The sequence below is a fragment of the Candidatus Sulfuricurvum sp. RIFRC-1 genome, assembly GCF_000310245.1.
Taxonomy (GTDB): Bacteria; Campylobacterota; Campylobacteria; order Campylobacterales; family Sulfurimonadaceae; genus Sulfuricurvum.
Genome location: NC_020505.1, coordinates 1,841,189 through 1,898,859, shown reverse-complemented (window position 1 = coordinate 1,898,859; position 57,671 = coordinate 1,841,189). Strand labels below are relative to the sequence as shown.

General features: G+C 44.0%; 51 protein-coding genes, 2 tRNA genes, 3 rRNA genes and 1 other RNA gene (2 of these 57 running past the window's edge). 38 read left to right on the top strand and 19 right to left on the bottom strand.

The window, feature by feature from the left end; translation table 11 throughout:
• Nucleotides 1-338, top strand: the 3' portion of a protein-coding gene (locus tag B649_RS09580) for a methyl-accepting chemotaxis protein (RefSeq protein ID WP_015654323.1). It extends 772 nt beyond the left edge of the window; the window shows 338 of its 1,110 coding nt (coding positions 773-1,110); the start codon falls outside the window, past its left edge; the stop codon is at nt 336-338.
• Here the strand turns inward: B649_RS09580 and B649_RS09575 are convergent.
• Nucleotides 313-1,521, bottom strand: a complete 1,209-nt coding sequence (locus B649_RS09575) for a hypothetical protein (protein WP_291750893.1) — start codon at nt 1,519-1,521, stop codon at nt 313-315. The genes B649_RS09580 and B649_RS09575 overlap by 26 nt on opposite strands.
• Before the next feature lie 73 nt (nt 1,522-1,594).
• Here B649_RS09575 and pepN point away from each other — a divergent pair, with 73 nt between their 5' ends.
• Nucleotides 1,595-4,198 (top strand): aminopeptidase N, encoded by a 2,604-nt coding sequence (pepN, locus tag B649_RS09570; RefSeq protein ID WP_291750892.1) that lies wholly within the window; start codon nt 1,595-1,597, stop codon nt 4,196-4,198.
• 1 nt (nt 4,199) lies between these two features.
• Here the strand turns inward: pepN and B649_RS09565 are convergent, their stop codons facing one another.
• Complete coding sequence (locus B649_RS09565; RefSeq protein WP_015654320.1) at nt 4,200-5,369, bottom strand: FAD-dependent oxidoreductase; 1,170 nt, start codon at nt 5,367-5,369, stop codon at nt 4,200-4,202.
• A 296-nt stretch (nt 5,370-5,665) separates the two neighbouring features.
• On the opposite strand from B649_RS09565, the gene B649_RS09560 reads away from it, so the two are divergent.
• From B649_RS09560 to B649_RS09550, 4 genes are all read left to right on the top strand, one after another.
• A complete protein-coding gene (locus tag B649_RS09560; RefSeq protein ID WP_015654319.1) occupies nt 5,666-7,135 on the top strand; it encodes an FAD-dependent oxidoreductase in 1,470 nt (489 codons plus the stop codon).
• 19 nt (nt 7,136-7,154) lie between these two features.
• A complete protein-coding gene (locus B649_RS12635; protein WP_015654318.1) occupies nt 7,155-7,316 on the top strand; it encodes a hypothetical protein in 162 nt (53 codons plus the stop codon).
• 48 nt (nt 7,317-7,364) lie between these two features.
• Complete coding sequence (locus B649_RS09555) at nt 7,365-8,183, top strand: peptide deformylase (RefSeq protein ID WP_015654317.1); 819 nt, start codon at nt 7,365-7,367, stop codon at nt 8,181-8,183.
• Nucleotides 8,184-8,286: 103 nt separating this feature from the next.
• On the top strand, nt 8,287-10,563 hold the full coding sequence (locus B649_RS09550) for a hybrid sensor histidine kinase/response regulator (protein WP_015654316.1): 2,277 nt from the start codon (nt 8,287-8,289) through the stop codon (nt 10,561-10,563).
• A gap of 3 nt (nt 10,564-10,566) precedes the next feature.
• On the opposite strand, the gene B649_RS09545 is transcribed toward B649_RS09550, so the two are convergent.
• Complete coding sequence (locus B649_RS09545) at nt 10,567-11,316, bottom strand: response regulator (protein ID WP_015654315.1); 750 nt, start codon at nt 11,314-11,316, stop codon at nt 10,567-10,569.
• Between the two features lie 187 nt (nt 11,317-11,503).
• On the opposite strand from B649_RS09545, the gene hemN reads away from it, so the two are divergent.
• From hemN to B649_RS09520, 5 genes are read left to right on the top strand one after another with little or no spacing between them, the layout of a single operon-like run.
• Complete coding sequence (hemN, locus tag B649_RS09540) at nt 11,504-12,871, top strand: oxygen-independent coproporphyrinogen III oxidase (protein WP_015654314.1); 1,368 nt, start codon at nt 11,504-11,506, stop codon at nt 12,869-12,871.
• Nucleotides 12,872-12,875: 4 nt separating this feature from the next.
• Nucleotides 12,876-14,153 carry a (Fe-S)-binding protein gene (locus B649_RS09535; RefSeq protein WP_015654313.1) on the top strand — a complete coding sequence of 426 codons (1,278 nt, stop codon included), beginning with the start codon at nt 12,876-12,878 and terminating at the stop codon, nt 14,151-14,153.
• Nucleotides 14,150-14,635, top strand: coding sequence for a pyridoxamine 5'-phosphate oxidase family protein (locus B649_RS09530; protein WP_015654312.1), 486 nt, complete (start codon nt 14,150-14,152; stop codon nt 14,633-14,635). The genes B649_RS09535 and B649_RS09530 overlap by 4 nt, the downstream gene beginning before the upstream one ends.
• Nucleotides 14,636-15,460: a prolipoprotein diacylglyceryl transferase gene (gene lgt, locus B649_RS09525; protein ID WP_015654311.1), complete on the top strand. Its 825-nt coding sequence runs from the start codon at nt 14,636-14,638 to the stop codon at nt 15,458-15,460. It begins immediately after the preceding gene.
• Nucleotides 15,457-15,891 carry a hypothetical protein gene (locus tag B649_RS09520; protein ID WP_015654310.1) on the top strand — a complete coding sequence of 145 codons (435 nt, stop codon included), beginning with the start codon at nt 15,457-15,459 and terminating at the stop codon, nt 15,889-15,891. The genes lgt and B649_RS09520 overlap by 4 nt, the downstream gene beginning before the upstream one ends.
• 121 nt (nt 15,892-16,012) lie before the next feature.
• Here the strand turns inward: B649_RS09520 and B649_RS09515 are convergent, their stop codons facing one another.
• From B649_RS09515 to panB, 6 genes are all read right to left on the bottom strand, one after another.
• Nucleotides 16,013-17,128 carry an ArsS family sensor histidine kinase gene (locus tag B649_RS09515; RefSeq protein ID WP_291750891.1) on the bottom strand — a complete coding sequence of 372 codons (1,116 nt, stop codon included), beginning with the start codon at nt 17,126-17,128 and terminating at the stop codon, nt 16,013-16,015.
• Between the two features lie 90 nt (nt 17,129-17,218).
• Nucleotides 17,219-17,881: a response regulator transcription factor gene (locus B649_RS09505; protein WP_015654307.1), complete on the bottom strand. Its 663-nt coding sequence runs from the start codon at nt 17,879-17,881 to the stop codon at nt 17,219-17,221.
• A 5-nt stretch (nt 17,882-17,886) separates the two neighbouring features.
• Nucleotides 17,887-18,321 carry a hypothetical protein gene (locus tag B649_RS09500; protein WP_015654306.1) on the bottom strand — a complete coding sequence of 145 codons (435 nt, stop codon included), beginning with the start codon at nt 18,319-18,321 and terminating at the stop codon, nt 17,887-17,889.
• A gap of 82 nt (nt 18,322-18,403) precedes the next feature.
• Complete coding sequence (locus B649_RS09495) at nt 18,404-19,441, bottom strand: AI-2E family transporter (RefSeq protein WP_015654305.1); 1,038 nt, start codon at nt 19,439-19,441, stop codon at nt 18,404-18,406.
• 8 nt (nt 19,442-19,449) lie between these two features.
• A complete protein-coding gene (gene ruvB / locus B649_RS09490; RefSeq protein ID WP_015654304.1) occupies nt 19,450-20,457 on the bottom strand; it encodes a Holliday junction branch migration DNA helicase RuvB in 1,008 nt (335 codons plus the stop codon).
• A gap of 11 nt (nt 20,458-20,468) precedes the next feature.
• On the bottom strand, nt 20,469-21,257 hold the full coding sequence (panB, locus tag B649_RS09485) for a 3-methyl-2-oxobutanoate hydroxymethyltransferase (protein WP_015654303.1): 789 nt from the start codon (nt 21,255-21,257) through the stop codon (nt 20,469-20,471).
• A gap of 223 nt (nt 21,258-21,480) precedes the next feature.
• Between panB and B649_RS09480 the strand changes: the two genes are divergently transcribed.
• From B649_RS09480 to ssrA, 4 genes are all read left to right on the top strand, one after another.
• Nucleotides 21,481-21,885, top strand: coding sequence for an Hpt domain-containing protein (locus B649_RS09480; protein WP_015654302.1), 405 nt, complete (start codon nt 21,481-21,483; stop codon nt 21,883-21,885).
• Nucleotides 21,882-22,622, top strand: a complete 741-nt coding sequence (gene trpA / locus B649_RS09475) for a tryptophan synthase subunit alpha (protein WP_015654301.1) — start codon at nt 21,882-21,884, stop codon at nt 22,620-22,622. The genes B649_RS09480 and trpA overlap by 4 nt, the downstream gene beginning before the upstream one ends.
• Nucleotides 22,623-22,649: 27 nt before the next feature.
• Entirely contained in the window at nt 22,650-23,555 is a 906-nt protein-coding gene (locus tag B649_RS12315; protein ID WP_291750890.1) for a DUF3943 domain-containing protein, read from the top strand.
• A 58-nt stretch (nt 23,556-23,613) separates the two neighbouring features.
• Nucleotides 23,614-23,985, top strand: a transfer-messenger RNA (tmRNA) gene (ssrA, locus tag B649_RS12630).
• 36 nt (nt 23,986-24,021) lie between these two features.
• On the opposite strand, the gene B649_RS09465 is transcribed toward ssrA, so the two are convergent.
• Nucleotides 24,022-24,633, bottom strand: coding sequence for a Fic family protein (locus tag B649_RS09465; protein WP_015654299.1), 612 nt, complete (start codon nt 24,631-24,633; stop codon nt 24,022-24,024).
• On the bottom strand, nt 24,630-24,761 hold the full coding sequence (locus B649_RS12625; protein ID WP_291750889.1) for a hypothetical protein: 132 nt from the start codon (nt 24,759-24,761) through the stop codon (nt 24,630-24,632). The genes B649_RS09465 and B649_RS12625 overlap by 4 nt, the downstream gene beginning before the upstream one ends.
• 706 nt (nt 24,762-25,467) lie before the next feature.
• Here B649_RS12625 and B649_RS09460 point away from each other — a divergent pair.
• The 4 genes from B649_RS09460 (at nt 25,468) to B649_RS09440 (ending at nt 28,103) form a co-directional block, all read left to right on the top strand.
• Nucleotides 25,468-26,436 carry a hypothetical protein gene (locus tag B649_RS09460; protein WP_015654298.1) on the top strand — a complete coding sequence of 323 codons (969 nt, stop codon included), beginning with the start codon at nt 25,468-25,470 and terminating at the stop codon, nt 26,434-26,436.
• Nucleotides 26,437-26,616: 180 nt separating this feature from the next.
• Nucleotides 26,617-26,991 (top strand): helix-turn-helix domain-containing protein, encoded by a 375-nt coding sequence (locus tag B649_RS09450; RefSeq protein WP_015654296.1) that lies wholly within the window; start codon nt 26,617-26,619, stop codon nt 26,989-26,991.
• Nucleotides 26,988-27,566: a mobile mystery protein B gene (locus tag B649_RS09445; RefSeq protein ID WP_015654295.1), complete on the top strand. Its 579-nt coding sequence runs from the start codon at nt 26,988-26,990 to the stop codon at nt 27,564-27,566. Before B649_RS09450 ends, B649_RS09445 begins: the two co-directional genes overlap by 4 nt.
• A gap of 297 nt (nt 27,567-27,863) precedes the next feature.
• On the top strand, nt 27,864-28,103 hold the full coding sequence (locus B649_RS09440; protein WP_291750888.1) for a hypothetical protein: 240 nt from the start codon (nt 27,864-27,866) through the stop codon (nt 28,101-28,103).
• A 118-nt stretch (nt 28,104-28,221) separates the two neighbouring features.
• Here the strand turns inward: B649_RS09440 and B649_RS09435 are convergent.
• Nucleotides 28,222-29,390, bottom strand: a protein-coding gene (locus B649_RS09435; protein ID WP_291750835.1) for an IS3 family transposase whose coding sequence is annotated in 2 segments (ribosomal slippage) — nt 28,222-29,156 and nt 29,156-29,390 — 1,170 coding nt in all. Because the reading frame shifts where the segments join, the coding sequence is not laid out codon by codon here.
• Between the two features lie 133 nt (nt 29,391-29,523).
• Here B649_RS09435 and B649_RS09425 point away from each other — a divergent pair.
• Nucleotides 29,524-30,771 carry an EAL domain-containing protein gene (locus B649_RS09425; protein ID WP_015654293.1) on the top strand — a complete coding sequence of 416 codons (1,248 nt, stop codon included), beginning with the start codon at nt 29,524-29,526 and terminating at the stop codon, nt 30,769-30,771.
• A gap of 35 nt (nt 30,772-30,806) precedes the next feature.
• On the opposite strand, the gene B649_RS09420 is transcribed toward B649_RS09425, so the two are convergent.
• Nucleotides 30,807-32,312: a L,D-transpeptidase family protein gene (locus B649_RS09420; RefSeq protein ID WP_015654292.1), complete on the bottom strand. Its 1,506-nt coding sequence runs from the start codon at nt 32,310-32,312 to the stop codon at nt 30,807-30,809.
• Between the two features lie 146 nt (nt 32,313-32,458).
• Between B649_RS09420 and B649_RS09415 the strand changes: the two genes are divergently transcribed.
• Genes B649_RS09415 through B649_RS09405 form a run of 3 tightly spaced genes read left to right on the top strand, consistent with a single transcriptional unit; the run spans nt 32,459 to nt 34,121 of the window.
• Nucleotides 32,459-33,049 (top strand): ParA family protein, encoded by a 591-nt coding sequence (locus B649_RS09415; RefSeq protein ID WP_015654291.1) that lies wholly within the window; start codon nt 32,459-32,461, stop codon nt 33,047-33,049.
• Between the two features lie 14 nt (nt 33,050-33,063).
• Nucleotides 33,064-33,315 (top strand): hypothetical protein, encoded by a 252-nt coding sequence (locus tag B649_RS09410; protein ID WP_015654290.1) that lies wholly within the window; start codon nt 33,064-33,066, stop codon nt 33,313-33,315.
• An 11-nt stretch (nt 33,316-33,326) separates the two neighbouring features.
• Nucleotides 33,327-34,121, top strand: a complete 795-nt coding sequence (locus B649_RS09405) for a hypothetical protein (protein WP_291750887.1) — start codon at nt 33,327-33,329, stop codon at nt 34,119-34,121.
• Nucleotides 34,122-34,135: 14 nt separating this feature from the next.
• Here B649_RS09405 and B649_RS09400 read toward each other — a convergent pair whose 3' ends face one another.
• The 3 genes from B649_RS09400 to B649_RS09390 form a co-directional block, all read right to left on the bottom strand.
• Nucleotides 34,136-35,233: an HD-GYP domain-containing protein gene (locus tag B649_RS09400; protein WP_015654288.1), complete on the bottom strand. Its 1,098-nt coding sequence runs from the start codon at nt 35,231-35,233 to the stop codon at nt 34,136-34,138.
• 122 nt (nt 35,234-35,355) lie between these two features.
• Entirely contained in the window at nt 35,356-35,916 is a 561-nt protein-coding gene (locus B649_RS09395) for an alkylphosphonate utilization protein (RefSeq protein WP_015654287.1), read from the bottom strand.
• 39 nt (nt 35,917-35,955) lie between these two features.
• The gene (locus B649_RS09390; RefSeq protein WP_015654286.1) at nt 35,956-36,741 is read right to left on the bottom strand and encodes an MBL fold metallo-hydrolase; all 786 of its coding nucleotides are present in this window, start codon (nt 36,739-36,741) and stop codon (nt 35,956-35,958) included.
• Between the two features lie 161 nt (nt 36,742-36,902).
• On the opposite strand from B649_RS09390, the gene B649_RS09385 reads away from it, so the two are divergent.
• From B649_RS09385 to B649_RS09345, 9 genes are all read left to right on the top strand, one after another.
• The gene (locus B649_RS09385; RefSeq protein WP_015654285.1) at nt 36,903-40,268 is read left to right on the top strand and encodes a transglutaminase family protein; all 3,366 of its coding nucleotides are present in this window, start codon (nt 36,903-36,905) and stop codon (nt 40,266-40,268) included.
• Between the two features lie 45 nt (nt 40,269-40,313).
• The gene (locus B649_RS09380) at nt 40,314-42,779 is read left to right on the top strand and encodes a circularly permuted type 2 ATP-grasp protein (protein ID WP_015654284.1); all 2,466 of its coding nucleotides are present in this window, start codon (nt 40,314-40,316) and stop codon (nt 42,777-42,779) included.
• A 3-nt stretch (nt 42,780-42,782) separates the two neighbouring features.
• Nucleotides 42,783-43,673 (top strand): transglutaminase family protein, encoded by an 891-nt coding sequence (locus B649_RS09375; protein WP_015654283.1) that lies wholly within the window; start codon nt 42,783-42,785, stop codon nt 43,671-43,673.
• A 357-nt stretch (nt 43,674-44,030) separates the two neighbouring features.
• A 16S ribosomal RNA gene (locus B649_RS09370) occupies nt 44,031-45,540 on the top strand.
• Between the two features lie 121 nt (nt 45,541-45,661).
• A tRNA-Ile gene (locus B649_RS09365) sits at nt 45,662-45,738 on the top strand.
• Nucleotides 45,739-45,835: 97 nt separating this feature from the next.
• Nucleotides 45,836-45,911 (top strand) — tRNA-Ala (locus B649_RS09360).
• A 230-nt stretch (nt 45,912-46,141) separates the two neighbouring features.
• Nucleotides 46,142-49,060 (top strand): 23S ribosomal RNA (locus tag B649_RS09355).
• Nucleotides 49,061-49,203: 143 nt separating this feature from the next.
• Nucleotides 49,204-49,319: ribosomal RNA gene (gene rrf, locus B649_RS09350) — 5S ribosomal RNA — on the top strand.
• The 16S, 23S and 5S rRNA genes sit together here with 2 tRNA genes alongside, the layout of an rRNA operon.
• A gap of 159 nt (nt 49,320-49,478) precedes the next feature.
• Nucleotides 49,479-49,721 carry a helix-hairpin-helix domain-containing protein gene (locus B649_RS09345; RefSeq protein ID WP_015654281.1) on the top strand — a complete coding sequence of 81 codons (243 nt, stop codon included), beginning with the start codon at nt 49,479-49,481 and terminating at the stop codon, nt 49,719-49,721.
• Here the strand turns inward: B649_RS09345 and B649_RS09340 are convergent.
• Genes B649_RS09340 through bioD form a run of 3 tightly spaced genes read right to left on the bottom strand, consistent with a single transcriptional unit; the run spans nt 49,718 to nt 52,192 of the window.
• Entirely contained in the window at nt 49,718-50,653 is a 936-nt protein-coding gene (locus B649_RS09340) for an aminodeoxychorismate synthase component I (protein ID WP_015654280.1), read from the bottom strand. The genes B649_RS09345 and B649_RS09340 overlap by 4 nt on opposite strands.
• A complete protein-coding gene (locus B649_RS09335; protein ID WP_015654279.1) occupies nt 50,653-51,522 on the bottom strand; it encodes an aspartate carbamoyltransferase catalytic subunit in 870 nt (289 codons plus the stop codon). Before B649_RS09335 ends, B649_RS09340 begins: the two co-directional genes overlap by 1 nt.
• A gap of 16 nt (nt 51,523-51,538) precedes the next feature.
• Nucleotides 51,539-52,192: a dethiobiotin synthase gene (gene bioD / locus B649_RS09330; RefSeq protein WP_015654278.1), complete on the bottom strand. Its 654-nt coding sequence runs from the start codon at nt 52,190-52,192 to the stop codon at nt 51,539-51,541.
• A gap of 47 nt (nt 52,193-52,239) precedes the next feature.
• Here bioD and B649_RS09325 point away from each other — a divergent pair, with 47 nt between their 5' ends.
• The 6 genes from B649_RS09325 to B649_RS09300 all read left to right on the top strand — a co-directional run.
• A complete protein-coding gene (locus B649_RS09325; RefSeq protein ID WP_291750886.1) occupies nt 52,240-53,481 on the top strand; it encodes an aminotransferase class I/II-fold pyridoxal phosphate-dependent enzyme in 1,242 nt (413 codons plus the stop codon).
• A gap of 22 nt (nt 53,482-53,503) precedes the next feature.
• Nucleotides 53,504-53,803: an ATP-dependent Clp protease adaptor ClpS gene (locus B649_RS09320; protein ID WP_041192713.1), complete on the top strand. Its 300-nt coding sequence runs from the start codon at nt 53,504-53,506 to the stop codon at nt 53,801-53,803.
• A gap of 2 nt (nt 53,804-53,805) precedes the next feature.
• Entirely contained in the window at nt 53,806-55,986 is a 2,181-nt protein-coding gene (clpA, locus tag B649_RS09315) for an ATP-dependent Clp protease ATP-binding subunit ClpA (RefSeq protein WP_015654275.1), read from the top strand.
• Nucleotides 55,983-56,663 carry a leucyl/phenylalanyl-tRNA--protein transferase gene (aat, locus tag B649_RS09310; RefSeq protein WP_015654274.1) on the top strand — a complete coding sequence of 227 codons (681 nt, stop codon included), beginning with the start codon at nt 55,983-55,985 and terminating at the stop codon, nt 56,661-56,663. The genes clpA and aat overlap by 4 nt, the downstream gene beginning before the upstream one ends.
• A gap of 50 nt (nt 56,664-56,713) precedes the next feature.
• Complete coding sequence (locus B649_RS09305; RefSeq protein ID WP_015654273.1) at nt 56,714-57,160, top strand: DUF3015 family protein; 447 nt, start codon at nt 56,714-56,716, stop codon at nt 57,158-57,160.
• Between the two features lie 66 nt (nt 57,161-57,226).
• Nucleotides 57,227-57,671, top strand: partial view of a DUF4105 domain-containing protein gene (locus B649_RS09300; RefSeq protein ID WP_015654272.1) — the beginning only. The gene runs 1,349 nt beyond the window's last position; only the first 445 of its 1,794 coding nucleotides appear in the window; its start codon is at nt 57,227-57,229; its stop codon lies beyond the right edge, outside the window.

Sequence of the window (57,671 nt, the reverse complement as noted above, 5' to 3'; positions counted from 1 at the left end):
GGAATGCTCAAGAGACCAAAGCGATTTTGGTGACGATCGGGGATATTGCCGATCAAACCAATCTCCTAGCCCTCAATGCGGCGATTGAAGCGGCTCGAGCAGGTGAACACGGGCGCGGATTCGCCGTTGTCGCCGATGAAGTGCGCAAACTCGCAGAACGTACCCAAAAAAGTCTCGCTGAAATTTCTGCAACGATCAATATTCTAATTCAAGCAATCAATGACAACAGCGAATCGCTTAATAAAAATATGGATGAGATGATAGATTTAACCCAATATGTCGGAACCGTCGATCAAAAAATGGATGAACTGCTCACGTCGATGGATTCAATGAGCTAATTGCTTCGGGAGTTATCCCGTAGAATGTCAGTAAAATTGCCGCTCCGTTTAGATCGCCCATCTCGAGTTTTAGAGATGCGGCATACACTCTCCCCAGCATTCCCGTATGGGTAACAAGAGCATCTTCGATTTGAGAGCTTGGATGAAGAGTTTGAAGCAGTGACTCCATCGGTACGTTCATCACCCCTTCTAATAGTGAAAGCATCGCAATCAAATGTGTTTGGTCGAGTTGAGCTTGGGTAGGTTCTGTGGTAATCATTTCCAATAAAGATACCATCCTGTCTATTCTGCTTTGGGCAAAAACCGCATGGGGATTTTTATCATCGATGGCTCTTGTCCCCGATTTGGAGTAGATGATCAAAAGGAGCCACTGCATCATGGCACTTTTTCCGAAACGCTCAATCATTTCACGGATTGAGAGACTCCCTTCGACGTATTCGGGGTGAACCGATCGGAGAAACTGGAGCAGTTGCAAAGAGAGAATGCCCTGGTATCTAAACGAATCGCATACTTCTTCCATGGGTGCATCATCTTGGAGCAGGGTAAAAAGCTCAATCACATCCATGTACTGCGGATCAATCCGCTTTTGGGTAATGACGTGCGTATGGGCAAAATAGAACCCTTGAAAATACTCAAAGCCCAGTTGCTCGTACGCTTCTGCCATCTCATAAAACTCAACCTTTTGAGCAATGAGTTTCATTTGGCCATAGGGATTTGGGGCATGGGAGAATTGTTCGATATCAGTTTGGGTAACGTCAAATTTGGCAAATTCCATGTACGGAAAGAGGGGGGAGAAAGCCTCGATGTAGTGTGGATTAAAAGATGCATTGTCTAATGCGAACCGATACCCTAAAGCATGATAGTAACGGATTGCTTCATGGATGCGGGCATTGATTTTCATGGATGCTGAGAGTTCGAAGACAAATTTCTCTTTGGGGAGGGTGCGGAGAATATCGGTAAGCAGCAGAGGGCCGTCCGTATTGATAAACGCCAAGGTTTCTCCAAAAGCGGAGGAAGTGCCGATTTGATTGAGCAAATTCACCAGTACCGATGCGGTAGCGTGTCTGGGATCATCAATGACACATTCACCATAACTATTACGATAAAAAAACTCGTATCCGATAATGCTCTCTGCACGGGTTAAAATAGGCTGACGTGCGAGATAAAGATTATTGTGCATCATTGTTGCTTTATATTTTAATGTCTTAAGTGTAGCGTATTTTGAGTATTATTTCAAAAAAGCAATAAAGAGAATTATGATGAACGAACATAACACCATTTATTATAAGGATTATCGTCCTAGCGATTACACCGTTGAGACATGCAGCCTAGAATTTATTATTGAAGAATCCTCTACGCGTGTTGAGAATATTATGGAAATTCGTCGACTTCATCCTGAAGCTAAAGAACTTCGGCTTGATGGGGAAAAACTGGATTTGGAACTCATTTGGGTGAATGATAAATTATTGGAAGCGACGATGTACACACTTGAAGAGAGTGCACTTATCTTTCCGCTGGATTGTGACACCGCCCGTATCCGTATTATCAACCGTATTTATCCCGATGAGAATACGGAACTCGAAGGGCTGTATCGTTCCGGCGATATCTGGTGTACCCAAAACGAGCCAGAAGGGTTTCGTCGCATCACCTATTTTATCGACCGTCCGGATGTGATGACCCGTTTTACGACCAAAATTATCGCCTCCAAAGAGCGTTGTCCGGTGTTGTTAAGCAACGGTAATCTTCGCGGAACGGCGATGTTGGATAATGGTAAACATTTGGCGCTTTGGGAAGACCCTATTCCAAAACCGTGCTATCTTTTTGCCCTGGTAGTGGGAGATTTAGGTTCAATTACCGATACCTTTACAACGATGAGCGGAAAAAAAGTCGATTTAGCCATCTATTGCGATATAGGCAATGAAGATAAATGTCATCACGCGATGCGCAGCTTGAAAAAATCAATGGAGTGGGATGAAGTTACCTACGGACGCGAATACGATCTGGAAGTGTACAACATCGTTGCAGTGGACAGTTTCAACATGGGGGCAATGGAGAATAAAGGGTTGAATGTCTTTAATTCCCATTACGTACTTGCGGATGAAATGAGCGCAACGGACACCGACTTTTTAGGGATTGAGAGCGTTATCGCCCATGAGTATTTTCACAACTGGACAGGAAACCGGATCACGTGCCGTAACTGGTTCGAATTGACCCTTAAAGAGGGGTTGACCGTCTTTCGGGATCAATCGTTCAGTGCCGATATGAATTCCCCTCTGACACAGCGTTTGGACGATGTGCGAGCATTGCGTGAGCGGCAGTTTGTTGAAGATGCCGGCCCGACTGCCCACCCGATCAAACCGGATCATTATATGGAGATCAACAACTTTTACACCGCCACCGTCTATGAAAAAGGGGCCGAAGTGATTCGGATGATGCACACCGTGCTGGGGCGTGAGCGATTCCGCCGTGCAATGGATCTTTATTTCGATACGTTTGACGGAGAAGCGGTAGGAACGGAAGAATTTTTATGGGCAATGCAGAGTGAAAGCCCTGTTGATTTGACCCAGTTTAAACGATGGTATTCGCAAGAGCGTACTCCGACGTTGCGTATTTCAAGCGAGTATTCTTCGGATGCCGCAGAACTCGTATTACGAATCGTCCAAAATATCCCGAAAAACACACAGAACCAAGAACAGCTTCCGTATGCGTTACCGCTCAACATCGCACTCTTGTCTGAGGAAGGAGTGGAATTTGATCTGATACCTTCGGATATTATTTTCCTTAACGCTGCCACGCTGTGGATAACCGATGAGATTACGGAAGTCACATTTAGTGCCATATCTTCGGCTCCCAAACTCTCCTTGAACCGTCATTTTAGTGCTCCGGTGATTATTGAGTGCGATGAACTCGATTATCCGTTTTTAATGGCGCATGATCGGGACGGGTTTGTCCGTTATGAAGCGTCACATCTGTTTGGGATTGAAACGTTAGAAGCGATGATGAGCGGTTCAGAGGCCAATGAACGTTATATCGAGAGTTACGGCGCTTTATTGCGGGATGAATCGATGGATCCGATGTTCAAATCGCAGGCGTTAGAACTCCCTAGCGTTACGACATTGATGCAGCGCCAAGAGACGATCGACGTTGCAGCGATTGTCAATGCTCAAGAAACACTCAAACAGGTATTGGCCGCTCGGTATTTTAATGAACTTCAAGAGTCTATTAGCGCGTTGTACACACCCTCAAATACGGATATCGATGGTCTAAGTATTGGGAAGCGCTCCCTTAAAAATCGACTTCTTGGGATTTTAATGAGTTTGAGGGATGAATCGATCAGCCGTTTGTGCCAAGCGCATTACTATGAAGCCCTCTCGATGAGTGAGCGTTTAGCGGCACTCGATTTGTTAGAAAATTATGCTCCCGAATTAGCGCAAGGGGCATTGGAAGATTTTTATACGCGCTATAGCGATCAAACACTGGTGATGAACAAATACTTTGCGGTACGCGCATCTTCGAGACGTGAGGGGACACTCGAGAGGGTGATTGCACTGCAAGAAGATAGTGCATACGATAGGAAAGTACCGAATTTGGTTCGCTCTTTGATCGGCTCATTTGCCCGAAATCCGGTTGCGTTTTATGATGAGAGCGGAGAAGGGTTTGCTTTTGTCGCCGATAAAGTCATTGAGATCGATGCTCTCAATCCTCAAATCGCTTCGGGCTTGGCGGGAGCATTTAAAAATTACGGGAAACTTTCAACATTGCAAAAAGCCAAAATGGGAGGAGACTTGGAACGGATCAAAAATCATTCTGATCTTTCCAATAATGTTTATGAGATTATTTCAAAGATTTTAGAAGGGTAAATTACATCCCCGGAATACGGGGGAAATAGTTCATTTTAGACATTTTGTAATACCATCCCCAGCCGATTTTGAGCCAGTGACCGATAATCGGCATCGGGATGAGGAGTGCTTTTTTATCGTTTCGATAGACAAATCCGGCGCCGTTGCCCATATCCATAACGCAGAGGATGTTGAGGTGGTCTTGGTAGGTTTTTTTGGTTCCAGCTTTTAATCCCTGTGTTATGGCACTGTTATGAGCCGCATTGCGTGCCATCACTTCGGCCGTATGCCCTTGTTTGGCTCTCCAATCCGGTCCCTCAAGTGCGCTCGCGTCACCGATGGCGTACCATCCCTCAACCCCTTCGACTTCACAATAATCATTGATTCGGATAAATCCGGCATTGTTTAGGGGAAGGTCAGATTCTTTGATTAATGCGGATCCATTCCCGGCAGGGATAAACATGATCAAATCCGCCTCTAAGCGGCTGTCGTCTTCAAAAATAATGCCATCGGATTCAAAACGTTTGATCTTTTTGCCAAAACGGGTCGTAAAGCGGTTTTTTTCAAACATCCTTTTTAGCATAGATAAGGCTTTATCCCCCATTCGTGCACCCGGTTCAGGCATCGGAGCAAAAAAGGTCATTTCATAGTTTTCGCGGATACCGAGTTTGTTGAGATGATGATGGAGATTGAAAAAAAGCTCGAACGCAGGCCCACCGCGAACACTGCTGGTATCATTAGGGTTACCGCCGAAACCGAATGCAATTTTTCCGCTCCCACGCTCAATCAGGGCATCGATTTTTTCTCTGAGCATGATCGATTGCTCCGGTGCTCCGCAGATCGAGAGGGTATGTTCCAACCCTTCGTGCTTCATTTTGGCCGCACCCGTTGCGATGACGAGATGATCGGTTTGGCGAATACCACCCGTTTTGAGTGTAACGGTTTTTTCAGAGGCATTGATGGAGATTACTTGGTCGATATTGAGGGTAAAGCCGTGGCGCGCTGCGATTTGATCAAGTGAGAATGCGACATCATCAAATTGGGCCGTTCTGACCGGAATCCAGATCGCTATGGGGTAGATAAAAACATAACTGCGATCACTGATCAGTTCAACCTTGAAACCCTCTTTACGGTAGTAAATTGCCGCTTCGACTCCGGCAATTCCTCCGCCTATAATGAGAACTTTTTGCACTTTGCCATCCTTTCAAATTACACAAATAATAATTATTCTTTTTAACTATATTATGAAAATTATAATAGCAATGGCGTTGAAAGTCAATATAGATAAATGTTTTATTCGTCATAATTTTTTTTTATTTTTCTTTGTCGTTTATCAATATGGAATACAAATGTTGTGAAAAAAAGTAACACTGTCTGCTTTTGGAATAAATATAGTATAAATTACAAGGCTTATTTTAAGGATGTGATACAATTGTGATGTTATGGTATTATAATCAGCTTTTATGGAATTTATTCGAAGGAGAAGATATGGCAAGAGTAGTTGTTCTAGGCGGCGGAGTCGCTGGACACACAGCCGCAACCTTTGCGGCAGATTGGCTTGGTAAAGATCATGAAGTAGTGGTTGTTACCCCTAATTCAAAATGGAACTGGATCCCCTCAAATATTTGGGTGGGTGTCGGTCAAATGACAAAAGAAGAGGTTACCTTTGATCTCGCTCCTGTATACCAAAAAGCAGGGATTACGTACAAACAAGCGAAAGCGGTAAGTTTGAATCCCGAAGGGAATGCAAGCAGCGACAAACCGTTTGTAACGGTTGAATATACCGGTCAAGGCAAAGCGGGACAAAGTGAAGATGTAACGTATGATTACCTTATCAATGCTACGGGTCCAAAACTTAACTTTGCCGCTACTCCGGGCCTTGGCGATGCTAATGGTTTAGGTGAATTTACGGTTTCCGTTTGTACAGCCGATCATGCTGACCATGCAGCGCATGAGTTTGCAAAATCTATCGAAAAAATGAAAAAAGGGGAGCGCCAAAAATTCCTCATCGGAACAGGTCACGGTATGTGTACGTGTCAAGGTGCGGCGTTCGAGTATATCTTCAACATCGAACATGAACTTCGCAAAGCGGGTGTCCGTGATTTGGCCGATATCCAATGGATCTCTAACGAATCGTTCCTCGGTGACTTCGGTATCGGCGGATTGCACATGAAACGCGGCGGTTACGCGGCTTCTTCACGTCTTTTTGCAGAGTCTTTGTATTCTGAGCGCGGTGTCAAATGGTTGATCGGTGCTCACGTTAACAAAGTTGAAAAAGGGAAAGTTTCGTATGAACTTCTCGATGGTTCAATGGGCGAAGAGACATTCGATTTCGCAATGTTGATTCCACCGTTTGCCGGTGTTGGTCTTAAAGCCTACGACAAAGCGGGTGAAGATATCACGGCTACCGTATTTGCACCGAATGGCTTCATGAAAGTTGATGCAAAATACGATGCAGGTGCTTACGAGAACTGGAAAGCGTCTGACTGGCCTCGTACGTATCAAAATCCAACGTACAAAAATCTCTTCGCTGCAGGTATCGCGTTTGCTCCTCCGCATCCGATCTCTAAACCGATGACTTCACCAAACGGTACTCAAATTTTCCCAACGCCTCCGCGTACAGGTATGCCAAGCGGTATTATCGGGAAAGCGGTTGCACACAGCGTGTGTGATTTGATCAAAAAAGGGCCGGATGCACACTTGCATGAAGCATCAATGGCAGAAATGGGTGCGGCGTGTGTTGCATCAGCAGGTAAAGGTCTATTTGACGGTACCGCTGCGGCGTTGACCGTTTATCCGGTTGTTCCTGACTTCGAAAAATATCCGGGTCTCGGACGTGATTTGGATTATACATTCGGTGAAATCGGACTTGCAGGTCACTGGATCAAGCACATCCTTCACCACATGTTTATCTATAAAGCCAAGCTCAATCCGGGCTGGACAATGATCCCTGAATAAGTAAAAGGAGAAAAAAACTATGAATGAGATTGAAAAATACGTAAAACCGTACGATGCAAACTTTACCACAATGGTACCGACAAATTTTGTTATCAAAATGCGTACATGCAAAATTTGGCAGTTTATCCGCTTTATTATGATCAACATCAAAATGTTGATCGTTGTTCGCAAAAGCCACTAATTAAAAGCCCCTTTAGGGGGCTCTACCTCCTACGAAAGATTTTCCAAAATGATTAAAGAATTGATCACCTACCCTGATGAGCGGATTAAGTACGTCTCTGCCGATGTTCGGAAATTTGATGATGAGTTGTTTAAACTTTTAGAAAATATGCGCGATACGATGGAGCATTATCAACTTGATGCCATTACAGCGATCCAAATCGCAGTGCCTGCTTGTGCCATTATTATTAAAACCGAGAGTGGTCTGCTGGAACTCATTAACCCTCGTATCCTTGTCACCGACGGAGAAGTTATTGCGGAGGAGATAAGCGCGTATTATCCCGATTTTACAGCGATACTCAAACGGCATGACCGAATCAAAGTGGTCTATGAAAATAGATTCGGTGAATTACAGCATTTGGATACCGAGGGGGATTTTTCGCGGGTATTACAGCGAAAAATGGATATGCTCTTCGGCGGTACTCTCCTCGATAAACTGGGTAAAGAGGGGCGAAAAGAAGCCGAAAAAATATTGGCAAAACAAGCTCAAGACGCCGGATATGAGTTGGGTGAATCCTGTCCAACGGTTTTTGTACGCGATTATTTTAAACGGGGGGCAAAATACCTTTTGGCCCTGATTGCCCTGACGTTTATCCTGCCGTTTTTTGTGACCCCCGAGCTGAGGGGATTACTCTTTACTTTTGATAAATTTGCCCTTATCCCTGTACCGTTGTTAATGGTCATTTATTACTTTTACGCGCAACATGAAGCACGCCTCTATAAGCAGTGTACGAGCTGTCAGATCGGAAATATTATCGGAACGGTCGCTATTTTAGCTTTTCAGCTGTTGATTGTTGCTCTGGGCGTTTTTTACTGGGTAGCACCTTAATAATAAAAAATTATACTTTTAACCCTTTTTGAGTATCATATAGCAGATACTATCTCCTATTCCTCTCTAAAAACAGAGAATTGGAAAAGGGCGCGGAGAATAAATGCAACATACCGTTTTTAAACATCTTTTTGAATCCAAAGCCATTTTAGTGGCCTCTAAAGAGTCGATTTTACAAGAGTGGGTTGATGAAGAACTGTGTGCGGAAATTTTGGAACGGCACGAAATTGATACCGATCTTTTTGTTACCCGTTATGCAAGCAACGTGTTTGATTACTTCATGGGGGTTGTTTCGGGGACGATGGCGATAGGAGAGTGTCCGGTTATCGTGGAGTTGATCGAATACCTCAAAAATAAAGAATTGCGTGCGGATGAACTGTTTATCCTTTGTACCCATTTCAAACGTGCGGTTTTGAATGCGACGTACCGTCTAAACATTAATGATCAAGCCATTTTTTTTGCTGTTAGCTATCTCTTTGACCGCAATTTTGCGGGTGTACTCAAACTGTATACGGACACAATTTATCAAAAAGAACAAGAAGCGCTTAACGCTTCCAAAGCCAAAGAGTATTTCCTCTCCAATATGTCCCATGAGATACGGACTCCGCTCAACGCTATCTTAGGGTTTGTATCACTTTTACGCGATGAAACGACCAATCCTCGCTATCAGCAGTACCTCGATATCATCAGTAACAGCGGTGAAAATCTTCTCCATATTATTAATGATATTCTCGATTTCAGCAAACTGAGAAGCGGAGAATTTACCGTTGATCCGCAGCCATTCAATATTCATGATGAAATATCGCATACGATGGAGCTCTTCGTCCCGAGCGCCAACTCTAAAAACATTACCCTTACCAGTTTTATCGATCCCTCAATCCCTTACGAAATAGTCTCCGATGCATTGCGGATTAAACAGATTGTCGGCAATTTTTTAAGCAATGCCATTAAGTTTAGTCATCATGCCGGAGCAATCCATGTTGAAGCAAGATTCGATGATGGGGTACTCTCCCTTTCGGTACGCGATCAGGGGATTGGAATTGCCCTGCATGATCAAGAGCGGATTTTCGACGCATTTTCCCAAGCACAAGAGGGGAGCATGAAAATTAATGAGGGGACCGGTTTGGGGCTCTCAATTTGTAAACAACTGGCAGTACACATGGGGGGCAGTATCGAGCTTGAATCGACAGTCGGAGAAGGGAGCCATTTTACGTTGAAAATTCCGGTCGTGGTAAATTACGAGTGTGAGATTGCCAAGTTTGATGCGTCGATGTTTGAGGGGATTCGATTCGGACTGCTGGCTTACGATGCTCGTGAGAGTTATAAACTCGAATCGATTCAACGCTATTGGGACCATTTCGGATTGGATGTTCATGTAGTTGAACACGTTCAGGAAGCGTGTGATTTGCTCATTTTCTTGGAGAGTTCAATGAGTGATGCAGCACGCGAAACGATTATTGAGCATCAAATTCCTTCCGTTGCCATTCTGGACTTTTTAGATGATCGCTACGATGCTATCTCAACGATTGTTCCGCTGACTTTTCCGATTTATTGTACGAAACTGCAAAGCGCTTTGAGTGAAGTACTGGGAGTTAACAAGCCACATCTGCCGGTGATTGAAGGATCGGGTAGAAGACGGGGATTTGAGGGAAAAATCCTTGTCGCTGAAGATAATCATGCGAATCAAGAGCTGATTAAAATAATATTGGAACGGTACGGTTTAACCAATACGATTGCTTCAAACGGAGCCGAAGCACTGCAGATGTATACATTAGAAGAGTTCGATATGGTACTGATGGATGAGCAGATGCCGCTGATGAACGGGAATGAAGCGACAGCCAATATTTTAGCTTTTGAAGAAGAGTCCGGACGTCAACACACTCCGATAGTGGCATTGACGGCAAATGTGATTAAAGGATCACGTGAGAGGGCAATTCAAAACGGCTATGACGCTTTTTTAGGAAAACCGATCGTACTCAAAGAGATTGAACAGCTGTTTGAACGTTATTTGCCGGCTGTGGTTTTAATCTCCGGTGAGGCGAGCAAGGAAATTGACTCTAAATGGAAAAATATTGATATGGGCCATCTAAAAAGTGCGCTGATGCTTGAGGAGGAACAGATTGAGTATCTGCTGGATATTTATCGACAAAAAATGGAACACTCTTTTCCGGAACTTTTTCACGCGATCGAAAAAAAGCGTTATGTTGATATTGCTTTTATTGCTCATGCGATGAAAGGCTCAAGTGCCAATTTCCGTTTTGACGAGCTATCACGACTCTCCAATGTTATTGAAGAATCCGCGAGTGATAAAGATGGAGAGTTTGATTATCTTGAAGCGTATGAAGTGCTTAAACGTGAGTTTGAAAAGCGGTTTTTGTAACCGCTACTCTTCGAGATAGTATCCGACCCCTGAAGCATTTTGGATCACATCGGTCGGAAGTTTGCTTCGGAGTCTCCACACGAGGGTTCGGACGCTGTTATCGGTTGCCCCTTTGGTCTCCCAGACATAATTGATCGCCTGTTCGAAATCAACGACACTCCCCAGCTGCGCAACCAGAAGACGGATAAAAGCGTTCTCTTTTTTGGTGAGTTTGATTTTTTGGTTTTGGTAAAAAGTTTCTCCCAAACCTGTATCATGCCGATAGCCCTCTCCGAATTCGACAATCGGTTTGTCCGAGAGCTTTTTGGCATACACCAATTTTTCAAGCTCTTCGCGGTCTGATTTGAGTTCATCCATATTGGAACTGCGTTTTTTCTCTTCTTTGAAACGGTAGAGGGCCATTTGGATTGTGGTATGGAGATTGATCGGATCAAAGGGCTTGACAATATAGCCGTAGGGTTCGGTTTTTTTTGCTTTTGAGAGCATATCATTATCCGAATGTGCCGTCAAATAGATAAAAGGGAGAGAAATTTTATCACGGATATACTGTGCCAGTTCGATACCGTCCATCGTTTTTTGCAATCCGATATCAATCAGTGCAATATCGGGATTGTAAATTTTGATCTTATTACGTGCAGTGACCGAATTGTCAGCGAGGGAAACAACATCATATCCCTGTTTTTCCAGCGACATTTTTAAATTTATAGCCGTTACTTCATCGTCTTCTACAACCAGCACTTTAATGGCACTCATGAACCCTCTTGAATTATCATAATTTGTGATGATTTTATCACAATATTTGTAAAAAGCAATAGGTTGAATGGGAATAACCGTAATTTTATTGCCCCCTATTTATCTTTCGTAACATAGGTTTTTTAGGGGAACTTCAATCCAAAAGGGTATAATCGCGATAATACACCTTAGCTTAGGGATGCACACAATGCTTGATTTTGATAAATTTACCAAATATTCCAAACCGGGGCCTCGTTATACGAGCTATCCTACGGCATTAGAGTTTAGTGATGCTTTTGATTATGAGGGGTATCTCGCTAAGCTCCATTCACAAGATACGGCGCGTCCGTTGTCTCTTTATTTTCATTTGCCGTTTTGTAAAAATGCCTGTTATTTTTGTGGCTGTAATGTCGTCTTTACCTCAAAAGAGGATAAAAAAGAGCGTTACATCGATTATCTGACACGTGAACTGCAAATTTTGAGTCAGCATATTGATGTCAATCGCTCGGTTATTCAGCTCCATTTCGGCGGCGGGACACCGACATTTTTTGATGCCGATCAGCTTCACCGTATTATTAGCGCGATCAAAAGCCATTTTAAAAATTTTGCAGAAGGTGCTGAAATCAGCTGTGAAATCGATCCGCGCCACATTAACGATGCACAAATGAAAGTTCTCAGTGATGCCGGATTTAATCGCGTCAGCTTCGGTATCCAAGATTTCGATGAGAAAGTCCAAGTGGCGGTTCACCGTGTTCAGCCTTATGATATCACCAAAGCGGCGATGGATTTGGCGCGTAAATACCATATGGTGAGTGTCAATGTCGATCTCATTTACGGGTTGCCGCATCAGAGTTTGGAGACGTTTAAAAAGACTCTGGATTTGGCGATTTCGCTTGATCCTGATCGTTTCGCGGTTTTCAACTATGCTCATGTGCCGTGGCTCAAAAAAACGATGCGAAAAATTGATGAGACGACTTTGCCTCATCCCGCAGAAAAGCTCGCCATTATGCGTTACACCATCGATCATATGTCTGAACTTGGGTATCGAATGATCGGGATGGACCATTTCGCCAAACCCGAAGATGAGCTGTTTAAAGCGATCGAAAAAGGGGAGTTGCACCGTAATTTCCAAGGCTACACCACCAAAGGGGGAGCCGATCTGATCGGAGTAGGGCTTACCTCTATCGGAGAAGGGGCCGATTATTACGCTCAAAACTTTAAAGAGATGGAAGCGTATGAAGCGGCTATCGACGCAGGGCGATTACCGCATGAACGGGGTGTGGCTTTGAATGAAGATGATCGTATCCGTCAATACGTCATTATGGAACTGATGAGCAATTTTAAACTTGACATCGCACGATTCGAGCGACTCTACGGTGTGAAATTTGCAGAGTATTTTTCCGATGCGATTGAAGTACTCAAACCGTTCGAGGCGGATGGCTTGCTCACGATAAGCCCTGCGTCAATAGAGTGTTCGGTTACGGGAACGCTTTTGATCCGAAATATTGCGATGCCTTTCGATGCGTATATGAAGCGTCACGCAAGCTCTGATAAAGCATTCAGTAAAACGGTGTAAGCGGATGGAAAAACGCGAACTCTTTCACTTTACCGATACCTCGGATGCCTGCATCAAATGCGGGAAATGTATACCGGTTTGTACCATCCATAATGTCAATGCCGACGAGGTTACTTCTCCGCGCGGGTTTATCGATCTGCTCGGGGCGTATGAGCGGGGTCAGTTGGAACTGGACAAAAATGCTAAAGCGATTTTTGAGAGCTGTTTTCTCTGTACCAACTGTACCGATGTCTGTCCTAAAGCACTGCCGACCGATATGGTGATTGAACAGGTACGTGCCGATATTGCCGATAAATACGGGATTGCATGGTTTAAGCGGGCATTTTTCTATCTTCTCCGTCACCGTATGACGATGGATATCCTCTTTAAACTCGGATACGTCTTTCAAACGTGCGGATTCAAAATCAAAGCCCAAATCAACTCGATGCAGCCGCGTTTTGATCTCCCAATCATCAAAAAAGATCGATTGTTACCGTCGATGGGAAAAACTTCGTTTTTAAACAGCTATCCCGAAAATATCCCCAACGGCGGACAACGTCGTGTGGCGATCTTCATCGGGTGTTTGGCGAACTACAACTACACCGAGATCGGCAAGGGGCTTTTAGAGATTCTCGAAGCGTTGAAGGTGGATGCTTTTATCCCGAAAAAGCAGCTTTGCTGCGGAGCACCGGCTTATTTTACGGGAGATTTTGCGACGGTCGATCATAATGCCAAAAAGAATATCGTCTATTTCGAGAGTTTTATCGATGAGGTCGAAGCGATTATCATCCCTGAAGCGACCTGCAGTGCGATGATTAAAATCGATTACGAACACTTTTTCCACGATCAGCCCGAATGGTTGGAACGCGCTCAAAAACTCAAAGATAAAATCTTTATGGCAACCGAGTGGTTGGAGCAAAAAACGGAACTAAAACAGCTTTTGGCATCCAAAGGACGGAGTGATCTCACCGTCACGTATCACGATCCGTGTCATGCTCGTAAAATGCAGGGGGTCTACAAAGAGCCGCGCGCACTGGTAGGGCAGAACTACACGATTACCGAGATGAGCGATCCGAATGCCTGTTGCGGTTTTGGCGGGGTAACGATGCAGACGGAGAATTTCCATTTTGCCCAAGCGGCGGGAAAACCCAAAGCGGCCATGATCGCTAAAACGGGAGCGCAAATCGTCACCGCTGAGTGCAGTGCCTGCCGTATGCAGATTAATAACTCGATGAATGAAGCGAATGTCGATGTGGTGTTTAAAAACCCGATTGAGTTGATCGCAGAAGCGCTACGACAATGACCACGCTGGAGGTCGAGTCGTTTTTAGAGACGTATCAAACCCTGATTCTAGCTTCCCTCACCCCTGAGGGTGAACCGCATGCGAGTACGGCTCCCTATGTACGTATGGAGAATGATTTTTATATCCTCATCAGTACGGTAGCCCAGCACGGTCGTAATCTCCTCATTAACCCCAAGGTATCCGTGTTTTTTGTCGAAGACGAGTCTCAATGTATCCAGCCCTTTGCCCGTAAACGGGTAACCATTGAATCGGCAGTTTCGGAAGTACTTCGGGATGATTCGATCTATGTGTCGGTTATCGAGCGCTTTTGTGCCCATTTTGACACGGATCTTGTCACTTCTCTCACGCAGATGGGAGATTTTCATCTCTTTAAACTCTCCCCTCAAAACGGCAGTGTCGTCATGGGATTCGGCAAAGCGTATCGTTTGGATGAAAATTTAGCAGTGATTACACAGATTATGGGTCAACACCAAAGGAAATAAATGGAATTTTGGCAGCATATATACGAACATTTTAACCCTGTAGCGTTTCATTTAGGCGCTATCCCCGTTCACTGGTACGGGCTGATGTACGTTCTGGCTCTTTTGAGCGCTCTCGTGATCGCCAAATGGATTGTTCAAAAGGACAATATTGATATTACCAAAGAGCAATTGGATGACTATTTTATTTACGCTGAAATCGGCGTTATCCTCGGAGCGCGTTTAGGGTATATCCTTTTTTACGATACCCATACGATGTATTATCTCACGCAACCGTGGCAGATCTTTAATCCGTTTATCGACGGGCAGTTTGTCGGGATTCGGGGGATGAGTTTTCACGGCGCGATTTTAGGATTTTTGATCGGCTCCTACCTGTATCATCGCCGTCACGGAATACCGTTCGGACGATTGATGGATTTGGTCGCGGTATCGGTTCCGTTGGGATATGTCTTCGGACGGATCGGGAATTTCCTCAATCAAGAGCTAGTAGGGCGTGCTACCGATGTTCCGTGGGGAATTTATGTCTATGACACCCTCCGTCACCCCTCACAGCTTTATGAAGCGTTTGTTGAGGGGATTATCGTCTTTATCATTATCTATCTTTATCGTCATCGAAAAGCGTTTGAGGGGGAGTTGATTTTGCTCTATGGCGTTGCATACGGAATCGGTCGCGGATTAGTCGAGTTTTACCGCGCTCCCGATGCACAGATCGGTTACATACTCGGTCAATGGATGACACTGGGGATGGCACTCAGTTTCGCGATGGCGGCAGTTTCAGCGCTGATATGGGTTTATTTTAAGGCAAAAAACAAAGAGGCTATTCGATGAAAAAGTGGTTGATTTATATTGCTTTAGTAATTTTAGGATTAAGTGCTGGGATTTTTTCGGGGTGTAGCTTTAAGAATTTTGGATTAACCATCAATGAATCTGTTGCTACTAAAAGAGGGCCGTCATCACCTTTTTTACAAGAAGCTTTATACTATCGATCTCAGCAACAAGGTGCAAATGAGAATGTTTTATATGTACGCTACGATGTTAGTGATATTGTCTCAAAATATTTTGTAAAAGGGTTAGACAAAGATAAGGTCGTAGAGTTGATTTTTGAATATGGTCTCAAGCACGCTGAATATCAAGATAACAAAGTCATAGCACAATATAATTTTGGATATTATCGACATATGGAATTTAAATTTTTCTTTGATTCAAACAATAAATTGATAGGAACTGATGGTACTCTTCTAGTTATTGTCAAAGATTAATAGACTTTTTACATAACTTACTTTTCCGTTCGTGGTGAGCTTGTCGAACCATGAACTAAACCCCCTTCGACAGGCTCAGGGCGAACGGTGTCATATATTCTAAGAAGTTTGGAATGACGAATTAGGTAAACCGGATACAGAAATGGTGTATCCCCTCTTCATAGCGATATTCGAGATTAAATCGGTGCAGATCACACACTGATTGGGCGATATAGAGTCCTAATCCCAATCCCCCGTCTCCCCGCTCGGTGACAAATGCCTGTAATGCCTCTTCGACCGGACGTTTAAGAGGTTCCCCGCTGTTTCGAATACAGATTTTTTCTCCGTCACAATGGATATGAATCGGATAGGAGGTCGCGTGACGCACAGCGTTGTCGATTAGGTTTTGGAGGGCACTGGTAAAGAGTTCGCTATCGACCATAATGCTTTGGGTGCATCCGCTTACTTCTACACAATTATCTTCAATCATCAGATTATCCATCGCCGTTAGGATCATAGAATCAAGACTTTTCGGACTTTTTGTGAGGGAAAATGCGTGCATTTTCTCGATATCCGCCATCTGACGAATCAGATTTTCTAATCGAGAGAAAAGCTTGGCGAGCAGGTTACGGTTAGGACTCGGTTCTTCGAGCTCGACGATGAGTTTTCCTTTGGTAATGGGGGTTTTTAGCTCATGCATAATGTTACGCAAGAAAAGCTCGCGTGATTTTTTGAGTTTACTTTGCTTCTCGAGTGCATCATAGAGAGCATTGGAGATCAGGGCGATTTCATCTTTGCCCTTGCTTGGCGTATGGTGTATTTCTTCCCCTTCACCGTATCGCTGTATCTGCTGATAGAGACGTTTTAGCGGTTTGAGGTTGCGCCATAGCAGGAGATACATGTTCACGAGTCCCCCTAAGAGGGCAAAGAATAAAAACCACACGAAATAGTAGGTTTTCCCCTCCGCTGTGTCACGATAGAACATGGTGCAATGACCTTCGGCGAGTTCATAGATAAATCCTATGTTATCTTTGTATATGGTTACTTTGATATTGTGGGATCGCAGCTTCGACTCCATCGGAGGAGGGAGTGTTATCGCCTTACATTTAGGTGTTTTGGCTTCCATCATTTTGAACCCCGCTTCCGCTAGTTCATGATTTTTTTCCATACAGCCGCGCGCTTTGGTTTCGTCGATGATACGGGAAAGTTCCATTGATCGGTTGGGCGAGAAGGTGAAGCTTTTGTTGCTCTTGTTCATGCAATGCTGAGATAAAGAGTAAAATCAACACGATAAGTGCGAGAAAAAAGAAAGCGTGGAGCTTGAAAAAAACGGAGTGGCGACGTGAGATCATAGGGTAAATTGATACCCCATACCGCGAATGGAGCGGATGATGGTAGGGTGTTTGGGATTGGGTTCGATTTTCTGGCGTATTCGACTGATGAGGACATCGATACTGCGCTCGGAGCTCTCCCATCCGATCGATTCAACATTGTTGGCGATAAAGTCACGGGAGACAATCTGGCGATGGTGCTTTATGAGGAGACTTAAGAGCTCAAATTCGGCGCGGGTAAGGAGGAGCAGTTCTCCTTCTTTATAAATCCCGTTTTCATCGACACGAAACGTATCACTGCTGGCTTGGATCGTTTTACCGTTGATACGGCGAAGAAGACTTTGGATGCGTGCGACCAATTCTCTGGGCTCATAGGGCTTTGGGAGGTAATCATCGGCGCCCAATTCGAGGGCGATAACTTTGTCTCCCAAATCACTCCGAGCCGAAGAGATAATAATCGGGATGTCACTGCGCTCACGAAGCGCTTTGCAGACATCCAACCCGTCCATATCGGGGAGGGTTAGATCGAGTAGTACAAGATCATATGATTCAATCCCCAAAGAGGCGAGCGCCGCTTTGGGGTGGGCATACGAAATGACCTCCATCTGATAACGGCTCAAATATTGGGTCAGGAGATCCGATATTTCGAGGTCATCTTCTATCAGAAGGATTTTGATCATCGTATTTACTTGTTGTCACAATTTTTGCAGCCCATACCACCCATGCCGCCCATGTTGTCTTCGCCCATTTTCATCCCTTTCATATCACCTTTATTCGGGCAGTTTTTTGAACCCATTTCTCCCATCATCATTTTCATTCCCTCCATTTTAGCGCGTTGTTCAGGAGTGAGTACCCCCATCATTTTTTCGTGCTGTTTGTTGTGGAACGCTTTACCCTCTTCACGAATTTTAGTGATTTGTTCTTTTTGTTTATCGTTCAAATCCAATTTTTCCATCATTGGCGGAAGTTTTTTTGTGTCGCATTCACATTTTTGCATCATTCCGCCCTTGCCGCCGCACATCATTCCATCATTCATGCCGTGTTGCATGCCGTGTTGCATCCCTCCGGCAAGTAATGCTGTTGCACCGAGGATCAGTGCGATACTTAAAATCTTTTTCATGGCTTTTCTCCGTGTTGTGGTATTTAACTCTAACATCATAGAGCAGAATGACTAATACAGCATCAATCGTGTATTAACAGTATTAATGAATAATCTCTTCGCTTTGAGCTTCGGTGATTTTCATCAACGTTAAAAAAAGAACCGTGATGGCCGGACCGATAATCATCCCCCAAAAGCCGAAAGTTGCGAGTCCGGCAATGATGGCGAAAAAGATAATGAGTTCGTTGATTTTCTCTTGGGGCTTGATCAATTTTTGGTTGATGATTTTGATAATGACCGGTTTGATAAAGGTATCGGCAACGACTGAGATAACAATAATCGTATAGAGCGCGATAAACAGGGCATTTTCCGTATTTCCCAAAGAGAGTTCAAACAGGGTAAAGGGAAGCCACATCACTACCCCTCCGACAACAGGGATCAAGGATGCAAAGCCATACATAATTCCGAAAAGCAGACCGTTATATCCCATGTATTCGATCGCGAGACCAAACAAGGCTCCTTCAAATACGGCAGTGGCAATAATAGAGTAGAAAACGACACTCATGGAGGAACGCATCTCAAACATGATAAGGGTGCTCTCTTGTTGCGGAAAATGGGCGGAACGTTTGAAAAACTCAAAAATCTCCCGTCCATAGTAATGGGCGATAAAATAAAAGATCAAGATAAAAAGGGTCCCCGAGAGAAACGACATCGCAAAACTCCCGATCTCAGAAGCGTAGGCGATGATGTGCTGAGAGAATGCGGTAGGATCAAATTTGACTAACGAGGCCTCTATTTTTGCTTCGAAACGGGAGAGGTAAGGCGGTAGATGGGTTATCCAAGTATGGATTTTTGTCTCTATGGTGTTCATGATCATCGGATCAAGGTTTTGCATCATGAGCGAGATATGAAATAAAAAATATCCTAACGGTGCGAAGAAAAGCAACCCTAACATAAGGGTAGAGAGGGCGGAAGCCCAAAAACGGTTTTTGGTCAGATTAAAAAACCCCATTTGAATATGGTGGGTAGATATTGCCAAAAGCGAAGCAACGACGATACTCATCCAAAACGGCTTATATAAAATGTATATTCCGTAGGAAACAATCAATAGCAGTACGAGGGTAAAGTGCTCTTTTTTCACATTATTCCTTATTCAAACAGCCCGTTTTGCGGTATTCCGAATTTGAGCAGTTCATAGGTCTTGGGTGTGGCAACCCGTCCGCGCGCTGTCCGTTCCAAATAACCGTTAGCCAGCAGATAGGGCTCGAGTACATCTTCGATTGTCCCCTCGTCTTCACTCAGTGCCGCTGCGATAGTGGAGAGACCCATAGCGCGCCCTTTGGCTTCCATCAGGAATTTGAGGAGGCGTATATCCATCTCATCGAATCCGTTGGCATTGATCCCGAGTTGATCGAGAGCATAACGGGAGCGTTGGTGCAAGATAGTGTTTTCATTGGCAACATCGGCGAAGTCACGAACCCGCTTGAGGAGGCGCAAAGCGATACGGGGGGTTCCGCGTGAGCGTTTGGCGATTTCGTGCGCTGCCTCTTTGTCGATGCTTTTGCCCAATTTTGTGGCGGCTTGGGTGATGATACTGCATAGCTCATCAGGGGTATAAAACTGCATCCGAAAGTTCATCCCGAAGCGATCGCGCAAAGGGTTTGAGAGCATCCCCGCACGGGTAGTCGCACCGATGAGGGTAAAGCGGGGGAGATCGATTTTGACCGTTTGTGCCGCCGGACCGCTACCGATGATGATGTCGAGACGAAAATCCTCCATCGAAGGATAGAGGATCTCTTCGACGGCTGGCGAGAGACGGTGGATTTCGTCGATAAAGAGGATGTCCCCTTCTTCGAGGTTCGTGAGGATAGCGGCGAGATCACCGCTTTTTTCGATCATCGGAGCGGCGGTGACTTTGATGTTGCTTCCCATTTCGTTGGCGATAATGAGGGCGAGGGTCGTTTTCCCCAAACCGGGAGGTCCGTAAAAAAGGACGTGATCGAGAGCTTCTCGGCGTTTTGAACTCGCTTCGATAAAGACCCCCAGATTTTTTTTGATCTGTTCTTGTCCGATATAATCGTCCCATGCGCTGGGGCGCAACGAAGTCTCAGTGACCTCTTCGGCATTAAATTTTTCAATCTCTACAATACGTTCCACGTTATCGGATCCTAGTAAACATAATTTTCATCGGGGAATGAACGGGTTTGAACTTCATCGGCATAGGCTTTTACTGCATCTTTGACCGAAGCGGCACCGCTCATGTATTGTTTAACGAATTTTGGGACAAACGGCTCATAGAGTCCGAGCATATCAGAGAACACAAGAACCTGTCCGTCCACGCCGTTACCCGCACCGATTCCGATAACGGGAATAGAGATACTTTGAGCGACACGTGTTGCGACGTCGGCTTTAACCCCTTCGATGACGAGGATAAAAGCACCGGCTTGTTCAATCGCTTGGGCATCGGCGATCAGAGAGAGGGCTTCTGCTTCGGTTTTACCTTTGACTTTATACCCTCCCTCGGCACGAAACGCTTGAGGGAGTAATCCGATGTGTCCGCAGACGGCAATTCCGTTTGCCGTGAGATGGTGTACCAGATGGGCTTTATCCGCCCCCCCCTCGATTTTGACCGCATCGGATGGGGTTTCACGATAAACACGTATCGCATTCTCTAAAGCGCTCTTTTCATCGGTATAGGCTCCAAAAGGCATATCGGTGATGACAAACGTATTGGGTGCCCCTTTGCAGACCGCATTGGTATGATAAATCATTTGATCCATGGTACTGCTGAGGGTATCGCTATTGCCGCCAAAGCTCATATTGAGGCTGTCACCGACGAGGAGAATATCAGCACTTTCGCTAAAAAGACGGGCAAAAAGGGCATCGTACGCCGTGATCATGACGAGCGGAAGCGACCCTTTGCGTTTTTGAATTGAACCGATTGTCAGTTTTTTCATACTAAAAATATCCTCTATCTTTGTAAACATCTGCCTCATTTGAGGCAAGCTTTAGTGCCACAGCGGCAAGCGTAGTCAAGTGGGGCTTTGCTCCACTTACGTTTTATTAATAATATAGGCGTAGTTTACCCAAAATTTCCCTCTCAAAGTTATTGCATGGCATTTTACGATACGGGATTAATCAAAAGCTCGATATAATTCACCCATTATAGGAGAGTTCATTATGGGGATACGGAGTGCTCTGGAAGCCAATTTCGACTTCGAAATCATTGACGAATTTTTAGATCATTACGCAATGATGTCCGAAGTTATGGAATCTTTGATTATTGATTTGGGAAACAGTGAACGTTACCATCGCAGTATCGAAGAGCTATTCCGTATTTTCCATAATATCAAATCAGCTTCAGGCTATTTGCAGATTCAGCCGATGGTTCGTCTCTCAACATTTGTCGAAGATGCCCTTGAACAACTTAGAACCAGCGATAAGGTTGTCAATGAAGAGACCATCAACTGGCTCATCAGTGTTTCGGACATGTTTTTGCAGTGGCAAGAAGATTTCAAAATGGATAATGAACTCACTAAAATCCATTTTTCCCTTTTAATTTTACCCGATATGGAGAAAGCGTGAAGCAACTCGTAGCCTACATTACCGCAGGTTATCCTGATAAAAATTTTACCGTAGATTTGGCGTTAGCACTCGGTGAAAACGGTGTCGATACTTTAGAACTCGGAGTTCCGTTCTCTGACCCCGTTGCCGATGGTCCGGTCATCGAAGCGGCAAATCAGCGTGCTCTTGAAGCAGGTTTTCGTTTTGCCGACCTTTTAGATATTTCCGCTAGCATAGCCCCTAAAATCGATACTTTGTGGATGGGATATTTTAACCCGTTTTACCAATACGGTATGGAAAAATTACTCGATACGGCCAAAAGTATCGGGGTAAACGGTTTGATTATTCCCGATGTCCCGTATGAGGAAGCAAAAGCGTATCACACACTGTTTGAGAACCGTGGATTGGCGAATATCACTTTTGTCGCTCCGACCGACGGTGAAGAACGTATTGCACTTATTACGGCGCAAGCGCGCAAATTTATTTATCTCGTCGCCTATGCAGGGATTACCGGAAGCGGAAAAGCGGAAGATTTGGCTCCGGTACTCGAGATGATCAAACGTCATACCCAGACTCCGGTGTATGTCGGATTTGGGGTGAATGAACAGAGCGCGCGAGAAAAAGTGCAGGGGGCGGATGGTGTTATCGTCGGTTCGGCAATCGTGAATGTCCTTTTGGATGATAGCCTCTCTAACACGCAAAAAATCGCTAAATGCTGTGACATTACTCGCAACATCAAATCATTGATTAATAGTTAGAGCGTATGCGGCATTTGTAAAAAAATGATGCGTTATCGGATTCTCTTTTTACTCTTGGTGACGATAAACACTTTTGCCGATAATACGCTTTATGATACGCTCACGCAACTACCTCCGCAATCCGACAACACATTACGAGCATTGGAGGTTTCTCCTGATCCAATGACGGTTCAGGAGAATAATTTTACGGTTATCGGGCCTATAGACGATGATATCAAAGATTACCTTCCGACCGCTATGAATGTCAATGAAGCGCTGCCCTATCGCTATCGAGAAGTGGTTGAAGACTCGGTCTACTTGCAAGTTGTAATGCTTTCATCCATCGGTATTTTGGCTTTCTTGCCCGAAGATATTACCAACTGGAATGCCGCGAAACTCGAAGAAAAATCGCTATCTCAGCGATGGAAAGATCATGTCAGTACCAAGCCCGTTTGGGATAATGACAGCTGGGTTATCAACTATATCGGCCATCCGGTTGCGGGTGCATACTACTATACCTTAGCCCGAAATGACGGATTTACGATCGGTGAATCGGCGGCATTTTCCACGTTGATGTCCACCTTTTTCTGGGAATACGGGTATGAGGCCTTTGCTGAGGTTCCGTCGATTCAAGATTTGATTTTTACCCCGCTGGTCGGTTCTTTGTTCGGAGAGGGGATGTTTATGCTCGAGGGGAAACTGGATCAGCAGGGGGGAGTCGTTTTCGGGTCAAAAAGTCTGGGAAATATCAGCTATTTTTTCCTCGATCCGCTGGGAAGTATTGCCGATGGGTTGAAAGATACTCTTCTGTTTTTCAGGATTGATCTAGACGTCACCATGAGCATTCAGACGTATCCGCAGTTTCGTGTGATTCCCCATCATCTTACGGGGGAACCGACCGATTCGATCCTCTATGGTGATCGTGAGATCGGTTTCATTATCACCTTTCAGTAACTACGTATTCATTTACGCACCTTTGGGTATAATGCGCTTATAACTTCGGTTACCACGTGGGGGCGACATGGCTTCGACTGGATCAAGAAGGTTTAGGTTGCATCGCCGGACTGAGCAGCTCCGTTATACGGCTCACACTTGCTTAAACGCAAACAACACTAATTACCGTCCTGCTTACGCTGTAGCGTAAGTTTAATTTAATTTAGGACTGCGCTACCTCTCTATGCTATCACCGAGAGGGCTTGGCGTATAACCCCTGCGATAGCTATATTCTTGGAGTGTCTCGGACTTGAATGAATTTAGAGAATTGGATGACGTAGCTTTGCACGTTGTGTGATAGTCATCTGAAAAACAAACAACGTTACTAAGCATGTAGACGCCTTTACTTCCTTGGTTTAGGACTCCGGTTCAATCCCGGACGCCTCCACCAAACTCCCCTTTTATTTCTCTCTATGTCAAACTATTTTTATGATTTTGCCAATCCAGCCAAAATGATTTCTTCCATTTTAGAGCAGTTTGTTTCCATGCAATCAATGGATGCGGTAATAAAAGCGTCATCATTCAATGTATTCGCATAATCGATGTATTCGTACCCATTGTAGGTTGCGATCATGTCAAAAAACAACCGTAAAGCTCGACCGTTACCCTCATTAAATGGATGTAGAACAATCAGCTCACACATATAATACGCTAAACGTTTTGCAAATTCTTCACGCAGTATTAGTGATTCAAAATCACGCAGATAATTTTCGTTTTTAAGCTGTTTGAAAATATCACTCGAAAAGCTTTCTAAATTCATATAAGGGCAAAACATACTTGAACCCTTGGAAATATTGACGGTACGATATTTCCCTGCCCAAGTGTACAGTTTGTCGAATAGATGACGATGAATCGATATCAAATAATTTTTATCAAAGAGTGTGGTTTCTTCTAAGGTAGTATGGAAAAATTCATAGCTTCGCAAAAGAAGCTCTCGCTCTAGTTCGTGAATCAGTTGAGAGTCGTGAATGTCGAGTTTGTTGATGGGGATATCGCTGTCTTTGTAGTAAATATGATCGGAGGGAGGGTAATATTTCATTTATGAGAAAGGATTTTTTTGACTTGATCCTTCACTTCTTTTTTATCGACAGGTTTATACCCCTCAATCATTTGAGAGACATTCACTGCTTTAAGTGCTTTTTGTGCTGAAAAGGGAGGTTTGCTCATAGAACTATCCTTTTTTAATGACACTGATTATTTATGTATTTTATCATAGTTCAGAACAGATACAAAATGTAAAGATTGGTGTGCCTAAACTGTGTCAGAGTAGGGCGCTTTGTGACGGCAATTGAGTATGTTTAAAGTGAAGATTGAATACCTGACCCCTATTTCTTTACGGAGAGAATTCAAAAAAGATTGTGCTACACTATGTCACAACATGGTTTTGAGTTTGACTCCGTAATTAAGCCATTGGCTCAAGCCTATTTGGAACAGGTAAAAACTATAGCACGTTAAAATAAGTACATTTTTAAGTACATTTATTTTTTAAACTCTGCGCAGTTCTCCTAAAATAGGCGTAAAGATCGATTTAGTTTGGTGGTGGACGCCTCCACCAAATACTTCAAATTATTCTCCTTTCAAAAAAAAGAAAACTATCGCATTGCCCATTCAACAATCAAGTATAAAGTGAAGACTGAATACCTGACCCCTATTTCCTATTTCCCATTTCCAAAATCCTTTCCATACAGAACAATTAAGTAAAAATGAAGATTGAACACCTGACCCCTTAATTGCTTAATTGACCCCTTAATTTTAGTTCTTAATTATAATTATAAAAAATATTGCTATGTCAATAATTTTCTGTTTTTTATTTAAAAATCGTTTTTTTATATGGTTTTTGATATTATTTTAAAAATATTGGAGAGAAGATAATATGGCACAATTTTGGACGATGTTTAAAGCTTTTTTTATTAATTATTTTTGGCTTGGTTTATTATTGGTTTTACTTAGTTTATTGATTAATCAAAATATAAAACCAACAATGGTCTATTTAGTTTTGACTGTAAAAACATTTGAAACAGTGGGAATTTCATTGTTGATTGCTTCATTATTTAGTTATACATTTGAAAGTATTTCTTTTCAAGACAAAATGCAAAATATAGTCGAAAAAATTGTGATTAAGAAGAGTTTTTTAAGTAATTTGTCAAATGATAAAAAAAAGGAGGCATTACGCAACCTCCTGAAACCAAGTGAAGAAGAAATGGAAAAATATTCAAATATTGAAGATTATTATAATTATTATATTGATGAAACACTAAATGTTTCAAAAAAGAATGTACGCAGTAATTACAGTATTAATTTGAAAGCAAAATTTGATTCTGTAAACAAAAAAGTATACACGGATGGAATTTATTCTTATAGATTGTATCCAAGTGAAAATGGTTTTACTAATATTAGTGTCGGCTTTTTGAAAGAAGATACAGTATCGAAAGTAGATATTATAATAAATTTGCCTGATGGTCAAAGGAAAAAAATAATCGATTCAGAATTAGAATATAAGACTAATGATTTAGCAAGATATGCAGAAGTAAAAGTTGATCAAGAATTTCAAGAATATAAGCATTTGGATGTTGAATTACGTGTTATAGAATATGGATTTAACCATTGGATGAATGTTTTTTTTAAAGCCGAACAAGCTACTGATGGATTTAAATTTACTTTATATTGCGACGATGATATTTCAATTAAAACACATAATGTATTTGATGTAGGACATAACTATCATGTTGATCTAAATGGAGAGAAAAATGAAGTACACATTTCGTGCCATCAATGGATAAATGAAGGATCTGGTATATTAGTAATTGTTTCAAAACCAGATGAACAACAGGTTGCTGTTTAAAATAAAAAATAGCGGTCAGATACTCAATCTTCAATTTTTGTTTCAAAAACTCCATACTATATTAATCTATACTTTGACAAAGATGACCATTATAGTTGTATTTGCCTTGACAAATAGTATCACTTATGATACATTTAGTAAAATTAAAAGTATCAAATATGATGCTAAAAAGAAGCTACTATGTTTAAATCATTGATCCTATCCGAACTCAAAAAACAAAAAGAGGCGTTATCTATCCCTTATGAGGCTATTGCTTCACGCTCAGGATTGGGGATTGCTACAGTAAAGCGTGCATTTTCGGGACATGATATATCACTTGATACGCTCGACAAAATAGCGATAGCTTTGGGATGTGAGATTGCAATAAAACCGAAACAATCGGCGAAAGCACTCTATCAAGCGCAAATTGAGAAAAAAGCGCATGAGATCGTGAACCGTGTCGTCCAAACGTCTGCACTGGAAAATCAATCGCCGCGAAGCGAAGCACAAACAAAGATGCTCTCCCAAGCCAAAGCGATGATTGCTAAAATGCCGAAATCGCAAATATGGGCATGATTACGTTTGACAAAGAGGGAGAAACTCCTCTCGATGATATATCAGGGCTAAAGCTCAAAAAGATAACCACCCGTGCAGAACTCGACGATGCCGAAGCGCAAAACATTCTCAAAGCGTATGTTAAATACACTCTTAACCCGTCGGCTCTCAAAAAAGTAACGTTTGATTTGAGCTTTTTTCGTAAACTCCATAAAGAGATGTTTGGTGATGTTTGGAGTTGGGCGGGAGAATTTCGTACTACTCAAACCTCTATCGGCGTTGAAGCCAATATGATTCATCAACGTTTGTATCAGCTTCAAGACGATCTCAAATATTGGGAAAGCGAATGGGACTATCGTGATACGGCGGTACGTCTCCATCATACATTGGTCAAGATTCATCCATTTCCAAACGGAAACGGTCGATGGGCGCGACTCGCTACTGATCTATGGCTTTTAAAGATGGGGTATCAAGCTCTTTCATGGGGCGGGAATATTACCGAAGTGAGTGATGCGCGATTCGCTTATATCGCTTCATTAAAAGAGGCGGATCAAGGCAATTATGAACCACTTAAAAGCTTCATATTTAGTATTTGATTCTCATAAAAATATATTATGAGAATAACATTAATGTAGTTTTTAATGTAGTTTATTTTTTGTAATACTTTATTTATAGCCTTATTTAGCCTTTGTTTGATAGAGGACGCCTCCACCAAACCTCTTAAATTCCTTTTCACAATAAAACAAATTCATATCTCTTCATAATCCCAAAGTAATTATTTTTACGAATCATTTTCACACCTTGATATTCAGCGGTTAATAACTTTTTTGAATATATTGACACATCAGTTCAAAGGTGATAGAATGATGCAAGTTCATAGTAAAGGTTCTAAAATGTTAAACAATAACAATGAATGGATAGAAGAAGAAGGTACTCTTAAACGACTAAGACAGCTTACGTCTCAGCATTGGGTAGTTGCATATCGTGCCAGAATGAGTAATTATGAAATATTGATATGCCAAGAGATCAGTGCTTTGGGGAAAGTTCCTCTGATGGATGTTCTCGAGAAGATGGCTGCTTTCAAACAAACAAGCGAACATATACTGTACAAAAAAGATTTTATGTTTGTTTGATTCTTTTAACTTTTTTTTCTTTTCCTCATTTCTCCCACATTAAATAAACTAAGATATACCTTCAAGAGAGTATTTCAAAAAAAGTCAGTTATGGAATGACCCCCGTTTTATAGACACATTAGTTTTCCGCCAACACCTCATTTTTCGTTGATTCCAAAAAGTATCGTACCTCAAATTCGTTTGGAGATAGATAACCCAGATAACTATGCCGTCTTTTAGGGTTATAGAACATCTCGATATAATGGAATATTTTTGATTTTGCATACTCTCTCGTCACAAATATCTCTTTCCTGACGCATTCACGTTTCAAGGTTTTAAAGAAGCTTTCCACGACGGCATTGTCATAGCAGTTACCCCGTCTGCTCATACTTGGGATGATGTTGGAGTGTTTGAGCATACTTTGCCATTCATAGGAGCTAAACTGCGATCCTTGATCGGAGTGAAGTATCACACTGTGTTTCGCCCCCTGCCGCATCGTTGCCATTCTCAGTGCATCCATAGCGAGCGATGTCGTCATCCGATGGCTCATCCCCCATCCAATCACTTTGCGGCTGAAAAGGTCTAATACGACCGCAAGATACAACCATCCCTCGTAGGTTCGAATATAGGTGATATCCGTTACCCATGCTTCATTAGGTTTCTCTACGTTAAAGCACTGCTTGAGATGATTCGGATGGGCTTTATGGATACTGCCCGCTTTATGACGAGGCTTCTTTTTGAGAGTCCCCGCACCGTAGAGTCCGTTGGTAATCATCAAGCGTGCAACTCGTTTCCGGTTGACGGTGATTCCCGACTCGATTAGGTCTTTGTGGATATTTCGATAGCCGTAGGCGTTATTACTCTGTACATACGCTTCTTTGATCTGAACACTTAGCACTTCATTTGCCTTTGCCCGATCAGACATAGGCTCTTTCACCCAAGCGTAATATCCGCTCGGATGAACTTGCATCGCTTTGCACAAGCGTCGAATCCCATATAAGGGCTCATGAACCTGAATAAATGCGTACTTTATCCTTGGTTTCTGGCAAAGTACGCGGCGGCCTTTTTTAAGATATCACGCTCCTCGGTAACACGCTTGAGCTCCGATTTGAGCTTCTTCATCTCATCGTGTACCGTTTTTAATTGAGCATACTCAGCTGTAGATTGAGGATCTTTGTATCGGCTGACCCAAGTTTTTAGAGAATCTGGATGAATCCCCAATCTCTCTGCTACATCTTTGATCGCATAATTGTTGTTGGTGACTTGCTTTACTGCTTCTTGTTTGAACTCGTCTGTATATCTTGCCATTTATCTCTCCTAATCGTATTCCATGCCGATTATTATCGACGAAATTAACGAATTAAAAAGTGTCTAGTTTTTGGGGGTCATTCCAGTTACAATAATGATAAAAGAATATATTTGATCGTCTAAAAGGGTTGGAATGAATAGCTCTATTTATCTCGCACGTCAACCTATATTTAATGAGCGGGGCAATATTTTCGCGTACGAATTACTGTATCGGAATACCGAAAGCAATAGTGCTGACGTTGATGATAATTTACATGCTACTTCAAGAGTATTGGTTAATACGCTCAACTATATTGGGCCGAGTACGTTGACGTACGGGCTTAAAGCTTTTGTCAAAGTAGATGAAGTTTTTTTGATGGATGATATCGTTTATACTATCTCTCCCAGTTATTTTATTTTAGAAATCCTCGAATCAACTAGTATAACTTTATCTTTACTTGACCGAATATATCTCCTTCATAAGAAAGGCTATCGTTTTGCTCTGAACCATTGCAGTGCTGAAAAAGATTTTATCCGTCATTTTCACGCTGTATTGGACGTAATTGATTATGTGAAAATTGATATTAATCACGCTCTTGATCTTACTGAAATCCTCTTTTTCCTGAAAAATTATGATTGTAAAATCATTGCCGAGAAAATAGAAGATGAAACAAGTTTTACATTGGCTAAGTCCTGCGGATTTCATTATTTTCAGGGTTATTATTTTTGTGTACCGGATTTGCTGTCTAACGTTAATTTTGATCCGGATAAGAAGTTATTGCATGAGCTGATGTATTTGTTAAAAACACAGGCTCCATTGGATGAAATAGTCATAAAATTTTATAAATCCCCTTATTTGTCCATCAATCTTTTAAAATTTGTTAAACGGAACAAGGCTTTGGAACATGAGAGTGTCTCTTCTATCGAGCAGGCGTTACTTCTGATCGGTCGTGAGCGTTTGAACTCTTGGCTAGAACTTATGTACTATGCTAATGAAAAAATTGACGTAAAAGAAGATGGCAATGAGACATTACAGATAAATCTGCAAGTGTTGCAAAGAGCGTATTTAATGAAGGAATTAGCCTATAGCATAAAGAAAAGTACCAATTTTGCTAATATGGCTTACATGATAGGAATACTTTCTGTGAGTGAAATCATGTTTAAAGAAAGTTACAACAAGCTCATGGAACAGATTACCATTGACAAGGAAATAGCGAATGCACTTTTAGATCACAAAGGGGTACTCGGACGGATTCTGGAACTTGCTATCGCTATTGAAAAAAATGATCTTCTTTTGATCAGTTCCAATATCGTGGAACTTAATTTATCGGAACGGGAACTCAACACATCTCTCTTAAACAGTTACCAAAGAAGTGCGGCTGAATTGCATATGAAGGTATAAACACACATTAAACTATGGATGATAATAAGTCAACTTCATTTTATTTTCACCCCTTTTTTCTCTAGTATCGCCCAGTGCGCTTCATCATAATTGTAAATATCATCATAAATGGTAACCGTATTGCTATTTTCCGCGCTGATCGTCATATAGCGTAAAAAGATCGGGAGCTTTTTTTGAAGAGCGACAGAGGTATCGGGCTCTTCTAGCGTATCGGGGAGTTTATCATCGGGATTTCCCCATCGGTCCATGAGATAATCGTACAGCTTTTGAGGAGCGCTGAGGCGGATACATCCTGAGCTGAGGGCGCGGCCGGATTTTTTAAACAGTGCAGGGGTATTGGTGCCGTGGAGATAGACGAAATGGGAGTTGGGGAACAAAAATTTCACTTTTCCCAGCGGGTTGGTCTCTCCCGCATCGGTTTTAAAGGTATAGGGGATTTGCTTTTTTCCGCTGTATTGGCTCCAATCGATTTGGGTTGGATCGATTTCGTAGAGTTCGCCTCTGCCGTGTTCGTAGACCCGTATGTCGTGACTTAGGAGAAAAGCGGAGATATTTTTGCTCTCTAAGATGTCTTTGCGGACGATGGTTTTCGGTGCTGTCCATGAGGGGTTGAGGATGGCATGAGAGATGGTGCTGTACAAGATCGGAGTAGGACGTGAGCCCCTTCCGACGATGGTTTTCATCCGTAAGGTTTCATATCCGTGATCGAGTACTCTGAGGGTATAGGAGGGGATATTCACATCGATATAACTGCCGTTTTTTTCGATTCCTCGCGGTAGCCATCGGAACCGGTCGAGATTGATCAGCAGTTTTTGGATGATCTTTTGAGAGGTGGAACCATTTGTTTTTCCTGATCCCTTTTGATGCCCCGTCTCTTTGGCTTCGGCAGTGCGATAGATGTGTAGGGCATCTCGAAGAGCGTAGTACTCCTCGTAATCAGGCAAGAGCGATGAGAGCGAGCGGGAAATGCGGTGGAGTTTCAAATATTCTGCAAGGTATTCAGGATAGGAGATCGGCTCGATTTGCGGGCGGTCCCATTCAAACTTTTCATTTCGGGCTCTTTTGGTTTCACGAAGCTCATCGTATTTACTCACCCCTTCATTGAGATCTTTTGCCAAGCTCATATAGGCATCGCTCAGAAGAATATCGAGCCAGAAGAGGGGGCTCGCAATCGCATCGGATGCGTCGTATTCTCCCTTTTTGAGTTGCTCAATCGATTCGGATATTTCATCTCGGTGATAACGATTCGGATTTAGCCCTTCGTGATAGGAGTTATCGATAGCGCTCAGCAGTTCGGCAGCATCCGGTGTCAGCGTGCCGTTTTGATCCAACCATGCGATCGATTCGGATACTTTGCATCTTTGATTGTAAAACCGAGCTGTTTCGATCGGGTAGCTCAGGTGCTCAAATCGGGGAGACTTTTTTAACTGGATTAACTGCGCGCAAAAAGGAGGCTGTGTATCATCACTCCATGCGCTAACACTCCAAAAGATAGTAGTGATCAGGAAAATTTTCGCTAAAGAGAAGATGTTTTTTTCCATATAGGTAATTTCAGACGGTTTAGTGGGGATACTATAGCATAAAAAGCGCCATTAAAATAGTAGATAAATACAGTTCAAAACTTGACTTTATCTATTTATTACAGGTAAAATACTGTAATTTACAGTTTTTAAATATAGGAAAATAGATGAATATAACGATTGTCAATTTTAAAGGGGGAGTGGGTAAATCGATGATCGCCCACCAGCTTATCTCAGGATTCGGCTTTCACGGGTGTGAGATCGATCCTTACGGTTCACTCTCGGATCGGTTGCCGGAGAGGGTTGAGCGTGTTGATATTCAGCAAAAATCGATTCAACAGCCGGACAAAGAGACGATTTTTGATTTCGGAGGGTTTGATGATATCAAACTCGATCAGGCGATCAGCTATTCGGATCTGATCATTATCCCGTTTATCCCGACACTGGAGACGATACAGGGGACGGTGGATACGCTTGTGCGTGTCTCATCAGCGAACAAACCGATTTTGATGGTGCCGAACATGAGTCAAAAAGAGAACGATATCAATGATGCAAAATTTGTATTTGAAGAGACGTTGGGGTTTGAGATTGAGATGTTTCCGATTCCGATGAGTGTAGCCTTGCAAACGGCGATCAATGAAAACCGCTCGATCATCGATCTTTCACAGCAGGGGGGAATCAAAGCCTATGCGTATAAAAAAAGTTCCAATCTAATTCGAGATCTGCATGAAAAAATTCGAGAATACGAAAACGTATAAAAAGGGGAGCGATAATGGAAAACGTGAAAGAAAACAAGTTTGCCTCACGGGTGACACAGCGGGAACTCTCAACCCATAAAGAGATCCAAACGGCGAAACATCCCGGTGGGCGTCCGAAGAAAACTGCGGAGGTCAAGCAAAGTGAGAAAGTCTTTTTGACACTGACTAAAAGTGAAAAAGAGAAAATTGATGCCTATGTAGTCAAAACAGGTGAATCGATCGCCGGAGCAATCCGCAGAGCACTTAAAGAGATGGGGATGATATGATAGGAAAAAATATGGAACGTTTGATTGTTTTAGCGATGGCATTGGTTATGTTCGGAGGGTGTGTTCCACAGCCTGAAGTTACACCGCAAAAAGCGTGCATGAGTGCTTCACAGCTTAACGCATACGGATATGACCACCTCGAAAAGGTGGCAAAACTCTTACGTGAAGACAAAAAGAACATCGAATCGTTCGAAGGATTTATCGGTACGATGAAAGGGACCGTCGATAACTATGCGGATATGATCAAATCGAGCGTCTATATCAGTAATGTGGTCCGCTTTTTACCGATTCCCTACGCCGGAGAGGTTTCCAATACGACAAAACTAATTTCTAAAACGGTGTTAAATCTCGGCGGGGCAGCAAGTACACTGAATAAGTACAAAAATAGCACAGAGTATTTTCTCTCCAATTTCGATAAGCTGAACCGTTCACAAGCAAGCGCCGCAGAGATATCCAAGCTAGCGGTATATGCGGATACCAAACTCCTGAATGATGCGAAAAACCTCGAAAATTCGCTGAAAGAGATCTCGGCATCGACAGAGATGATGGCGGCAACGACACAGAGTATTGCCGATGCTCTTGATGCGACGGGAAATTATATGAATCAGGCGAAAAGTTTTGCAGGGTTATCACCCACTAGCGGGGATGATAAGTCTACGGTGATACAAAATCGAAATACGATTAATGCCCGTATGACACAGCTTAATCAAAAAATCGTTTCGTTGGAAAAGAGCGGACAAACGCATCGTTATAACATTGCTAAAGCACGGATTTATGCAGAGTTAGCGGTAGGGTTGGAGCAGTAAACAAATCTTCTGAATTAAAGAGGATAGGTGTCGGGAAGAAATACTTTTCTGATTTCATACACTTCTTCTTTACGCTCAAGAAGGGCTTGTATGCAGTCAGGATCAAAAAGGACTCCGGACTTAGAGTGTAAATAATCAAAGGTCTCTTCAATACTTCGTCCCTTATGGTAGGGACGAGGATTGCTCATCGCGTCAAATACATCTGCGACCGCCACAATGCGACTCTCAATCGGAATTTCTAAACCTTTCAGGTTGTAGGGGTAGCCGGTTCCGTTTAGGCGCTCATGGTGATAGCCTGTAATGTTGCGTAGCATCTGTGTATGATCATAATCACTTAAATCGAAACTGGAGAGGAGTATGTCGATAATTTCTACCCCTTTGAGCACATGTGTTTGCATGATTGAATATTCATCAGCGTCAAGCCGTCCCGGTTTGAGCAAGATATGATCGGGGATTCCCACTTTTCCGATATCGTGAAGGGGTGCATAGAGTAAAATATAGTTGATGAATTCCTCACTGAGATTATGGGTTTTAGCCAAAGACTCTGCGATCATACGGGAATAATGGGCAACTCTCGCAATATGATTGGCCGTTTCTTCATCTTTAAATCGGGTCATTTTCTGGGTCATAACAACGGCGGCCTGAAGCATTTTAAGCGGTAAAATACTCGACATGATCATAGAGCCGATCAGCCTAGTATAGACGGTGAGATGATCGCGTATCGGTTTGGTGAAAAATTCTCTTTCACTTGCATCAAAAAAAATAAATCCTAATAATTGGCCGTTTTGCTGAGACATCGGAACGGTAAAACTGGAACGAAAATAGGTATTAATAATATGACCGGATGGATCATCGATATCGCTAAAAAGCGATAGTTCATCGATGATTTCCGGTGTTTTATTTTTTGCGGTGGATTCAACGGCCGGAAAAAGAGAAAGCGGACGTTTATATTGTACAAGGGTTGAACCCGTTCCAGCGGGATTGGTAAACAGATGCAATTCATCCGTTTCAGCTTCGTAAAATCCGATAGCGATGTGTTTGAGATGAGGCCATTCCAGTCTTAACTGTTCATGAACATTAACAACTTGCTGACTAATATTTTTATAGTCCATGACAGCCACTCTCTCATTATATTTATGAATAATATATCGGGGAATGCATGGTTTGTCAAGGGGATTGAAAAGTTAGAGCCTTAGCCCCATAAGGGGTTTAAAGCGATGAAGTTTAAAAAATATTAATTGGACTTTTTCATAAATGCGGCAACGAGAACGATTGTGCTGCCGTTGATTTTTCCCTCGATGAATCGTGCATCATCGGTAAGACGGATATTTTTAACGATGGTTCCCCGTTTTGCGGTGAATCCTGCCCCTTTGACTTCGAGGTCTTTGATGAGCGTTACGGTATCACCTTCGGCGAGGATCGTTCCGTTGCTGTCGCGTTGTACGACCGGCCCGCCTTCATCACTAGAGGCTGTATTCAACATTCCTGCCTGCGCCCATGCTTTGACATCGTCTTCGAGATACATCATGTCGAGTTGATCTTGATCGCCCAAAGCGCTGAGAAGACGATACGCCATTACCTGTACGGCCGGAACTTGACTCCACATACTGTCAGAGAGACAGCGCCAGTGATCGCTGTCGAGGTTTTGAGGATTCTCGATTTGGCTTTTACAGGTTTCGCAGAGGTGGATTGATTGATCCACTGTTCCATCGCTCGGTGCAACTTCAAAAGAACTTAATCCCTCACTCGCACCGCATAATTCGCAAATATTTCCGCTTCGTTCTTCAATACTCATAATAACACCTTACATAATTAATAAGCGCATTATAGCGTATTAGGGGTGAGTGTAATTTATGAGGTCCCCATCAATGAGAACTTTCCCACCATTTCGGAGAAGTTGCAGAGCGTTTAACTCTTCTATGATTGTTCCCATAAACAAGGCTTTGAGGTGCATAACATAGAGGGAAAAATTATCCCTTTTGCATTTTTTTATTTCGTCTGCAAGAAGTGCCGGTGTAAGGTGTTTACTGTCATGTGCCAGTTTGGCAAAGCTGGAAGGAAAGGATACTTCTGTGATGAGGGTATGAATATTGGGACGCTCTTCGAGAAGTTCCCAGATTCGATCGCATTGATAGGTATCGGCAGTAAATAAAAGAGCGGAGCTATTTTTTTCGATGATGTAACCACAGCTCCCTTCGGTATGGTTGGTTTTAAAAGGGGTGAGGATGACATCATCGATGGGATAAGGGTGTTCGAGATCAAGTTCGATGAGTTCTATGGTTTTATCGGTATGTCCGATGAGGGTAATTTCTTCGAAATTGGGCCAAACACGGTGATTGAAAATAAATTGGCGCAGATCATCGAGCGTTGCTTTGAGTCCATAAATTTTGAGAGAGATACTTTTCTGGGTGACAAAAAGATCGGCGAGAAAAGGGATATCGATAATATGATCAAGATGCGAATGGGTGAGAAAAATATGCTCTATCGTAAAGATATTATCGCCAAACGTATTAATGATGTTTCCGGCATCAATGACACAATGTTCGCTGACGCGTAAACATGTCGTTCCCTGTGTGGGGGTTCGGGTGCCGCCGGTTCCTAAAAATTCGATGCTTTCCATATCTTCACCCTTGCGCTATGAACGTAAATTATAATACAAATCGTGTGAATTTACGTTTTAAAAATAGGTGATCGTTTTATAGGCAGCTAATGTTCGATAAATTGGAGCAAGTTGTGTTATCCTTGCTGAAGATATAACATACGTATGCGCAAAGGAATCCGATGTCGCTCAAAGTTGTCCTCTCCCATAAAACTCATTATGCCTTTGATAAACCGATCAATCTTTCTCCTCATGTGATCCGTCTCCGTCCCGCTCCCCACAGCCGTACTCCTATTGAAGCCTATTCGCTTAATATCAAACCGGATGATCATTTTATCAACTGGCAGCAAGACCCGTTCGGGAACTATCTCGCACGGATTGTTTTTCCCGAAAAAACGACTGAACTTTCCATTGATGTTGAGGTATTGGCGGAACTCGTGAGTATCAACCCGTTTGATTTTTTTGTCGAAGAGTATGCGACCAATTTTCCGTTCAAATATAAAAAGGAGCTCAAAAAAGAGCTGGCTCCCTATCTGAAAGTTACCGAAAGAGGAAAACGTCTCAGCGAGTTTGTTCACTCTATCGATTTGACTCCGCGTTCCATTAATGATTTTTTAGTAGAGTTAAACAGTAAGATTCATCAGTATCTAAACTATACCCTTAGAATGGAGCCTGGAGTTCAAACGTGTGCTGTGACACTCAAAGGTAAAACAGGTTCGTGCCGCGATTTCGCATGGCTTTTTGTGCAGGTGCTTCGTCATTTGGGTCTTGCGGCCCGCTTTGTTTCCGGGTATCTCGTTCAGCTCTCCGCCGATGTCGCCTCATTGGACGGTCCGAGCGGTCCGGTGGAAGATTTTACCGATCTGCATGCGTGGACGGAAGTTTATATCCCGGGTGCGGGGTGGATCGGTTTGGATGCGACGAGCGGTCTTTTTGCGGCAGAGGGGCATATTCCGCTGGCGTGTACCCCAAATCCTGAGAGTGCCGCTCCGGTCGAGGGGGCGATGGACAAATGTGAGGTGGAATTTACTTATTCCAACACCGTCACGAGAGTCTTTGAATCTCCCCGCGTAACGAAGCCATATCGTAGCGAGCAGTGGGAAGCAATCGATCAACTGGGGTATCAAGTCGATAAAGAGTTGCTGGAGAATGATGTTCGCCTTACGATGGGGGGAGAACCGACATTCGTCTCTATCGATGATATGGAATCATCCGAATGGAATACCGAAGCGGACGGTCCTCATAAACGGGAGTTGGCCAATGTCCTCTCCCGCAGATTGCTCAAAAGTTTCGGCAAAGGGGGATTGCTCCACCACGCTCAGGGGAAATGGTATCCGGGTGAGCCGTTGCCTCGTTGGATGTCTACGATTATTTGGCGTAAAGACGGTCAAGCGATTTGGAACAACCCTGATCTATTGGCGAGTTTGGATCAAACCTTCGATTACGCTCCTGAAGATGCGCGGAAATTTTTAGCCAAACTTTGTCTGAATCTGGGGATCAGCGATAAAAATATCCATGATGCCTATAACGATCCCCTTGTTGCACTTCTCCAAGAATCATTGTTGCCGATCGATATCGATCCGATGAAAGTGACGTTAAAAGATTCATTGGAACGCCGTGCCTTGGCAGAGAGCCTCTCAAGCGGGATTGATAAACCGGCAGGATTTGTATTGCCTCTGAATTGGGGAACAACACGCTGGGTAACGTGCCGATGGGAATTCCGACGCTCACAGCTTTTTCTTGCACCGGGTACTTCGCCTGTCGGGCTTCGTCTTCCTCTCGATTCATTGACCCATAAACCGCATATAGAGCTGGAAGAAAGTTTTGAACCTGATCTCTTTGGGGCTTTCCCTTCGTTAGGTGAATATCACAGTGCGGTAAAAGCACGTGCGGAGAAAGTGAAGAAAACGACTAAAAAAACTGCCGATTACGAGGTCTTTGTCCGTACGGCACTCAGTATTGAGATACGCGAGCAAAAACTTTTTATTTTCCTCCCTCCGATTACCAATACCGAAGCCTTTTTGGATCTGATCGCTTCGATTGAGGAGACGGCGGAAGCACTGAAAATGGCGGTGATGATCGAGGGGTATGAACCACCGAACGATCTGCGGATCGAGAAGATGCGTGTCACTCCCGATCCGGGGGTTATCGAGGTCAATATCCATCCGACGTCGAGTTGGGGCGAACTCACCGGAGTGATTGATACACTCTATGAAGAGGCGCATCAATCACGCTTGGGAACATTGAAGTTTATGCAAGACGGTAAACAGATGGGAACGGGGGGCGGAAATCACGTCACGATCGGTGGTATCAGCCCGAGTGACAGCCCGTTGCTCCGTAATCCTGATCTTTTACGCTCCCTCATTACGTTTTGGCAGCACCATCCGAGTTTGTCGTATCTTTTCTCAGGTCAGTTTATTGGTCCCACCTCTCAGGCACCGCGTGTCGATGAGGGGCGGTTGGAAAATCTTTACGAACTTGAGATTGCGTTTAATCAAATCCCTGAGGGTGGTGAAGTACCGTTTTGGCTTACCGATCGACTCTTCCGTCATATGCTCACCGATTTGACCGGAAATACCCATCGAAGCGAGTTTTGTATCGATAAACTCTATTCACCTGATTCTTCGACGGGGCGGTTGGGGATTTTGGAACTTCGCGGATTTGAGATGCCGCCGCACGCGCAGATGTCGCTGATGCAGATGTTACTGGTCCGTACACTCGTTTCACTCTTTTGGAAAAAACCGTACAAACACAAGTTGGTACGCTGGGGGACACAGCTGCACGATAAATTTTTGATCGAACATTATGTTCGTGAAGACATTCGTGACATTGTGGAGTTTTTGCGCTCCGAGGGGTATGGATTTGAAACCGACTGGTTTAATCCGTTTTTTGAATTTCGATTTCCGCTTTATGGGATGAGTACGATCGAGGGGATTCATTGTGAACTGCGTGGAGGTATCGAGCCGTGGAACGTATTGGGAGAAGAATCGAGCTCGCAGGGGACCGCCCGTTATGTCGATTCATCGCTGGAGCGGGTACAGGTACGGGTACGTGATTTCGTGAGTGAGCGTTATGTCCTCACCTGCAACGGGGTACGCGTTCCTCTCGTCTCTACGGGGATTGAGGGGGAATACGTCTCCGGGGTGCGCTACCGTGCATGGCAGCCGTGGTCGGCACTCCATCCGACCATCGGGGTTGATACGCCGCTTGTGTTTGACATCGTTGATACGTGGAACCGCAGATCGATGGGAGGATTCACCTATTTTATCGCCCATCCGGGTGGACGCGCGTACGATACTTTCCCGATCAATACCCTAGAAGCGCAATCACGCCGTATCAGCCGCTATTGGGGATTTGGCCATACTCAAGGGGAGATAGACGAGGTACACGAGCCGATCAAACAGGACCTCGCAGGCGAAGAGGGGACTTCACGCAAAGTATTAGCCCATCCGAAACAAAAAACGTTTACGTATCAGGAATTGCCGGGATCACTGGAATACCCGCATACCCTCGATCTGCGCCGAAAATGGAGCCCTAATGCACAATAAGATAAAATTCGTTACTTTATTGAAAAGGTAAATGGATTGAACTCTATGTTTGAACGCTATTCTCAAAGCTCATTGTATGATGAGATGTTTGATCAGGATAAAAATATCCGTCCCCATTGGGAGGCGTTAAAAAACAACCTTGAAAAAATCGGTTTGGAACAACTCACTACCAAACAAAAAGAGATCGACTGGCGTTTGGAAGATAACGGTGTTACTTACAATGTTTATAACGACCCGGGAGGATTAAATCGCCCGTGGAAACTCGATCCGATCCCATTGGTTATCGAAGAATCGCAATGGAAGATTGTCGAAGAGGGGCTAAAACAGCGCTGCAAGCTCTTTAATTTTTTGCTGCAAGATATATACGGGGAACAGAAAACGATCAAAGACGGCATTATTCCGATGGAAATTATTTATGCTCACGGCGGCTTTATGCGTGAAATGCACGGGATGAAAATCCCCTTGAGTATTTACGCTGCCGATATGGCACGGGGGCCGGATGGGAAACTGTGGGTGATCAACGATCGTACACAAGCACCATCGGGTTTAGGATATGCGATTGAAAACCGTCTTACGATGAACGCAACGATGCAGGATCTTTTTGAGGGGATTTCGGTTCAGAGGCTGTACGATTTTTTTGAAACGTTTAAATCTCTTTTCCAAAATAACAGTCGAAATTTTGATCCTCTTAATATTCTTCTATCCCCCGGACCGCACAATGAAACTTATTTTGAACATGCTTATCTCAGCTCTTTTTTAGGACTTACTCTCGTTCAAGGGCAGGATTTATTGGCTAAAAATGGAGCCCTCTGGCTTAAAAGCCTCAAAGGGCTTCGCCGTGTCGATACGATTTTACGCCGTGTGGATGAAAACTATTGTGATCCGTTGGAACTTCGTTCTGATTCGCAGCTGGGTGTCGCAGGTTTGGTTCAATCGATCAGATCCGGTGGCGTAGGAATGATCAATCCACTGGGAAGCGGAGTATTGGAAAATTTGGGATTGAACCCTTTTATGCCGCATCTGGCCCGTTATTTTCTCGATGAAGAGCTTATTTTGCCTCAAATCGCTACGTGGTGGTGCGGTCAAGCCAAAGAGTTAGAGTTTGTGTTGGAAAATATGGAACGTCTCATTGTTAAAACAATCGATCGTGTGGATGAAAAACATACTTTTGTGGGTAAACAACTGAGTAAAAAAGATCTCACTAGCTTACGAAAAGCGATTCTTGAACAGCCGCATCGTTATGTCGGACAAGAGGAAGTGGAGTTCGCTAATTGCCCTACATTGATCAAAGAATCGATTGAACCTCGAAAAGCGGTGATTCGTGCCTACACAATAACCCAAGAAGATACTTATACTCTGATGCCAGGAGCATTGGTACGGGTTGGAATGAATATCGACTCACTGATGGTATCCAACCAATTCGGAGGGAGCAGTAAAGATTTATGGGTACTGGGTGAATCATACAGTGTTCCGTTGAGCCCAATATTTCATTCCAATGCCGCTTTTGAAAATTCGTTTGAAAACATTCCAAGCCTTCGGGCGGAAAATCTTTTTTGGTTGGGACGATATTTAATGAGGGCGATCATTACGGCGCGTATGATCCGAACTACATTGAAATACATGACGAATGCCTCTCGGTATGATCATATTTCAAATCGCCAAACGCAGGAGATGTTGAGTAAAACACTGACCCATGTAACGATGACCTATCCGGGATTTTTGGAAGAAAACAGAGCGATTTCACCATTTGATGAAATTGCATCGGTCAGTTTTAATGGGGGACGGGTTGGAAGTTTGGCACAAATAATGACGATGCTCTCTGGCACCAACACGTATGCCAAAAATCTTTTACCTTTGGAAGCCTCCCGTATTTATGAGCGTATGACTCATGAATGGAATCAATTCTGTCGCGAAGAGAAACCGCATCCCCGTTATATGATCCATAACCTTGATAAACTGTTGATGCAGTTAATGGCCTACAAAGAACTTATCCAAGAGAGTTTGTTCGCAGATCAGGGATCGATACTCTATGAGATCGGTGCACGAATAGAGAGATCACAATTGTTGATCTCAAAAGCGAGAAGTTTGCTCACTCCGGCGTATGATGGCGTGAGTGAGTATGAAGTCTTAGAGACATTGCTCGGCACCTGTGAGAGTTTGAACGCTTATCGTGCCCGTTACCGTTCATCGTATGATATGCGTAACGTCATTGAATTTTTACTGCTGGATATCAATTTCCCTAAATCATTGATCAGCGAGATTGATGGATTGATGAAATTGCTTCCTCAGTTGCCGAAGTTTAAAAATGCTACCTATCTTACAAGATATGAAGAACCGATATTTGAGGCATTTTCAATGATACGCTTGAGCAAACCGGATGATCTTGCTGCATTGGCGGAGGATGAATACATTAGAGCTGAGCTTGATACGCTGTTGTCACAACTCTCATCCAGATTGCTCCTAGCTTCGGGTGAGTTATCCAAGACCTATTTTGCCCATTATGATGAGTAGCCAATGATTTATACAATTTACCACAGTACCCGATTCGTTTATCAACATGAGGTGGGGTTTAGCCATAACCTCATTCGACTTCAGCCTAGAGATACTGAAATTCAAAAAGTACTCAATTTTGATCTCACCATTGAGCCTATCGCCGCTGAGATAGAGTCGTATGACGATTTTTTTGGAAATCACCTTCATCATCTCTTGGTGCGGGAACCTCATACGATACTCAGTGTAGCGGCTCAGTCGCGGGTTGAAATCAATTTTAATGCCTTAGAACGCCTTCAGGAAAATACGCAGAGGGTAATTGCCCTTACCTTTGCGCAGGCACAGGAGCGGATGATGTTTCTCACCCCTGAAATTATCGAAGCAAAACAATTTTCGCTAAAAAGCCCGCTGTTGCCGATTGCTTCAGTAGAAATTGTAATGTACGCTTTGGAATCGATTAAACCTGAACGCTCGTTATATGAGGGCGTTAAGGAATTTATGGGACGGATATTTACGGATTTTTCCTTTGTCAGCGGGTTTAGTGATCTCAGTACCCCTGTGGAGACAGTTTTTACGGAGAAAAAAGGGGTGTGTCAAGATTTCGCCCATTTTGCATTGACTGCATTGCGCGGAGTTGGGTTATGTGTCCGTTATATGAGCGGTTATATCGAGACAACACCGCAGGAAGGTTCAGAGAAACTGTTTGGCTCCGATGCATCGCACGCATGGTTCTCCGTCTTTTTCCCGGGATTTGGATGGTTTGATTTTGATCCGACGAACAACATGGCCCCGCTTGATCAACATATCCTTTTAGGATTTGGTCGTGATTATGGAGACATCTCTCCAATGCAAGGAGTAGTGAGCGGAAGCGGTTCGAGTCATTTAGGGGTGATGGTGGATGTCTCTTTGGAATAAATTTTCCCGAAACCCTATATATAATGAAGCGTTTGATACGTTTGGAAATCTTTTTCGAAATTCTCTAAAATTTCTTCCCAGAAGCTCTTGACTTCTTTCCCTTTTTCCCCTATAATTCCCGTCCACAAACGATGAGACGCTTCGAAAAGAAGAGTTAAGTTTGAGTTTGAGATCATTGAAAACTAAGTAGGTCAAACGGTTCGAGACGGTGTCTTCGAGACGTTGACCTTATGTCAACACAATACAACAACCGTCTATTTACTTTGATTGGGTTAACCAATCACCAAAAAGTAAAATAGATAACAATTTATGAAGCCAATGATTTTAACATCTTGGGTCATAGGATTGGACAAACCAATTATGGAGAGTTTGATCCTGGCTCAGAGTGAACGCTGGCGGCGTGCCTAACACATGCAAGTCGAACGATGATGGAGAGCTTGCTCTCCTGATTAGTGGCGCACGGGTGAGTATACCATAGATAATGTACCTCTTAGTTCGGGATAGCCACTGGAAACGGTGATTAATACCGGATACTCCTTCTTACTTTAAGGTAAGTCGGGAAAGTTTTTTCGCTAAGAGATCAGTCTATGTCCTATCAGCTAGTTGGTGAGGTAATGGCTCACCAAGGCTATGACGGGTATCTGGTTTGAGAGGATGATCAGACACACTGGAACTGAGACACGGTCCAGACTCCTACGGGAGGCAGCAGTGAGGAATATTGCACAATGGAGGAAACTCTGATGCAGCAACGCCGCGTGGAGGATGACGCATTTCGGTGTGTAAACTCCTTTTAAGAGGGAAGATAATGACGGTACCTCTTGAATAAGCACCGGCTAACTCCGTGCCAGCAGCCGCGGTAATACGGAGGGTGCAAGCGTTACTCGGAATCACTGGGCGTAAAGGGTGCGTAGGCTGGCTTCTAAGTCAGATGTGAAATCCAATGGCTTAACCATTGAACTGCATTTGAAACTGGGAGCCTAGAGTTCAGAAGGGGCAGATGGAATTAGTGGTGTAGGGGTAAAATCCGTAGATATCACTAGGAATATCAAAAGCGAAGGCGATCTGCTGGGATGATACTGACGCTGAGGCACGAAAGCGTGGGGAGCAAACAGGATTAGATACCCTGGTAGTCCACGCCCTAAACGATGAATGCTAGTCGTCGGGGAGCTCGTCTCTTCGGTGATGCACTTAACAGATTAAGCATTCCGCCTGGGGAGTACGGTCGCAAGATTAAAACTCAAAGGAATAGACGGGGACCCGCACAAGTGGTGGAGCATGTGGTTTAATTCGAAGATACACGAAGAACCTTACCTGGCCTTGACATGGTAGGAACCCTTAAGAGATTAGGGGGTGCTAGCTTGCTAGAACCTACACACAGGTGCTGCACGGCTGTCGTCAGCTCGTGTCGTGAGATGTTGGGTTAAGTCCCGCAACGAGCGCAACCCTCGTCGTTAGTTGCTAACAGTTCGGCTGAGCACTCTAACGAGACTGCCTTCGTAAGGAGGAGGAAGGTGAGGACGACGTCAAGTCATCATGGCCCTTACGGCCAGGGCTACACACGTGCTACAATGGGGCGTACAAAGAGCTGCAATACCGCGAGGTGGAGCCAATCTCTTAAAGCGTCTCTCAGTTCGGATTGTTCTCTGCAACTCGAGAACATGAAGCTGGAATCACTAGTAATCGTAGATCAGCTATGCTACGGTGAATACGTTCCCGGGTCTTGTACTCACCGCCCGTCACACCATGGGAGTTGATTTCACCCGAAATCGGGATGCCAAACTGGCTACCGCTTACGGTGGAATTAGCGACTGGGGTGAAGTCGTAACAAGGTAACCGTAGGAGAACCTGCGGTTGGATCACCTCCTTTCTAAGAGTAACGACGAATCCTTCATTGGATTGCGTCATCTTAAAAAATCTCACAGAAGTATTGTCTTGACCGTTTACCTACTTAGTTTTCAGTGATCCATGTTATTTGACATAATACATATGGGTTTGTAGCTCAGCTGGTTAGAGCACACCCCTGATAAGGGTGAGGTCGATGGTTCGAGTCCATTCAAACCCACCAGATTTTAAGACATAAGCATAAAGCTTTCGGCTTCACGTACTAGAGTACGCTTTGCCTCACCTTTATACTTCTTTCTCAAAATCACGATCACTTATCTGGGGAATTAGCTCAGCTGGGAGAGCGCCTGCTTTGCACGCAGGAGGTCAGCGGTTCGATCCCGCTATTCTCCACCAGATCTAGATCAGAATACAAAGTCTGATTCAAGTACTTAATTTAGAGTATTTGAATTAGACTTTAAAAGTCTAATGTTATTTGAATTATTATTGTTAAGTCGTCAACTAAATATGTTTGACATAGAGAAATCTATGAGAAACAAATTTAACATAATACAAAGAGATTTGTATTACGTAACTACAAACACATTTCACCGTCTTATTCTTAATAAGGCGGTGAGCGCAAATTAGAAAAAGATATTAAGGGCCATAGGTGGATGCCTTGGCTGGTAGAGGCGATGAAGGACGTATTAGGCTGCGATAAGCCTCGGGGAGCTGCCAAAGAGCTTTGATCCGGGGATTTCCGAATGGGGCAACCCAACATATCGAGAGGTATGTTACCCTACGGGGGGCGAACTCAGGGAAGTGAAACATCTCAGTACCTGAAGGAATATAAATCAAACGAGATTCCCAAAGTAGCGGCGAGCGAAATGGGATTAGGACAAACCGATTGCTTGCAATCGGGGTTGCGGACTGCATACGGCATTGCGAGTCGATAGAAGAATGAGTTGGAAAGCTCGACCATAGAGGGTGATAGTCCCGTACTTGAAATTGACAGACAGCTAGCAGGATCCAGAGTAGGTCGGGACACGTGTTATCTTGACTGAAGCCGGGGGGACCACCCTCCAATCCTAAATACTACTACCAGACCGATAGCGAACTAGTACCGTAAGGGAAAGGTGAAAAGAACTGCGGTGAGCAGAGTGAAATAGAACCTGAAACCTATGGCTTACAATCATTCGGAGCCCTATTCTTTATGAAGGGTGACGGACTGCCTTTTGCATAATGAGCCTGCGAGTTGTGGTGTCTGGCAAGGTTAACCTCACGGGAAGCCGTAGCGAAAGCGAGTCTTAATAGGGCGAATTAGTCAGATGCTGCAGACCCGAAACTAAGTGATCTATCCATGAGCAGGTTGAAGCTGGTGTAAGAGCCAGTGGAGGACCGAACCGGTGGGTGTTGAAAAACCCTCGGATGACTTGTGGATAGGGGTGAAAGGCCAATCAAACTTAGTGATAGCTGGTTCTCTCCGAAATATATTTAGGTATAGCCTCGAGTCGTAACATGAAGGGGTAGAGCACTGACAGGGCTAGGGCTGCTTACCGCGGTACCAAACCCTTTCAAACTCCGAATACTTCATGCGTAATCTCGGGAGTCAGGCGGTGGGTGATAAAATCAATCGTCAAGAGGGGAACAACCCAGACTAACAGCTAAGGTCCCAAAGTCGTATCTGAGTGGAAAAAGATGTGGAGTTGCTGAGACAATCAGGAAGTTGGCTTAGAAGCAGCCATCCTTTAAAGAAAGCGTAACAGCTCACTGATCTAGCGATTCTGCGCTGAAAATATAACGGGGCTAAGATACGCACCGAAGCTTTAGATTCGTATTTATACGAGTGGTAGGAGAGCGTTCCAAACAGCGTTGAAGGTATACCGGTGAGGAGTGCTGGAGCGTTTGGAAGTGAGCATGCAGGCATGAGTAGCGATAAAAGCAGTGAGAATCTGCTTCGCCGTAAACCCAAGGTTTCCTACGCGATGCTCGTCATCGTAGGGTTAGTCGGGACCTAAGTCGAGTCCGAAAGGGGTAGACGATGGCAAGTTGGTTAATATTCCAACACCGACAATTGTTCGTTTGAGTGATGGGGGGACGCATAGGGCTAATCGAGCTCACTGATGGAATAGTGGGTCGAAGGACGTAGGCTGAAACATAGGCAAATCCGTGTTTCATTAGGCCGAGATCTTACAGGCCGAGCAAAATCTTCGGATTGCGCTTGGAATCGATGATGCCGTCGTGCCAAGAAAAGCCTCTAAACGAGAACAATTGTCGCCCGTACCGTAAACCGACACAGGTGGGTGAGATGAGTATTCTAAGGCGCGTGGAAGAACCCTGGTTAAGGAACTCTGCAAACTAGCACCGTATCTTCGGTATAAGGTGTGCCCTAAGTATGTGAAGGAGCTAGCCTCTGGAGCAGAACCGGGTCGCAGCAAAGTGTCCCTCCCGACTGTTTACCAAAAACACAGCACTCTGCTAACTCGTAAGAGGATGTATAGGGTGTGACGCCTGCCCGGTGCTCGAATGTTAAAAGGATGTGTCAGCGCAAGCGAAGCATTGAATTGAAGCACGAGTAAACGGCGGCCGTAACTATAACGGTCCTAAGGTAGCGAAATTCCTTGTCGGTTAAATACCGACCTGCATGAATGGCGTAACGAGATGGGAGCTGTCTCAACCAGGGATCCAGTGAAATTGTAGTGGAGGTGAAAATTCCTCCTACCCGCGGAAAGACGGAAAGACCCCGTGCACCTTTACTATAGCTTGACATTGCTATTGGGATACTTTTGTGCAGGATAGGTGGGAGCTGTTGATGCTGTGACGCTAGTTGCAGTGGAGGCAATCTTGAGATACCACCCTTGAGTATTCTGATAGCTAACTCGCATGCGTTATCCGCATGGAGGACACTGTCTGGTGGGTAGTTTGACTGGGGCGGTCGCCTCCTAAAAAGTAACGGAGGCTTACAAAGTTCGGCTCAGAAGGGTTGGAAATCCTTCGTAGAGTATAATGGCATAAGCCGGACTGACTGTAAGACAGACAAGTCGAGCAGAGTCGAAAGACGGTCATAGTGATCCGGTGGTTCTGTGTGGAAGGGCCATCGCTCAAAGGATAAAAGGTACGCCGGGGATAACAGGCTGATCTCCCCCAAGAGCTCACATCGACGGGGAGGTTTGGCACCTCGATGTCGGCTCATCGCATCCTGGGGCTGGAGCAGGTCCCAAGGGTATGGCTGTTCGCCATTTAAAGCGGTACGCGAGCTGGGTTCAGAACGTCGTGAGACAGTTCGGTCCCTATCTTCCGTGGGCGCAGGAGAGTTGAGGAGAGCTGACCCTAGTACGAGAGGACCGGGTTGGACGTACCACTGGTGTACCAGTTGTTCTGCCAAGAGCATCGCTGGGTAGCTACGTACGGATGTGATAACCGCTGAAAGCATCTAAGCGGGAAGCCAACTCCAAGATGAACTCTCCCTGAAGTTCCCTTGAAGACTACAAGGTTAATAGGCTAGGTGTGTAAGAGAAGTAATTCTTTCAGCTGACTAGTACTAATAGAACGTTCGTCTTTTTTACATATGATTTGTGCTCTCACCGCCTTATTAAGCATAAAGGTGAAATGCGAATGCAGTTACGAGTTGTTGACGACTTAACAATAAAAATACATCTAACAAAACTCTCAGAATAGAGTCTATCTCGGTAGATCCTCTTCTGAGTGTTCAGGTGGCTATAGAGAGGGGGAAACGCCCGGTCCCATTCCGAACCCGGAAGCTAAGACCCTCATCGCTCATAATACTGCATCTTTCAGGTGTGGAAACGTAGGTCGCCGCCTGGCCTCAGATTTATCCTTCTTTTCTAACTTCTTTTTTAAACAATCACAAGCACACCTTTTTACAATCACATAAACATAAATACTATCTTATTGTTGTTATTAAATTTGACAATTATATTTTTACAAGCTACAATCTAATACTTTAATTAATTGAGGTTAGATATGGTTAAAATACTCACAATTCTTTTGCTCATTTTTTCCCTTGCTATGGGTTCGGTCAATATCAACAAAGCTAATTCAGCACAGCTGCAATCTCTGAATGGCATCGGTCCGACCAAAGCACATGAAATTTTAAAATATCGTAAAGCTCATGGCGGATTTAAAAGTGTAAATGAATTGGTAAATGTAAAAGGAATCGGACCTAAAACACTGCTCAAGCTAAAATCTCAAGTGAGTATTCGCTAAGGAATATATACCTTATCAATCATTTCGTTGTATTCGCTTAAGCAATCACTATCTGCTGTGAGTCCGCCACCGCTCTTATAAATCAGTTTTCCCTCAATGTTTTCAATAAATCGGATAGCCACGGCGCTGTAGAGATTTTTACCGTCAAAGCGGCCAAATATACCTGTAAAATATCCTCGATCGTATCCTTCGATCTCTTTTATTATTTCTACCGTTTTTCTCTTTGGTGTACCGCTGATACTTCCCGCAGGCAACAGGGCGGAAATGATTCCTCCTATATTGTCTTTCCAGTTGCTTTCCAATCTACCTGAAATATGTGAACTTACTTGGTGAAGTTTTTTATCGCCTGCATTGATTGTGGTGATGTAGCGGAACTTTTCGACTTTAATCTCTTTGGCGACAATTCCTAAATCATTACGGAGCAGATCAACGATCATCGTATGTTCAGCTAGTTCTTTGGGGTCATTCAAAATGGTATCGATTGCATTAAACAACGAGGCATCGATTGTCCCTTTCATCGGGTAGGTATGTATAGTATCTCCCTCAATCGTGATAAAAGGCTCAGGTGAGAAGCAGACAAACTGATCCCTCACGCGAAGTTTATAAGGGGCATGAGCCATCGTGTAGATCTCTTTTAGTGTGTACCCGGGTTCAATGGGGGTGGGTTGTGTCAGATTGAGCAGGTAGGTATTTCCGTTTCGGATATTCTCTTGGACCACATCGAATTTCTGGCGGTAATGCTCGAATGAAACAGGTAAAAAAGGCGGTTTATGGGGTGCATTTGTGGTATCGGAGCCGCTGTTAAAAGCAAACTCAATGTCTTTTTCGTGAAGCTCTTCGAAGGTGAAACAATGGAAGTTTTCTCCGATGAAGTCGGTATAAAAAAAACAAGGAACTCCCGATGAAACGAGGGAGCTGAAACGTTGGAGCATTAGGCGATAAGTGCTTTAAGAACAGCCATACGTATGGCTACACCGTTGCGTACTTGCTCTAAAACTTTACATCTTGGGTCGCCCAGCATCATGTCATCGATATCGATATTTCGGTGTACCGGCCCCGGATGAAGGAGAATGAGATCCCGATTTCCGACAAGTTCATGGGTAATACAGAAATCTGATCCGTAGTCTTTGAGTGAGCCATAGGTTTGATGAGAGTGTCGTTCGGTTTGGGTGCGGAGGCTCATGATAGCATCGACATCATCGATTACATCGTGAAGATTATGGGTCATTTTGAGATGAGTGTCGGGGAGAAAATGGGGTGGTGCTACCAGTGTAATATCCATCCCGAAACGGGTCAATAGCTCGATATTGCTGTTGGCAACGCGAGAGTTTTTAATATCTCCCACGATAGCGATTTTTTTTCCTTGAACATCACCGAAATGACGACGGAGGGTAAAGAGATCAAGGAGTGCCTGCGTCGGATGGGCATGGGCACCGTCTCCCGCATTGATGATGGAAGCATGAGTGTGTTCGGCGAGGATATTCGGAACTCCGGCGTGTGCATGGCGGACAATCATCGCATGGGGACCCATAGCATCGAGATTAGCTGCCGTATCGACAAGGCTTTCCCCTTTTTGGGTAGAACTTTTTTGAACATCCAGATGAACGACTTCGGCTCCGAGACGTTTGGCTGCGATTTCAAACGAGCTTTTGGTTCGGGTGGAGTTTTCGAAAAAGAGGGTAATAATGATTTTCTCTTTGAGGATAGGATCGAATTGTCCTGCTAAATAGTGTTCCGCATCTTGAAGTACCTGAAGAATTTGTTCGGTTGTAAAGTCGTCTGTACGGATAAGATGTTTCATAGTTATTTCCTCGTATTTATGATGTAATTGTATCTAAAAGTACTTTGGCTATGGTATCAATATCTCTATTTATCTGATAGATAGTTTTATATCGATGAGTGAAATAAGGGAGTGATGTTATTTCAAAATCAGTATCGTCAGTACGGCAGTTTAGGCCCCAAATAAAAGGGAGTTTAGCATTTTCGAGAGCTTGGATACTGAGGAGAGTATCGTTAATGCATCCTAGAGTGCAATGGGTTACCAAAAGGGTCACGGCATTAAAATAGCGTGGAAGATCGATCATCATACTCTTCTCATCGATCGGAACCATTAGCCCGCCCGCCCCTTCGATGATGACAATATCACACAGTGCTTCGATTTTGGCTAACGCTTTGTCAAAAATGCTCAAATCAATGGCTTGCCCCCCATTGGCTACATATGGAGCTGCAGGAAGGGGTAACTGGAGGGTAACAATGTCTGCTAATGTTAAAGAGGACAACGCTGGATAGCAGGCTAATGCGGTTTGAAAAAGGGTGTTTCCATCGGGCGCAAGGGTGGTAACCCCGGTTTCAATCGGTTTGTAGACACCGACACGCAAGCCTAAGCGAGTGAACGCTTCAATGAGTAACTGAGAGGTATGGGTCTTGCCGATATTGGTGTTAGTAGCGGTTACAAAAATTCGTTTAGACAAGGCAATACCCTTTTAGGTTATAATTGCCCAATTTTAATATAGGTTTGATGATGAATCGCTTTGAAGAGTTTACAACCCGCATTGTTCAGCAAGTAGGGAAAAAAGAGGGCCCAGTCAGTCCGGTTATGGTTAATTCCGCGTCGTTTGGATACGGCAACAGTGAGACAGGTGAAGGGATTTTTGAGGGATCGGTCAAAAAACCGCTTTATGCGCGTGTCGGTAATCCGACATCGGCACAGCTGGAACAGATTTTAGCCTCTATGGATGGAGGGATCGGTGCAGTTGCCGCCTCTTCAGGGATGGGAGCAACAGCCATGGCGACGCTGAGCCTTTTGCGTGCGGGAGATGAGATTATCAGTATCGGCGGATTATTCGGCGGAACCTATTCGTATTTTTCCGAAACACTCACCCGATTTGGGATTACACCCCATTTTTTCGATGTCGATGAGCTTGACGCTATCGAAGAAGCGATTAATACGGCGACGAAAATACTCTTTTTGGAAAGTGTCGGAAATCCCAATATGCGTCTTCCCGATATCGCTAAAATCGCCGAGATCGCAAATCGTAACGGAGTAGTGCTGATGGTTGATAATACCATTACGCCACTGAGTGTTGCACCGATAGCGTTGGGGGCGGATATTGTGGTCTATTCGACGACTAAAATCATTACCGGAAATGCTTCTGCCCTGGGTGGTGCGGTGATTTTCCGCGCTATTTCAGAGGGTGAGGACAAATTTAAAGGGGATCGTTACCGCGACATCCACCCGTTTATCAATAAAATGGGAGCCATGGCTCTGGTAGCGAATGCCAAAAAACGGGCATTGCGTGATTTCGGGATGTCGGCAAACGGATTTGGAAGTTATCTCACCCTACTGGGATTGGAAACTTTGCCGTTGCGGATGGATAGGATCATTACAACGGTTGAGACGGTGGCTCGTGGATTACAGGAGAGAGGATTTAACGTCAACCACCCGTGTTTGGCACATCATCCTCATCATGAACGTTATTTGAGCCAATTTCCTAATGGATGCGGAACTCTTCTAACCATTGATATGGGGAGTAAAGAGAGAGCATTTGAATTTTTGAATCGTTCTAAACTTATTACTATTACCGCCAATATAGGTGACAGCCGTACTTTGGGGCTTCATATGGCTTCAACGATTTATCGTGATTTTGATGAAGCGACACGGGAATTTTTAGGGATAACAGCAGGGCTTATTCGTATTTCGATTGGCTTGGAAAGTGCTGAAGCGATTATCAATGATTTTGGTAACGCGGCAAAAATTTAAAAAGATTCGGTATAGTTCAACCATGGCTACCAAACACGAACACGCGACAAGTTTAGATTTGATTTTAGAGCATCCAAAGCAGTACAATGTTTTTTTGCTGAATGACGATTACACATCCATGGATTTTGTGGTCGATATTTTGATGAAAATTTTTCGGCGTAATTTTCAGGATGCTCACGCAATCATGATTGAAGTACACCAAAAGGGTCGCGGTTTATGCGGAGTATATCCTTACGAAGTGGCTGAGACAAAAGTACATCAGGTTGGGACATTGGCGCGTGAAAACGGATTTCCCCTTAAAGCGATAATGGAGGAGGCATAACCATGGTGAGCACGGAACTCAATGTGATTTTCCAAAAAGCGGTTGCATTTGCACGGCATCAGCGTCATGAATATCTCACGATCGAACATGTGATGCTTGCGCTGTTGAACTCTCCTGATGGTGAAGCGATAATAAAAGCATGCGGTGCGGATGTGGAGATTATTCGAGAATCGTTGGGTGCCTATTTGATACAGACGATGGAACCTTTACCCGAAGATATAGAGCAAGAACCGTTTGAGACAGTGGCATTGGCTCGAATGATTGATGGGATGATGCATCATGTTCGAAGTGCTCAAAAAGAGGTTGCCGATGTGGGAGATCTGATTGCTGCCGTATATGAAGAGCATCATACCTATGCCTGTATGCTCCTTGAAGAGTATGGCATCAGCCGTGTTGATGTTCTCGAAGCGATCTCTCATCGTGATATGGAGAGTGCGCAAGATGACTCCAAGAGTGAAGGGGCGTTGCAAAAATACGCTATTAATTTGATTGAGCAGGCCAAAAAAGGGAAAATCGATCCTGTTATCGGGCGTGTCAATGAAATTGAGCGAGCCATCCAGACCTTGTGCCGCCGTAAGAAAAATAATCCGCTCCTCATTGGTGAACCGGGTGTCGGTAAGACGGCAATTGCGGAAGGATTGGCATTGCGTATCGTCTCTGGCGATGTTCCTGCATTACTCGAAGATGCTGAGGTTTTTGCCCTTGATCTGGGGGCGATGTTGGCGGGGACGAAATATCGGGGAGATTTTGAAAAACGGCTCAAAGCGGTAATGGATGAAGCTGCGGCCCACCCTAATGCTATTCTCTTTATCGATGAGATTCATACTATTGTCGGAGCCGGTGCAGTAGGTGGCGGGAGCATGGACGCATCGAATCAGCTCAAGCCAGCCCTCGCTTCGGGAATTCTCAAGTGTATGGGAGCGACGACTCATGCCGAGTATAGAACGGTGTTTGAAAAAGATCGAGCTCTCAGCCGCCGTTTTTCTCGTATCGAGGTGGGAGAACCGAGTGCAGATGAGAGCTTTTTGATTCTCAAGGGACTCCGCGCGCGGTATGAAAAACATCATGGGGTAAAATACACCGATAAAGCGCTCCGTAGTGCGGTAGAACTCTCAAAAAAATACATTACCGACCGTTTTTTACCGGATGTGGCGATTGATTTGATCGATGAAGCCGGGGCATCATTTCATCTCAAATCCCATAAACGTACCACGATTACTCCGCATGATATTGAGACGGTAATTGCTAAAATGACGGGGATGCCCACTTCAAAAATGGGAACGGATGAGCGTGAAAAACTCGCATCCTTGGAGTCAGAGCTTAAAGCGCTTGTCATCGGTCAGGATCAGGCGATTGAACAGGTAGTCAAATCCATTAAACGCTCGTTCGCCGGCCTCAGTGCTGTCCATAAACCGATCGCATCCTTTTTGTTTTCCGGTCCGACCGGAGTTGGTAAAACCGAGTTGGCGAAATCGTTGGCTGAAACGATGGGGATCTATTTTGAGCGGTTTGATATGTCCGAGTACATGGAAAAACACGCCCTTAGCCGTCTCATAGGTGCCCCTCCGGGGTATGTGGGGTTCGAGCAGGGGGGATTGCTGGTCGAGACCGTACGAAAGCACCCGTACATGGTATTGCTGCTCGATGAGATCGAAAAAGCTCATCCCGATTTGATCAATGTATTGCTTCAGGTGATGGACAGTGCGACATTGACCGATAACACGGGCTTTAAAGCCAATTTCGCCAATGTTGTCCTCGTTATGACCTCGAATATCGGAGCCAGTGAACGTACCGTAATGGGATTCAATGCGGACAGCTCTATCTCCCGTCATGAAGCCCTAAAGAGCTTTTTTACCCCCGAATTTCGTAACCGCCTCGATGGGGTTATTGAATTTGGATCTTTGCCGATGAGTGTCGTCGAGGGAATTGTCGATAAATTTATCCGACAACTCAATACTCAGCTCAAACCTAAAAAAGTGGTTGTGACTCTGAGTGATAAAGCAAGAGAGTATATTGCGAAAATCGGGTACGATAAAGCGATGGGGGCACGACCTCTTGGACGCGTTATTTCGGACATAATTAAAGATCCGCTTGTTGATGAGATGCTCTTTGGGCGTTTGCTACAAGGGGGAAAAGTATCGGTGGATTATACCGATCAGTTACTATTCGATTATGCGGTATGATTCCTCGTCTTACCCACCGCCTCTCATTTCCTAATCCTCTTGATGCCTCCGAAGAGGGGATCGTCACGTACGGCGGGGACCTTTCGCCTTCGCGTCTTATGCTGGCTTATCGTTCCGGGATATTTCCATGGTACAGTGCAAACGATCCTATTCTGTGGTGGTCTCCCGATCCGAGGTTGATATTAGACCTGGATGATTTTAAACTGAGCCGTTCATTACGTAAAAAAATCCCTCAGTTTGAGATTCGTTTTGACAGTGTATTTTCACAAGTGATCAATGAATGTTCAACTGCTCCGCGTCGCGGACAGAAGGGGAGTTGGATCGTACCTGAGATGATCGAAGCGTATGAGACGCTACATGCCCTCGGATATGCGCACAGTGTTGAAGCGTTTCAAAACGGTGTTTTAGTCGGAGGGCTTTACGGAGTAAGTGTCGGAGGAGTATTTTGCGGTGAGTCGATGTTTGCAAAAGTTTCTGATGCTTCTAAAGTAGCATTCGCTGTTTTAGTAGAATATCTTAGGGAATGGGGATTTGAATTTATCGATTGTCAGGTTCCAACCAACCATCTCAAAAGTTTGGGGGCAAAAGAGGTTTCAAGAGAGTCTTTTTTAAAGCGTCTTTATGATGCTTCAACTGTACCAATGGGAGAAAGACTTTGGAAAATAGGAAATATTTAAGGTTTATTTCTCTATACTCTTCGTTAATTCTTATGAAAAAAGGGGTCTCTATGAAAAAAGTTTTAATCAGTATCGCAGCAATCGCTGCTCTCGCAACGGCAGGTTATGCAACGGTTAACAATCAAACAGGATGCGGTCTTGGGTCGCAGATCATCAAAGATGACAGCTCTGCGGTCATGTTGGCGCTTCAAGCAACGACCAATGGTACATTGGGTAACCAAACCTTTGGTGTTACTTCAGGGACATCAGGATGTAAAAAAGCCAATTTAGTGATGAATGAGCGTGCGGCAGAGTTTGTAGCCTCTAACATGGATCAGCTCTCTCGTGAGATCGCTATCGGTCAAGGTGAGAGTGTTTCAACGCTTGCAGAGCTTTTGAATGTGGAAGACAAAGCCGCATTTGCTCATGCATTACAAGCAAATTACAATGCAATCTATACGAGTGAAAAAGCCGATATGGCAACGGTTCTTGATAACGTTTCTACTATCGTAGGTTAAGGTTTATTTAACATCATCTCCCGTTATTCCCGACGTGATCGGGAATGACGAAAATCAAGGTTTTATTTGCCCTTTCTTTTATTATGTGTACTGAGTTTAGCGGTTTATGCGACATCGACCGATAAACTGATTGCGCACGCCCATACAAAACAACTTTCCGATAGCCGTTACTGGCATCTTTTGATGCATACCCCTGATAGTGAAAGCGAGATTGACGATCCGGCTTTTTTTCTCTCACCCGATGGAAAACAGAATCTTTCTGCCGAACTTGATACAACTATCCAGTATCTTAATGATGAGACGAACCGAAGCAATGAAAGCGTGTTTTGCCGTTTTCCGGCTCGTCGAGCATGGTTGGAACAAGAACTCAATACCACTTTCGGTGAGGGAAAATGCCGTGACTATGAAGCGCTTGTAGCCAAAATGGATCCCCAGAGCGTAACTCTCGTTTTTCCGAGCGCTCACATCAACTCCCCAGCATCGATGTTCGGACATACCTTTTTACGGATTG

Bases quoted from the DNA above. Each gene is read 5' to 3' on its own strand.
- B649_RS09480 (WP_015654302.1), top strand. From the start codon at position 21,481: ATGGGGATACGGAGTGCTCTGGAAGCCAATTTCGACTTCGAAATCATT.
- B649_RS09545 (WP_015654315.1), bottom strand. From the start codon at position 11,316: ATGAGTGCCATTAAAGTGCTGGTTGTAGAAGACGATGAAGTAACGGCT.
- lgt (WP_015654311.1), top strand. From the start codon at position 14,636: ATGGAATTTTGGCAGCATATATACGAACATTTTAACCCTGTAGCGTTT.
- B649_RS09440 (WP_291750888.1), top strand. From the start codon at position 27,864: ATGTTAAACAATAACAATGAATGGATAGAAGAAGAAGGTACTCTTAAA.
- B649_RS09550 (WP_015654316.1), top strand. From the start codon at position 8,287: ATGCAACATACCGTTTTTAAACATCTTTTTGAATCCAAAGCCATTTTA.
- clpA (WP_015654275.1), top strand. From the start codon at position 53,806: ATGGTGAGCACGGAACTCAATGTGATTTTCCAAAAAGCGGTTGCATTT.
- B649_RS09555 (WP_015654317.1), top strand. From the start codon at position 7,365: ATGATTAAAGAATTGATCACCTACCCTGATGAGCGGATTAAGTACGTC.
- B649_RS09450 (WP_015654296.1), top strand. From the start codon at position 26,617: ATGTTTAAATCATTGATCCTATCCGAACTCAAAAAACAAAAAGAGGCG.
- B649_RS09530 (WP_015654312.1), top strand. From the start codon at position 14,150: ATGACCACGCTGGAGGTCGAGTCGTTTTTAGAGACGTATCAAACCCTG.
- B649_RS09445 (WP_015654295.1), top strand. From the start codon at position 26,988: ATGATTACGTTTGACAAAGAGGGAGAAACTCCTCTCGATGATATATCA.
- B649_RS09405 (WP_291750887.1), top strand. From the start codon at position 33,327: ATGGAACGTTTGATTGTTTTAGCGATGGCATTGGTTATGTTCGGAGGG.
- B649_RS09375 (WP_015654283.1), top strand. From the start codon at position 42,783: ATGATTTATACAATTTACCACAGTACCCGATTCGTTTATCAACATGAG.
- B649_RS12315 (WP_291750890.1), top strand. From the start codon at position 22,650: ATGCGTTATCGGATTCTCTTTTTACTCTTGGTGACGATAAACACTTTT.
- B649_RS09335 (WP_015654279.1), bottom strand. From the start codon at position 51,522: ATGAAACATCTTATCCGTACAGACGACTTTACAACCGAACAAATTCTT.
- B649_RS09465 (WP_015654299.1), bottom strand. From the start codon at position 24,633: ATGAAATATTACCCTCCCTCCGATCATATTTACTACAAAGACAGCGAT.
- B649_RS09400 (WP_015654288.1), bottom strand. From the start codon at position 35,233: ATGGACTATAAAAATATTAGTCAGCAAGTTGTTAATGTTCATGAACAG.
- B649_RS09460 (WP_015654298.1), top strand. From the start codon at position 25,468: ATGGCACAATTTTGGACGATGTTTAAAGCTTTTTTTATTAATTATTTT.
- B649_RS09505 (WP_015654307.1), bottom strand. From the start codon at position 17,881: ATGATCAAAATCCTTCTGATAGAAGATGACCTCGAAATATCGGATCTC.
- B649_RS09385 (WP_015654285.1), top strand. From the start codon at position 36,903: ATGTCGCTCAAAGTTGTCCTCTCCCATAAAACTCATTATGCCTTTGAT.
- B649_RS09320 (WP_041192713.1), top strand. From the start codon at position 53,504: ATGGCTACCAAACACGAACACGCGACAAGTTTAGATTTGATTTTAGAG.
- panB (WP_015654303.1), bottom strand. From the start codon at position 21,257: ATGAAAAAACTGACAATCGGTTCAATTCAAAAACGCAAAGGGTCGCTT.
- B649_RS09395 (WP_015654287.1), bottom strand. From the start codon at position 35,916: ATGAGTATTGAAGAACGAAGCGGAAATATTTGCGAATTATGCGGTGCG.
- pepN (WP_291750892.1), top strand. From the start codon at position 1,595: ATGATGAACGAACATAACACCATTTATTATAAGGATTATCGTCCTAGC.
- B649_RS12625 (WP_291750889.1), bottom strand. From the start codon at position 24,761: ATGAGCAAACCTCCCTTTTCAGCACAAAAAGCACTTAAAGCAGTGAAT.
- B649_RS09520 (WP_015654310.1), top strand. From the start codon at position 15,457: ATGAAAAAGTGGTTGATTTATATTGCTTTAGTAATTTTAGGATTAAGT.
- B649_RS09325 (WP_291750886.1), top strand. From the start codon at position 52,240: ATGATGAATCGCTTTGAAGAGTTTACAACCCGCATTGTTCAGCAAGTA.
- hemN (WP_015654314.1), top strand. From the start codon at position 11,504: ATGCTTGATTTTGATAAATTTACCAAATATTCCAAACCGGGGCCTCGT.
- B649_RS09345 (WP_015654281.1), top strand. From the start codon at position 49,479: ATGGTTAAAATACTCACAATTCTTTTGCTCATTTTTTCCCTTGCTATG.
- B649_RS09415 (WP_015654291.1), top strand. From the start codon at position 32,459: ATGAATATAACGATTGTCAATTTTAAAGGGGGAGTGGGTAAATCGATG.
- B649_RS09390 (WP_015654286.1), bottom strand. From the start codon at position 36,741: ATGGAAAGCATCGAATTTTTAGGAACCGGCGGCACCCGAACCCCCACA.
- B649_RS09575 (WP_291750893.1), bottom strand. From the start codon at position 1,521: ATGATGCACAATAATCTTTATCTCGCACGTCAGCCTATTTTAACCCGT.
- B649_RS09425 (WP_015654293.1), top strand. From the start codon at position 29,524: ATGAATAGCTCTATTTATCTCGCACGTCAACCTATATTTAATGAGCGG.
- B649_RS09515 (WP_291750891.1), bottom strand. From the start codon at position 17,128: ATGAACAAGAGCAACAAAAGCTTCACCTTCTCGCCCAACCGATCAATG.
- B649_RS12635 (WP_015654318.1), top strand. From the start codon at position 7,155: ATGAATGAGATTGAAAAATACGTAAAACCGTACGATGCAAACTTTACC.
- B649_RS09560 (WP_015654319.1), top strand. From the start codon at position 5,666: ATGGCAAGAGTAGTTGTTCTAGGCGGCGGAGTCGCTGGACACACAGCC.
- B649_RS09535 (WP_015654313.1), top strand. From the start codon at position 12,876: ATGGAAAAACGCGAACTCTTTCACTTTACCGATACCTCGGATGCCTGC.
- B649_RS09420 (WP_015654292.1), bottom strand. From the start codon at position 32,312: ATGGAAAAAAACATCTTCTCTTTAGCGAAAATTTTCCTGATCACTACT.
- aat (WP_015654274.1), top strand. From the start codon at position 55,983: ATGATTCCTCGTCTTACCCACCGCCTCTCATTTCCTAATCCTCTTGAT.
- B649_RS09380 (WP_015654284.1), top strand. From the start codon at position 40,314: ATGTTTGAACGCTATTCTCAAAGCTCATTGTATGATGAGATGTTTGAT.
- B649_RS09500 (WP_015654306.1), bottom strand. From the start codon at position 18,321: ATGAAAAAGATTTTAAGTATCGCACTGATCCTCGGTGCAACAGCATTA.
- B649_RS09410 (WP_015654290.1), top strand. From the start codon at position 33,064: ATGGAAAACGTGAAAGAAAACAAGTTTGCCTCACGGGTGACACAGCGG.
- B649_RS09305 (WP_015654273.1), top strand. From the start codon at position 56,714: ATGAAAAAAGTTTTAATCAGTATCGCAGCAATCGCTGCTCTCGCAACG.
- B649_RS09340 (WP_015654280.1), bottom strand. From the start codon at position 50,653: ATGCTCCAACGTTTCAGCTCCCTCGTTTCATCGGGAGTTCCTTGTTTT.